Source organism: Flavobacterium sp. (assembly GCF_031423415.1).
Taxonomy (GTDB): Bacteria; Bacteroidota; Bacteroidia; order Flavobacteriales; family Flavobacteriaceae; genus Flavobacterium.
The window spans coordinates 1-42,223 of record NZ_JANPFL010000195.1; the positions used below are offsets into that span (position 1 = coordinate 1).

Consider the following 42,223-nt stretch of genomic DNA (forward strand, 5'->3'; position numbering starts at 1 on the left):
CAAACCCATTGCTTATAATGTAGAAAAGGAATTCAAACACGCTTTTGGAGTTGAAACTTATGAACCTGCTGAAAAAGTAGTTTTGGAGTTTTCCAAACAACAAGGGAATTACATTAAAACGTTTCCGTTGCACGAATCCCAACGAATAGTGGAAGAAACCGAAGATACCGTCGTACTAGAAATTTTCATTCACACCACCAATGATATTCTAATGGAACTGTTGAAATATGGTTCGGATGTAAAAGTACTTGCTCCTATTTCGCTACAAAACGAAATCAAAAATAGCATTGCGGAAATGGCTAATTTGTATCAATAAATGAAAAACTTTACAGCAATAGATTTTGAAACGGCAAGCGGATATAGAAACAATATTTTGCAAGTGATAAAAATGTCCTTGTTTTATAATTAAACAATTCGTAATAATAGATTGCCGTCAATTTCTAAAACTTGATTCAGTGCTTTCAAAAACGAAATACTTGGTTTTCTCTTGTGATGCATAATTTCAGAAAGTTTGGTATCTGTGGTATCAAGCAATTTTGCAATTTCTTTTTGCTTTAAATTTTTTTCAAACATTTTCATTGCAATTAATTCTTGAACCGTTTGGGGTGTTTCAATAATAAAATGAGCCTCTTCATAACGCTTTACTACTTGTGTAAATTGGTCAAGAGCTTCGGTTTCGCTTTCTGTTAAAAAATCAAAACCGCCTTTTATTGTTGCCGTAGCTAACAAATCGTTCATTTGTTTTTCGGCAAGCTCGAAATCATTTTTTGATAGTATCTTTTGCATTTCAAATTGTTTTACAGTCTATTTTATCATATTGTTTGTGCGTACCTACAAATCTTAAATACAGTGTTCTTTTGCTAAAATGAATCATCGCTACAATTCTATATTTGTTGCCAGAAACATTAAAAACAAATCGGTCATTTCCGATGCTATCCACACTATTATAGGATTCTTTTATACTATGAAAATCATTCCAATTACTCGACAATGCGGTCGTGTACCATCTCAATAATGGTTCTTTCGCCAATGGCTCAGCTTCATAGAACTGTATTAGTTTTGCTTTTGTAATGACAACCATAAAACAAAGTTAGTATAAATTATCGAAATCGAAAATAATTTATTAAAATCGAAATATAACATCGTAAATATGCGTCTATTTTTAATACAAAAAATTACTCTGCCACCTTTTGGCATATTTCACTACTTTCTTTGTGTTACATAAAAGCTAAAAACCACCTTTAAAATATAAAATGAAAAACTTTACAGCCATAGATTTTGAAACAGCAAGCGGCTATCGAAACAGTATTTGCCAAATTGGATTGGTTAGAGTTGAAAACGGAATCATTACCAAAGAAGTTAATCTATTAGTACAACCACCCGATAATTATTACTGGAGTCGCTTTACGGACATTCACGGAATTGCTGCACAAGACACTGCAAATGCTCCGACTTTCGCCCAAATTTGGCAACAAATTGCGCCTTATATCGAAAACCAAAATGTAATTGCACACAATGGTTTTGGCTTTGATTTTCCAGTTTTGAACAAGACCCTTTTGCATTACAGTTTATTGATTCCAGATTACACTAAATTTTGCACTTATAAGATTTATAGGTCTAATTTAGCTAACTTGTGCCAAGAATTTAACATACCGCTAAATCATCACGATGCGTTGAGCGATTCTAGGGCTTGTGAGGAGTTGTGGTTGAGGAGTTTAAAATGAAATTAAAAAATATGAACTAAAAATTTATGGATAAAATTAATAACCTATTGCAACAAGTTTCTATCATTCAGAAAAAATACGATGAAATTGCAACGATAACTGGGGAGAATTTTAATATTTTCTCAATTATGAGAGCAGAAAATGATGAAGTGCGAACTCATTCAAGGATAATTGCTGAGTTTTTGAATCCAAAGGGAATGCATAGGCAAGGAAGTGTTTTTCTAAAACTCTTTTTTGAAGAAATCAAATTTTTAGGAGCAGTTAAAGATGATTTTGAATTTGATAATGCTAAAGTTTTAGTGGAAGAATATTTAGGGATGATTGATAATGAATACTCTGAAGGTGGGTTTATTGATATTGTAATAAAGGATTCTAAAAACCAAATAGTTATTGAAAATAAAATATATGCAAAAGATCAAAAAGGGCAGCTATTAAGATACAAAAAAAACTATCCTAATTGTAAAATGATATACCTCACTTTGGAAGGTAATAGTCCTTCAGAGATGAGTTATATTGGGACAGCATCAAAATTAGAATTAGAAGAAATAATTTTAGTTTCATATAGAGATGAAATTAAAAATTGGATTGAGCAATGTCTTGAAAAAACATATTCGCTACCAATCATCAGAGAAACATTAATTCAATACGTTCATCTGATTAAAAAATTAACTAACCAAACAACAAATATAAAAATGGAAGAAGAAATTTTAGATAATATTTTAAATAACCCGAAAAATATACAAAGTGCTTTAACTATTGCCGGGATTGGTGCAGAGAAAGTAAAAATCGAAATTTGTAAAAAATTATTTAGTCAAATCCAAACCAAAATAGGGAACGACTTAATTACTAAAAATTATAATCCTGATACATATAAATTTGGAGAAGAAGGTTCTGGGATGTGGTTTTCAGAAAAAGAAGATTTTAAAATTGGTGTTTTGCTATGGTTTTCAGAAAATTACAATTTATTATTAGGCGTTGATGTTAATTCGAACTCGCAAGAAGAAATTGAAAGAATAAGAACAATTAATGGAAGTACAATAAATTGGGTTAAAACGATACCCTTTGCGGATAACTTTAATGACCTCGAATGGGAAGACATTTTGGAACATAAAAACATCAATGGAATTGTAGCCAAAATAAAGCACCTAATTGCAGAAGTCGAGTCATTTAAAACGGAATAAAAACAAAACTATAACAACTTCAAAAACGACACTCCCACCCGATTGTCGTTTTTTTTTACAAATCATTCCGCCACTTTTTGGTATTCCAGCTTTCTAACTTTGTCAAAAAAAAGATGAAACTTAACCGCAAAAGAGAAATCCGTTTTAGTAAAATTATTCAAAAAAAGAGCCATAACATTACTATTGAGGAGAAAATGGTTTTGTCAGAAAGAAACAAATATGTTAACACTGTTTTTGAATTTACGCCCGCAGTTTGTGAAAAATTATTGCTCTTGAACGAAAAACTCCTTGAACAAGAAAAAAGGATTTTTGGCTTGTATAATACTATTCAAAAACAATGCAAAGAATGGGTTTCTAGCAAATCTATAGACGATTATGAGATTGAAATAATCATAGAATGTTGGAACGACAACTACTACAAAAAGTTCGATCCTTCTATAGACGGAAACCCTTTCTTTGAAACCAGATCTAATTTTATAGGGGTTCAAGAAGCTGCAACCTACACAGAACTTGATTTTAACGACAGAATCCGCCTAAAAGCAATAATGCCCAAAATGAAACACTGTTACAGTTTTCATCATTTGTATGACCACACCGATTTGACTTGGTTTGATTTATGCAATATCGATAGTGTTTGGGTAGAAGTAAGAGTTACATACCAGCATTTTACAGCAATAAAATAATTTTAAACTTTAGCCAAAATTTCCTGTCGAATCCACCATTCAATTAAGCTGATTGTCTTTGTGGTTAACGGAATTCCAAATCTACTGGCTGATTTTAAAAGGGCTTCGTTTCCTGTTTTTATGAATTTGAAATCAAAAAAATGAGATTGATATTTGCAATTGATAGCTACGACAATAACAAGAGTTAGTTTGCCTTGTTGCAGTTTCTTTATTACAGCATCATCTTCACTTTTGATTTGAGAAAAAAGCACATTGATTTGTTTGCTATCAACCACTTCAACACTTTTTAAAAACAAAATGACTTTTGCAATTTTGAAACGTAATTGGAATTTAAAACTTTGTTTTTGAACATTGATTTTCCTCATTTTTGAATTTTTATACAAAGATAAGCTGGCGAACTGCCAATATATGACGAACTAAAATATATTCTGAAAATAAGATCGTTCACTCCGCCACCTTTTGGCTTACCCTCCCATTAACTTCGTCCTTTGGAAAAGCCGAAAACCATTATAGAGTAGGCAAAATTAAAAAATTAACAATTATGGAATTTATTTATTCAAGACTTGACAATTGCATTTTATTAGACCATTTAAAAAATGAAGAAATAAGCAAAACATTAGCTTATATGGTTGATTTCAAAGAACACGACAATCTTGTAGTTGTTCCGAAACCGCATTGTATCGAAATTTCAAATGCTGAAATTTGTATTGCAGTTGTTTTTTATGTGGGTTTTGAAAAAGAAGATTATGAAGTCCTAAAAACAAGAAACAATTTTCACATTGTTGTTTTTGAATCTGTTATGTTAAGTATGTGTGAATTTGAAAAAATACCATTAAAATTTATCGATTACACGGCTTTATTTTTTATGTCATTGGCAAGAACCGAAGACAAAAAAATTAGAGATTTTTTAACTCTTAAAAATTTAAGAGGAAACAATACTGTTTATCATTTAGATAAATAATAATTTTTAACCGCCACACTCTGGCACACAACGCTTCGTACTTCGTACTATGGGAAAGCCGAAACCCAACAACAGTAGGCAAACTAAAAACAAATAGCATTATGGCACAAATGATTGTAAAGGGAAAAGAAATGATTCGCATTAATCCCACAACAAAAACAAAAATTGAATATTCCACAAATGATGGAAGAAGTTGGATGGCTCGTTCTACTACGGCATCGTATGGAGATTTTTCAGACTTGACCGATAATAGCAAAGAAATTCTGGGAATGACTTCAAAGGGATTGTATTATTCCACCAATGAAGGCAGAAGCTGGATGAAAAGAAGTTAAAATGAAGCGGTCTGAGTACCGCTTTTTTTTATATTTACATCACAACAAAACATTTTCGAAAAGATCAAACCACCAAACCCAATTTCCCAAACAATGAACACCGGAGAAATACTAATCTATAAAACCCAAGAAGGCAAAGTAAAACTTAGCGTTACCTACAAAGATGATAATTTTTGGCTTTCGCAAAAACTAATTGCACAACTATTTGGAGTCGAAATACCCGCAATTAGTAAGCATTTAAAAAATATTTTTGAATCGGGCGAACTCGATGAAAATGCAGTTGTTTCCAAAATGGAAACAACTGCATCTGATAATAAAAACTACTTAACTACTTTTTACAACCTCGATGCCATTATTGCCGTTGGATATAGAGTGAATTCCAAGCAAGCCACTCAATTACGCATTTGGGCGACACAAACCCTAAAAGAATTTATCATCAAAGGATTTGTCTTAAATGATGAAATGCTCAAAAATGGCAAACCTTTTGGTAAAGATTATTTCGACGAATTGCTGGAACGTATTAGAGAGATTCGCTCCAGCGAACGCAAACTGTATCAAAAACTAGGTGATATCTTTCAACAATGCAGTGCCGATTATAGTAAAGATTCCGAAGCTGCAAAACTGTTTTATAAAATGGTACAAAACAAGTTGCATTTTGCCATTACGGGTCAAACTGCCGCCGAATTAGTCTATAATAGAGTAGATAAAGAGAAAAATTTTATGGGACTCACCACTTGGAAAAATGCTCCCGAAGGTAAAATTTTGAAAAGTGATGTTACAATAGCCAAAAATTATACCGATTATGTTTTCAATATAGTCCAATAAATTGTCCTATTTTCAAACTATATCGGCATTATACCAGAAATATATCTGACTACATTATCTTTTCGTTTGGTATTATTTGCAGGAAAACGAAATTGGCGATTTAAATTTATTGGTAAGTGCCTATTTAGATTTGGCTGAATTTCAAGCAAGAAGAAATCAACTAATGAATATGAACGACTGGCTGGAGCGTACCAATAAGTTTTTACAAAGCAATAGTCTAGATGTTTTGCCCAATACAGGGAGTGTTTCGCAGGAAAAAGCCGTAGAAAAAGCACATTCTGAATACGAACAATTCCGAATAGAACAGGATAAAAAATACCTTTCCGATTTAGATAATGAAATTTCAAAATTAAAGCCATAAAAGACAAGTGTTTTCTGTTTTATTACCAATAAAAATTAATGCTAATTTCTTATAAAGCTATAGCTAAATCAGTAATAGAAAAAATTGTTTTTAGCATCAAACTGAACTTTAAACGAATCCTCTCTTTTTGCGATAATGAAAAATAGAGTAGCAAAACAACAAAATCAGTAGGATTTTAAGATAATAATGTTAACCAAGTAAGGTGATGATTAGCCTGGAGTTTAATCGTGATTACATGTTTTTAAGAAGCTCTTGATTCATTTCAAGGGCTTTTTGTTTAAAAATTTACAAAATTCAATTCAATAAGTTTGTTTACAAACATTTTGTTATAATTTGTTAGTTTTTAATTATTTCTTGTTTGAACCAATAAAGAGTAATAAATTTGCTAAAAAATGTATCACAATGCAAGCAAAAGATTTAGTACAATTAGCAGAACAATTCGGTAGTCCATTATACGTATATGATGCGGCAAAAATCCAATCTCAATACCAACGGTTAACAAAAGCATTTTCGAAGGTAGAAAAATTGCGTATCAATTATGCAATGAAAGCCTTATCAAACATTGCCATTCTTGAATTATTAAGAGATATGGGGGCTTGTTTGGATGCAGTTTCAATTCAAGAAGTACAACTAGGGCTTCACGCAGGATATGCTCCAGATCAGATATTTTTTACTCCAAATGGTGTTTCTTTAGAAGAAATCGAAGAGGTATCCGCTATGGGAGTTCAAATCAACATTGATAACTTATCGATTTTGGAACAATTTGGCACAAAATATCCAACCGTTCCGGTTTGTATCCGTATCAATCCACATGTGATGGCTGGCGGAAACTCTAATATTTCTGTCGGTCATATTGATAGTAAATTTGGAATTTCTGTGCATCAATTGCCTCATTTGTTGCGAATTGTTGAAAATACCAAAATGCATATCGTAGGAATTCATATGCACACGGGTTCAGATATTTTAGACATCGAAGTGTTTTTATATGCAGCCGAAATCTTATTCGATGCAGCAAAAAACTTTAACGACCTTGAATTCCTTGACTTTGGAAGCGGATTCAAAGTGCCTTACAAAAAAGACGATATCGAAACTGATATTGAAGAATTAGGGAAAAAATTATCTAAAAGATTCAATTCTTTCTGTGCCGAATACGGAAAAGATTTAACCTTAATATTCGAACCTGGGAAATTCCTTGTAAGCGAAGCAGGTTATTTCTTGGCTAAAGTAAATGTTGTAAAACAAACCACTTCAACAGTATTTGCTGGAATTGACAGCGGTTTCAATCATTTGATTCGTCCTATGTTTTACGGTTCACAACACCATATCGAGAACATTTCGCACCCAAAAGGAAAAGAACGTTTCTACTCTGTTGTAGGCTATATTTGTGAAACAGATACTTTTGCAAACAACCGTAGAATTGCAGAAATTAATGAAGGTGACATATTAAGTTTTAGAAATGCTGGAGCCTATTGTTTCTCAATGGCATCCAATTACAATTCGAGATACAAACCTGCTGAAGTTTTATGGCTCAACGGTCAAGGAATCTTAATTAGAGCTCGTGAAACCTTCGAAGATTTACTCAAAAATCAAATTCCATTGCCGGTTGAAACGGCAGTAGTTTAATAAATTTAGAATCCCATTTCAACGAAAAATAAAATGGGATTTTTTTTGAGGATTTGTGATATTTTTTAAATCAAAATCTATTTTTCTCCCAAAATCTCCGTCAAAACCTTGCCCTCTGTACCGTTTGGCATCTCCAATTTGAGTTTAAGTGCTAAAGTTGGTGCAATTTCAGTTATTTCTTTTTTATCGAAACTTTCTCCGGCTTTTATTTTCCAACCATAAAAAAGCAGAGGAGCGTGCGTGTCATAAGCATAAGGCGTTCCGTGAGAAGTTCCCACTGATCCGTACTCGATATAGCCAGGTTTGTCAAGCACGACCAAATCTCCGTTTTGGGAAACATCATATCCCTTATTTATAAAATTCAAATAATAATCATTTCCTGTCGAAGCCAAAACCTCTTCTTCGGTATAGACTCTTTTCACTTGCTCCTGAGTCATCAAATAATCCTTGAAAGTTTGTTTTACTTTGGCTAATTCCAAACCTTTAGATTTGATTAGATCCTTGTTAAAATAAACATTAAAATTTGAATATTCTACAACTAGATTTTCGCCAAAAGTTGCTGTAGAAAACTCTTTAAGCCCTTTAGAAATATCTTTTCCTGGAACATTTTTCACATTGTATTTATGATCTTTTAAATGAGTAGCGTTTTCAGCACAAGCATGATCTGCGGTCAGAAAAAGCAAATAATTATCTTTACCCACCGTCTTGTCTAAATAATCCAAGAAATCAGCAATAGTAATGTCTAATCGCAAATACGTATCTTGCAATTCCATTGATCTTGGCCCTAAAATATGACCCACATAATCGGTCGAAGAAAAACTAACCGTCAAAAAATCGGTGATATTGTCTTTTCCTAATTCTTCTTTTTCGATGGCTTTTTTAGCAAAATCAGCCAATAAATTATTTCCAAAAGGAGTCGAACGCATTACTTCGGCTCCGTGTTTATCATACATTTCTTTTATATTGTATGGGAAAATAGGTTTTTCACTATCGTACAATTTGCCCTCATACGGATTGTCGTCTGGCATACTTTCGTTATAGTCGGCAGCTGGTTTCAATAAGTCCCAACCTTTATTGATATAGGTCATATAGTTTTTCTCCCTATTGAATTGAGTTACCCAATCTGGTAATGTTTCACCATAGAATGTGCTCGAAATAAACGAGCCAGTTCCACTGTACCAAAAAGCCCAATTCGCAAAATGTCCCGCTGGTAAAATAGCACCACGATCTTTCAAACTCATCCCAATAACTTTTCCTTGGAAATTAGTTCCCAATCGTAATTCGTCAGTAATGGTAGTACTTAAGAGGTTTTTTGGAGACATTGCTCCTTCTTTAGCCGTTCCATCTCCGAGCGTTTTTACCGAAGCATCATCAGTGCAATACATTGATTTTCCTAACTTTCGACTAAACCAATCATTTCCAACTATTCCATTGACTGATGGAGTTGCGCCAGTATAAATAGAAGCGTGACCAGGAGCAGTATAGGTTGGCATATAATTGAAATTGGCGTTGTGAAAAACAAATCCTTTTTCCATCAAACGCTTGAAACCATTGGGAGAAAAATCGTCCGAAAAACGATATAAATATTCCATTTTCATTTGATCGACAACTACTCCAACTACTAATTTTGGGCGTTGTTGCGCTTGAACATTTAAAATTACAACAAAGGAACACAACAAAAATAACTTTTTCATATCGATAAATTTTATAAGAACAAAAATACGGATTCACATTTTAGAAATTTGAATGACAGAGAAATTTTGAAGAAAAATTAATTAAAATTTAACCGTATCTGAACCCTATTATTACAAAAAAATTAAACCACGTAGATTTTGCATTTATCTTCAACTAGAAAAAGTAGTTCATTTTTAAAAAGACGCATTGCTTAACATAGAGTTCATAGCTATGAGTAAATAAAATGCCTATGAACAACTTTTCAAATTATTTTTTTTCTGAATCTATGTGGTTCAAAAATAATTTATTAAACTCTGTTGTAACTTTTACTTTAAATTGAAGATATTGTAGAGTATCATTCTATCTTCATAATTGATGTAAAGTTGTTTGCGATTGTCTTGCTTTTTCCGGGTAATTATAGAAAGTGTACAATCTTCGCCATTGTTGTCTTTACAAGTAAATGAATAAACACTATCGGTTTCGTTTTCTTCTAAAGGGATATAATCAACAATTTCGAACAATTGAATAATCTCGGAATACACCACAATTCGGCTTTTGTCAGTGTCTAGTTTTACAAAAATATTGACTAATTTTAAATCAGACCATTTTCCCCACTTCCCTTTTTGGTCTTTTTGCATAACGCTCAAACCGGAAGTTTTGAATTTATATATTTGGCCATAAGATTGGTTCATTGCCAATGTGAAGAATGCAAAAATCGCAATTAATTTTATTTTAGTCATTTGTTCTAAAATTGTAACTGTTCAAAAGTACTAAAATTTGGAACTAGAAATCGAATTTCTCAACTTCTTTTCTAGCATAATTATAATCGGCAATCATTTCCTTAATAATTAGGTCAACTGGCTTTATCGTATGAATTAATCCTGCAATTTGGCCAATTTCGAGTTCGCCTTCATTCAAATCTCCTTCAAACATTCCTCGCTTAGCTCTTGAATTCCCCAAAAGTTCCGACAATTCTTCTTTCGTTGGACATTTGGCATACAAATCCTGAACGTCCTGGTAAAATTTATTTTTAATTAAACGAACAGGAGCTAATTCTTTTAAGGTAAGTTGCGTCTCACCTTCTTTGGTTTCCAGAATTTTAATTTTAAAATTTTCGTGAGCCGAAGATTCAACAGAAGCGGCAAAACGACTACCTATTTGGACTCCATCAGCACCAAGAATCATTGCTGCAAGCATTCCACGACCGTTTGCAATTCCGCCAGCAGCAATTAACGGAATTCGTATTTTTTATTTCACCATCGGAATCAAAGTAAAAGTGGTAGTTTCTTCTCTTCCGTTGTGTCCGCCAGCTTCAAATCCTTCGGCAACAATGGCGTCCACTCCAGCATCTTGCGATTTCAATGCAAAAGCAGAACTGCTGACGACGTGAACTACGGTTATTCCTTTTTCCTTCAAAAAAGACGTCCAAGTTTTAGGATTTCCTGCCGATGTAAAAACGATTTTCACTCCTTCTTCGACAATAATATTGATAATTTCCTCAATGTTGGGATACAACATCGGGACATTTACTCCAAAAGGTTTGTCTGTGGCTTTTTTGCATTTTTGAATGTGTTGTCGCAGCACTTCTGGATACATCGAGCCTGCACCAATCAATCCCAAACCACCAGCATTACTGACTGCACTAGCTAATTTGTAACCCGAATTCCAAATCATTCCTCCTTGAATAACTGGATATTTGATATTGAAAAGTTGGGTTATTTTGTTCATTGAATTATCAAATTACTGTTTGATAATTTTTCCACTTTTAAAAAAATCATTCGATTCTATTTTATAAAAATAAATACCACTATTCAAGGATTTTAAGGAAATAGAAGGAGCTTGCTTAGATATAGTTTTCTCCAAAACTTTTTGTCCCAATACATTATAAATGGCAATTGCTTTGGAATCAAATCCTACTGGTAAAGTAACAGTAATAGAGTCGTAAGTTGGATTTGGATAAACCATAAAATCAGTTTTCGAAAAAGGTGTAACGGACAATCCATTGGACAAAGCCAAACTAAAATCAGGAATTCCATAACCGTATTGTGGTCTCGATTTAATTATTGGATTAAAATTATCTGAAGATTGCAAAATTAATTGCTTGATTTGCTGTGCATTTTTTCCGGGCAAAGCTTGCCACAAACAAGCCACCATTCCTGCTAAAATAGGACAAGAATACGAAGTTCCGCTACCGCCATTATTAATCGTTCCACCAGAAAAAACATAAGGATTTTCTCCCTGAGCGGTAACATCTGGTTTTACACGACCGTCAAAACTAGGCCCAATTGAACTGAACCAAGCATAGTTTTCATCAGCTTTTACAGCTCCAACCGCTATTACATTTGTAGCTTCGGCTGGAATGCCGATGTGCGGTTCAGCATTAGCACCTTCATTTCCAGCACTTGCCAAAACTACGATTCCTTTTTCAAATGCAATATTTGCTCCTCTTGAAGCAAAAGCCGCATTTCCAGTCATATCCGTATAAGTATGACTGTAAGTTTCGTCTTCATAACCAAAATACCCCAAAGACGAAATGATGACATCAACTCCTACTCTATCGGCTGCTTCGGCTGCTTCGACCCAATTCGATTCTTCGACAGGATTTTCTGAGGCTCCATCCTCGGTTATGTATAAATAATACTGAGCATCGGGAGCGGTTCCTATCAATTGATCATCGACAAAACCTCCCATAAGGGAAAGTACAGCCGTTCCGTGTGAATCGCCAGAATAAAAATTATTGCTTTTTTTAACATAATCGTATCCGCCAAGTATTGAACCATTTGTAATTAATCGTTGAAAGGGTCGTGCCGTATTTACTCCAGGAAAACCTCCATCTAAAACTGCAATTATTTTCCCCGAACCGGTATAATCCATTTGATGCAATAAATGTCCATTCAACATTTGAATTTGATTTGAGGAATTACCATAATTGAATGTAATGGCAGTTTCCATCGTTTTATTTATTGGTTTGAATTTTAGTTTTGCTTTGGTTTTGTTAGGAGAACTATTCAAAGTTTTATCTGCAAAATCGATTTTACTAACAAAAGATAATAATTTTAAAGCATTAATGTCAACTTGCGATCCCCGAATGTGAAGGCAATTCAACCATTTAGATTTTGCTTTTACAATAATTCCAATTGAATTAGTTACCGCAGTAATATAAGCTTGAAAAATTGGAACATCTTTGATATCAAGTGGGATTCCTTGAGCAGTTCGTCTGTCCAAAGCTCTTTGCGAAAGCATCGTTAATGGATTATCAAAATACGTTTGAAAGTCTGGTTTGTCTTTAAAAGATACCCAAGCATCTTCTTGCGAAAAGCCAACAAAACTCGAAACTAAAAACAGGAAAACAACTATTTTTCTCATATAAAATTTGGAATTAAAATACGAATCTAAGCAATAACACCTGAACCAACTAATTCATCATCTAAATACCAAGCAACGAATTGGCCTTCGGTTATAGCGGATTGTGGTTCTTCGAAAGACACGTACATTCCGTTTTCGAATTGGTGTAAAATCGCTTTTTGCAAAGGTTGACGGTAGCGAATTCGTGCCATTACTCCCATCGTTTCTCCATTGGCTAAAGCCAAATCAGTTCGAATCCAATGTACTTCGGATTTTTCGATAAACAACGCTTTCTTAAACAATCCCGGATGTTGACTCGTCAAACCTGTGTAAATTGAATTGGTTTCTACATTGGTAGCAATGATGAATAAAGGATCGGTTGTTCCGCCAACATTAAGTCCTTTTCGTTGTCCAATAGTAAAATAATGGGCACCTTGATGTTTGCCCACCACTTTCCCTATTTCGGGAGTGTAGTTTATTTTTTTGGCATCGAAAGCGAGTTCTTCTTCAATAGAAAAATTGTAGTCTTTTTCTAAAGTATAAACAGGATTATTTTTGTCGATTTGGTAAATCAATCCATCTTTGGGTTGTAATTTTTGTTGCAAAAATTCCGGCAATCTTACTTTTCCGATGAAACACAATCCTTGAGAATCTTTCTTTTCGGCGGTAACTAAATCCAATTCAAGCGCAATTTCTCGCACTTCGGGTTTTGTTAATTCACCAATTGGAAACAAAGATTTCGCCAATTGTTCCTGAGATAATTGACAAAGAAAATACGATTGGTCTTTATTCGTATCGGCTCCAGCCAAAAGTTGGTACACTTTTTCGCCGTTAACTTCAATTTCACCTTTTCGGCAATAATGACCTGTTGCTACAAAATCGGCACCAAGACTTAAAGCGATTTTCATAAAAACATCAAATTTTATTTCGCGATTGCAAAGCACATCGGGGTTTGGAGTTCGCCCTTTTTCGTATTCGTTGAACATATAGTCCACGATTTTCTCTTTGTATTCTTCGCTTAAATCAACGGTTTGGAAAGGAATTCCTAGTTTTTCGGCAACCAATAAAGCATCGTTGCTGTCTTCTAGCCACGGACAATCGTTAGAAATCGTAACCGAGTCATCGTGCCAATTTTTCATAAAAAGCCCTATGACTTCATAGCCTTGCTGCTGCAACAAATAAGCCGCAACACTTGAATCTACGCCACCTGAAAGCCCAACAACTACACGTTTCATTTTGAAATAATTATAATTTTATAAGGCCGCAAAGTTACGAAGATTTACTGAAGGATTGGACTATACAAAAACTTAATTGGTTTTGGTTTTTGACTTGCTTTGAAGAAAATTCATATTGACTTCTTTTACCAATTTCCCTTTCTCGAAAAACTGCCAAATTCCAGCTTTTTTCCCATTGATGAATTTTCCTTTTGAAACTACATTCCCGTCATCAGGATCTCTGAAAATAGCCAATCCATCAAATTGATTGTTCGTGTAATTAGATTCTTCTATGATGATTCCATTTTCGGTATATCGTTTGTAAAATCCGCTTTTCTGGTTGTTTTTATAGTTCATTTCTTCGACAATCTTTCCGCTGGGATAAAAAACAGAACGAAGGCCTTCTAAATTTCCTTTGCTATAATTTTCGATTGTCATTACCGTTTTTGAGGCTTTGTGATAGTACTTCCATTGACCTTCGTATAATTTATTGACCACTTTACCTTCGCTTACTTTATTTTTTAATTGATCATAAAAAATCGTGTACGAGGAATTGTCTTTGGGATTGAATTCCCGAGTTGCAATGATAATTTTGGTTTTAGTATTATCATAGAAATTAAAAATGCCCACTTCTTTTCCGTGGTTGAATGTTCCTTCGTATTTTGGGTTTTTAGTGTCCATATAAAAACCTTTCCAAAGTCCGTTTTTGTTGCCTTTATCGTCCAATTTGTTGTAAAGATTCTGTGCGTGAATACCATAAAAATTTAAACAAATCAAAATCCAAAAACTATTTTTGTACAATGTTTTCATAGAGGTAATTTCGTAATTTACTTTGAGTTAATACTAATTCGATTTACATTGAAGTGATTTAAAAAATGATTTTTTACAACAAATCGTAAATTAATTGCTTTTATAAATGTTTTTATAGTTTCGGGTGATAAAATCAAAGGCGGAATGGAGTACATTTCCCATAGATTTCGCCCTCTTAAAATTGATGTCATGAGTTAAACGGTATAATTCTAACTTTAATTGTTCAATATGATTATCAGGAGCAATAGTATCATTTCCCATAATATGCAATAATTTATTAACTCGGGTTTCACTACTAAAAATTCGTTTGGCCAAAGCGGCTCTTTCCTCATTTTTATACTGTTCAATAGAACTATTTTCCAATTTGTCTTTAACCAATTTTACCATTGGATAATTCTCTTTAAAAAACTGTGGCCGATACACTTTTAGATTTCCCTCGTAACATTGTTGGTCAAAATCTATGGGACGAATTTTGTAAACCACTTGATCAAAATCGTGAATGGGTACAATAACATAGTTGTAAGCCCTCATATCTCCTAACAGCCGGATCATGCAACGCTCATTGAATTTAACAAACTCCTTTGCAATTTGCGCTTTTTCGACCTCAGAACAGTCTTTTAAAAGCGTCTCCATAAAAACATCGCCGGGAATACCCATAATATGCCCTTCGATTAAAGTGTCTTTATAAACCAAAAAATCAATTTTGTCTGGCGAAAGTATATGTTCTAATTCTAATCCATACACTCGAGAAGCATCGGCTTTTTTGACATAAAAATAGGTATAATTGTCGTTGAGAATATTTCTGACTTTAACTCGGAAGGGTTTTGAGTTTCCAAAAGTGCAATAGTCAATGGCGTCAACATTCAAAAATTTTATGATATCTGTATTTCCATCGGAATGAAGATACGAGTAAATTTTTTTTAGATTCAAATCAATTTCAGATCTCTCAGCCTCACTATAATATACCCGAATCCACAAAGTATCAACATCTTTTTTATCAAAAACATTTATAGAACCCGAGAACCGCAACAAATCATCATAATATATTGAAACTTTTGACACCCGATCAAATCGCTCCAAATAGTCTAAAAAAGGAGAGATTATAGGGTAAGAAGGTTTCTTGAAAACCATTAATTGCTCTTGATCCATTTTGAAATAATTTTAAACAAAATTACACTATTATCGCAAGTTATGCCAATTGTAATTATAAAGTGGTCTTTTCCATTTTATAATTATGCAAAGGTTAATGCCAATAGACAATAAATTTAGTTGAATGTATTGAACTATCATTTATTGCTAATCGGTATTAATTCAAAATTGAAGAAATGAAATGATTAAATTCTACAGTTCTTGACGATAAAATTTGATAGTTGAAAAAAATGCAGTTTTATAGTATCTTTGCGCAACTATGAAATGGAGACAAACAATTGTATTTTTTTGCTTAATTTGCTGCAACACCTTACTGGTCACTGCACAAAATATAACTGTTGACGATTCTTATACAGCCCAACAACTTGTTGAAAATGTTTTGGTAAACAGTCCTTGTGTGAAAGTTTCTAATTTTTCTGCCCAAGGCGATGAAGATCCAGTGGGTCAACATAGTTATGGTTATTTTACAAATGCTGGTGGTAGTTTTCCGTTTAAAGATGGTGTAATATTAAGTACACAATATGCCAAAAAAGCAATTGGTCCATATAGCTGGACTATAGGCAACGACAATGATGGAAACTGGCTTGGCGACACGGATTTAGATCAAATATTAGGAATTCCATCTAAAACTGCAACCGTTTTAGAATTCGATTTTGTACCCTTAACGAATTTTTTGAGTTTTGACTATCTCTTTGCGTCAACTGAATATGCAGATGTTGGTTCTTGTCGTTATACTGATGCATTTGCTTTTTTAATTAAAGAAGATAACCCCGGTGCAGTTTATACCAATTTGGCAGTAATTCCAGGCACACAAACACCCGTTTCCTCTACCAATATCCGCCCTACCATTCCGCCATCTGGAGGCAAAAATGGTTGTGATGCCGTAAACGAAAAATATTTTTATGGTTTTAATGACGCTTCTAGTCCAATAAACTATGCCGGACAAACCGTCGTATTGACCGCTCAAACTCCTGTTATTGCTGGAAAACGTTATCATATTAAGTTAGTTATTGCCAATGATTTTAATGAATATTATGATTCTGCCGTGTTTTTAAAAGCCGGAAGCTTTGCTCCAAAAATTGACTTAGGATTCGATAGATTAGCATCTAGCAATCCAATCTGTTTTGGCGAAAGCTATACTATTGAAACCCAATTACCAGTAACTTATGATTACAAATGGTACAAAGACGGAGTTTTACTTCCTTCTGAAAAAAGTCCAAGTTTAACTATTGCTGATAGTGGAAACTATAAAGTTGAAGTGGTTTTTACACCAGCAACTTGTTTGGCTACAGACGAAATAAAATTAGAATTTGCTCCAGAAATTATTTTATCGGATACCACTTTTGCACAATGTGATGATAATAGCGACGGGATTTCTGTTTTTGATTTAACTAAAGTAGAGAACATTATAAAAAACAACAACGCTGGTTTAAGCCCAGTTGTGTACTATGAATCTTTATCAGATGCAAAAAATAAAACGAATCAAATTCTGACTCCGACTACTTATACTAACAAACCCAGCGTTCCGACAGTTTTTGCCAGAGTTACCAATACTTTTGGCTGTGCCATTTATGCTCGAATTAACCTTGTTATAGCAAACAATGGTCTTGCAAACCAAAATCCAGTTTCAACTTGCGATGCTGATTCGGTTCAGGATGGATTGTATGAGTTTAATTTAAATGTGCAAGTTAGTACACAAGTTTTGATCGGTTTGCCTTCTACTATGATTGTAGAATATTATTCAAACACGACAGATGCCATTGCGCAAAAAAATCCTTTGCCGAATATCTTTAAAAATACCATTCCAAACCAACAAATCATTCAAGCTCGAATTGTGAATGGTCCAGATTGTTTCGGTATTCTTCCAATTACACTTAATGTGAACTCATTCATTCCACCCGATTTTCAGGAGGAAACTGCATTTGTTTGCACTGCTTCTAAAGCCGATTTAAGTGTGGCTTCAGGTTTTTCGTCTTATTTATGGACTACTGGAGAAAAAACAGAAGGAATTTCAGTTTTTAGTTCTGGTATTTATTCGGTGACTGTTACCAATGCCAATGGCTGTGCGGCAGTGAAAAAATTTACCGTGAAAAGCTCCGAAATAGCTACAATTACCGCTGCAACGGTTGATGATTTTGCTGGAAATGAAAATTCAGTTTTATTACAATATACTGGCAATGGTGGCAACTATGAATTTTCACTTGATGGTTCTTATTTTCAGGACGTTCCACTATTTACAGGAATAGCTCCTGGAAAATATTTAGGGTATGTAAATGACAAAAACGGCTGTGGACTATCTTTGCCTTTTACGGTTTATGTGCTCGATTATCCTCGGTTTTTTACTCCAAATGGAGATGGATATAATGATGTTTGGAAAATAAAAAATCTAGATTTATTTCCTGAGGCATCTGTTACCATCTTTGACCGCTTTGGCAAATTATTGAAAGAGCTCAACATTAGCAATCCCAGTTGGAACGGCAAATATACTGGCAAAGAATTACCAGCAGATGATTATTGGTTTCAATTAAACTTTGGTGACGGAAAAAGAATAAAAGGTCATTTTACATTAAAAAGATAATCCTTTTTTATATTTTTAGCAAATGAAAAAAACAGCGCTGTTACTTTTTATTTTTATGTCAATTAGCAGTTTTGCACAGTTTAGCAAAACGCATTATATCCCACCATTAACCTCACAAGATGATTTTGTTGAAGATCAATACATCTATATTTCAACACCAAACACAACCAATGTTAATTTTAAAATTATTGAAATTGGGGGCAATATTATAGCTGGTGTAGTCAGCAATTCTTCGCCTTATGTCTATTCTATTGGTCGAGGCGATACTTCTCAATTATGTACTCCAAAAACCACCATTGGCATTGTTAAAAATAAGGGATACATAATTGAAGCTGAAGATTTGGTTTATGCAAGTGTGCGGTTAAATGCATCTATAAATACTAATGGAACGTACAATCAAGCGGGAGGACTTGTTTCCAAGGGAAATAGTGCACTAGGTACTTCATTTAGATTGGGAGGCATGTTGAATCCTAATGTAGATGGTACTTTATTAAACTTTGGGTCTGTATTAGCTACCGAGAACAATACTACATTGACTCTGTCGAACTTTCCCCTTGGTACAGTTTTTTCAGATGGAACCAGTTATACGGGACCAATAGTGGTCACATTGAACAAAAACGAAAGCTACGTTTTAGCTTTAGAAAATTATGCTGGAAACAATTCTCCTTCCAATAGCTCTAAAATGATTGGGGCTTTGGTAGAAAGCAACAAACCAGTGGTTGTCAATTCAGGGTCTATCGGAGGAAGCAATACTACAGCAAACGGAAGAGATGTTGGTTTCGATCAAATTGTTTCTTTTGAAAAAACAGGAAAGGAATACATTTTCGTAAAAGGATTGGGAACCGATGAGCTGGAACGTGTTTTACTAATTGCGCACAAACCTAATACTATAATTTATTTGAACGGTAATATAACTCCTTTTGCAACCTTACTCAATCCTGGCGATAATGTGGTCATTGACGGAAGTTCATTCGTCAATGGTAACTTATACGTAAAAGCTACCGAAAGCGTATTTGCCTATCAAAGCATAGGAGGATCGACGAATCCAGCAAATCAAAACCTCTTTTTTGTACCCCCATTGAATTGTGCTACTCCAAACACTGTCGATAATATCCCTTTAATTCAATCGATTGGTAATGTTGTTTTCAATGGAGGAATCAACATCGTTACAGAAACTGGTGCTTTAGTAAAAATTAACGGTGTGACTACCTCAGCTTCTGCAGTGCAGGTAACCGGCAATCCTGGTTTTGTGCGGTACACCGTCTTTGGCTTAAAGGGCAACATTGCTATAAATTCTTCTAAACAAGTGTATATTTCGTACTTTGGCACCAATGGTGCGGCCACTTATGGAGGTTATTATTCAGGTTTTGACGTGAAACCTCAAGTTCTTTCTGATAAAATATCGGTAACTAGTTCCTTATGCCTGCCTAATTTAGAGTTGAAAAGCAATTCTGTGTCTGCTTACGATACTTTTCAATGGTATAAAAACGATTTCCTTATTGTCGGCGAAACAAAAAGCTCCTTCATCCCTAAAACACCCGGCTACTATCAGGTTCAAGGTTTTATTTCTTTATGCCCTAGTAATGGCTCAGTATTTTCTGACAAAATACCGGTTAGTGTTTGTCCAACTGATATTGATAATGATACTATTCCCGATAACATTGATGTGGATAATGACAATGACGGAATACCGAATTGTGCTGAATCTTATGGAGATCGAAACATTGATGTTTCGAATTTAAGTTCAGCTACTATTATAGTTGATAAATATTCTAACTCATTTACAGGAGTAGTTTCAACAGATGGGACAGGATTACCTGCAGGAACTTTTACAGGAAGTGCCGATGGCAGCTTTGTTACCAAAATCCCAGCAGGACTAGACAACAGAGTCATCTATAATATGACTTTTGCAAAGCCGATTACGGTTGGCATAGAATATGTATCCACCGCAAAAGCTTCGGATTTATTGAATGCAAATGCGGACTATATTATTACTACTGATACTGGTAAAACAGTTACCGTACTAAATCCCAAAAATCAACTACTGATTGATACCAATTCTGATGGAATTTATGAAAACGGAGTGACACAGTATACCTCGTTTGAAATTAGATTTCGCCTCAATAGCACCACACCATTGGCCGCAGGAACTGGCACTTTTAAATTTTTGAGTTATCTCACCAATTCTATAAGTATTACTCATAAAAACTTATCGGATACGGACAGTAATACATCTACGTTCAAGCTATTTACTCCTTGCGTTCCAAAAGATTCCGATTTAGATGGCATTTCAGACGAGCTAGATACCGATTCTGACAACGATGGAATTCCTGATACCATAGAAGCTCAAGCAAATAATTCGGTTAATTTATCGAATTCTGACACCAATAAAAATGGAATCGACAATGCTTTTGAACCAGGATTAAACCCTGTTGATACAGATAAAGATGGCATTGTTGACTATTTAGATTTCGACAGTGACAATGATGGAATTTTAGATTTAGTAGAAACTGGGAATGATTTAGATGCGGACGGAATTCGAAATTATCGCGATTTAGACAGTGATAATGATTTATGTTCTGACGTTAAAGAAGCGGGATTTACAGATGCTGATGGCGATGGGAAATTTGGGATTGTACCCTTAGCGAATGGGCAAGTTGTTGGAGCGCCATACACCAATCCGAATCCAAATTATTTAATAGTTGCTCCTATTGTAATAACTAACCAACCTACTGTTGCTCCTCTTTGCGAGTTACAAAACGCCACAATTACCCTAATTGATAATGGTGGATGTACTTATCAATGGCAACTTTCGACTGATGGTGTGAATTGGAACAACCTAGCAAACGATGCAACTTATGCTGATGTTACAACAAATTCATTAACCATAAATGGTGTTTCGAACACTATGAATGGCTATAAATATCGTGTTGAATTGAGTAAAATAGGAAATTCTTGTGGCCTTACTTCAGCTGAAACTAGCCTGACAATTTATGCGTTACCCATCGTAAATGACATCACAATTGTTCAATGTGGCAATGATTTATCTGGATATTCTAGCTTTAATTTAACCGTAAAGAATAATGAAATTTCAAGCAATTTTGCCAATGAAACTTTTACTTATTATAAATCTTTAGCAGCTGCTAATACCGCAGATACAACACAATTAATTTCAACACCGCTAGCATTTGCAAACACAACTCCCTTCACCATGCCAGTTTGGGCGCGAGTTGTAAATACCAATGGATGTTTTAGTTTGGCGCGACTTACATTGCAGGTATCAACCACGCAAATCAGTGCAGCCACTTTTCATCTCAATTTCGACAAATGCGATGATCCAAATCCGAGTGACACCGATGAGTTTTCAGCATTCGATTTCCAAACTGCCACAGCCGAAATCCAAAAGGTGTTACCCAGCACTAGTTCAGGTTATGGTATAACATATTATGCCAATGAAGCAGACGCTAAATCGCAAATTAACGAAATAACCAATACAACGAATTATAGAAATACTACAAAAAATAAACAAGATATTTGGGTTCGTGTAGATAGTAGACTTGACAATGCCTGTTACGGACTTGGGCCATTAATCACATTAAATGTCAATCCTTTTCCTAAAATTAACCCCAATGCTGATGGAAGCGAAGACAAATTAGTCTGCTCAAACGATCCAACATTTTTTGTACAACTCGATGCGGGAATTCAAGACGGATCACCTACAAGTAATTACAATTATATTTGGTCAAAAGATGGAGTTGTTTTAACGGGTAAAACCGATTATACATTGGACGTAAATGTTGAAGGATTGTATACAGTTCAAGTACTAACTAGTGCAGGTTGTGCTAGTATTCGCTCTATAAAAGTTACTGCTTCTGATGTGGCAAAAATTGATTCAATTCTAATTGCTGATATGACAGATACAAACACTGTAACCGTAAATATTTCGGGGTTAGGAGATTACGAATTTAGTTTAGACGAACGTTCAGGACCTTTCCAAGATTCAAATTTCTTTAACAATGTTCCAGCGGGAATTCACGAGGTTTTTATTAATGACAAAAATGGCTGTGGAAGTATTTCTAAAACTATTGCCGTTGTTGGTGTGCCAAAATTCTTTACTCCAAATAACGATGGATACAATGATTATTGGAGTGTAAAAGGAGTAAATGCTAATTTCAATCCAAATTCTATAATCTACATTTTTGACCGATTTGGAAAACTTCTGAAACAATGGATTCCCTCACGAAGCGAAGGTTGGGACGGTACTTTCAACGGAATTCCGTCACCATCGGATGATTATTGGTACACTATAAAACTAGATGATGGACGAGAAGCAAAAGGTCATTTTAGTTTGAAACGTTAAATTTTACTAAATCAAGCTAGTATTATCTAGTGCCGGTTTGTTATTTATTACATTTGATGTTTTAGCGGAATATGAAAATTAGTGCCCTGTTCATTTCATTTTTTTTTATACTGACAAATGCTGCTTTTGCACAAAAAGAAGCAGCTATTTGGTATTTTGGAAACAATGCAGGTTTGGACTTTAATTCAGGAAGTCCAGTCGCATTAACAAATGGTCAATTATTTACCAAAGAAGGTTGCACCACAATTTCTGATAAAGACGGTAATTTACTTTTTTATACCGATGGTTCTGTCGTTTATAATAAAAACCATCAAACTATGCCTAATGGGTATGGATTAATGGGGAATAATTCAAGTACACAATCGGCGATAATCGTTCCCAAACCAAATAACCCTTATATTTATTATATTTTTACCGTTGACCAACCACTTCCTGCAAATGCAGATGACGATCCTTTGAATGATATAGATGCTCCAAATAATGGATTAAATTATTCCCAAGTGGATATGCGACTAGATAATGGTCTTGGCGACCTTGTAATTGCAGAAAAAAATATTCCTTTGGTTACTTACAATCCAAATGATAACGATGAAATCAAGTACAAATGTTCCGAAAAAATTACGGCCGTTCAGCACGATGATGGGGTTTCTTTTTGGGTAATTACGCACTTTATTAATAATTTTTATGCATTTAAAATTGGTATTCAAGGCGTCAACAAAACTCCTGTCAAGACATCGACCAATCTTACAATCCCAATAGGCGGTTATCTTGCCAATGCTATTGGATACATAAAAGCGTCTCCGAACGGTAAAAAAATTGCTATCGCAAACAATTCATCTAGGCGAACAAATGAAAAAGGACCAAAAGGCAATCCTATAAGAGATACCGGAAATGTTTTACTTTATGATTTCGATGCGAGTACCGGAAAAACAAGCAATGAAATGGTCCTATTGAGCAATGCAAATCCTTATGGTGTAGAATTTTCGGCCAAAACCAAAAAATTATATATCACCACAAATAAATTCAGTGCAGATGGTGAGACCATTTTAGAAAGTTTATTGGTTCAATATGACTTAAAAAGTTCAAATATTGTAGGCTCGAAAACTATTGTAGCTGCTTCTCCTCTAATATCAGGAGCTTTACAATTGGCTATTGACGAAAAAATATATCGTGCTGGATATGTTACATCTGATCCCAAACGGAATAAAATATCAGTAATTAATAATCCGGAAGCCGACGGAACTGGTTGTAATTATAGAGAAAATGCAATCGATTTGAAAACCGGAAGTACAGAGCAGGGATTACCACCATTCATAACCTCTTTATTTCTTTATGCTTTTAGTTACGAATTTAATTGTTTCGGTCAAGCAACCCATTTTTTTATAAATTCTGTCGAAAAAATAGACGCAGTTCTTTGGGATTTTGGAGATGGTACAACATCTACAGACAGAAAACCTTATCATACATATCTTGCACCTGGCGATTATAAGGTAACTGTGATAAAAACCGTGAACGGCGAAAATAGGGAACCTTTAGAAAAAACAATTACCATATATGAAACTCCTACCATATTAGCCACACCATACAAATTAATACAATGTGATACACAAGATGCTTTCCCTACAGACGGTTTGTCAACGTTTAATTTATCTCTTGCTAACGATTCCTTGTGTTTAGGACAAAAAGATTTTGAAGTAGGCTACTATCACAGCATTGCAGATGCAGAAAATGATACCGCTAACATTCAGTCAATTCCAAATATTTATCAAAATTCGATTCCTGATGAACCTATTTATGCAAAAGTATTTCAAGCCAATTCTACTTGTTACAATATAGGAACAATCATTTTACAAGCCAATAAAAATAGAACCATACAACCTGAAGCTTTCTACAAATGTGATTCAGGAGATGGAACGGCATTATTCGATTTAGATGAAAAAAAAGTCTTGATAAAAACCGAATTGAGTATACCTTCGGATGTTGTTTTGTTTTTTTACGCTACTAAAAAAGATGCCGATTTAAGTCAAAACGAATTAGTTGTAGTGTATTCTTCTCCTCCCAAAACACTTTTTATTCGTGCTCAAGATAACGATGGCTGTTATGGAACAGGACAATTTGATTTAAAAGTAGAACCAATTCCAAAAATAAATCCTTTAGAGAACAAAATAATGTGCGAAGGATCTACAATATTATCCGTTGTTTTTGATGCTGGAATATTGACTCCTTACATAGCTAGTGATTATACCTATCAATGGTCGACAAACGAAAAAACTCAAACAATTTCGGTTTCTAAAGAAGGAGAATATACAGTTATTGTAACAAATAAATCGGGTTGTACAGCCGTTCACAAAAGTGTTTTAAGCTTGTCGTATTTGGCGAAAATAAACAGTATAATTGTTAACGATTTACGTACTACAAACAATATCATTATCGATGTGATAAATCCAAGCGATTATCAATATATGCTTCAATTTGAAAATGGAACAGCGACACCTTTTCAAAATTCTCCAATATTCGAAAATGTACCCGGTGGATTTCACGAATTAAAAATTCAAAATAAAGATTTCAATTGTGAATACGTCACTAGAAAAGTTGCCGTCCTTGATGCACCAAAATTCTTTACGCCAAATAGTGATGGGATCAACGACTATTGGAACTTAAATGGCATTAATTCAAGTTATTATAAAAACGCTGTTATTTATATTTTTGATAGATATGGAAAACTTTTAAAACAAATATCACCTTCGAACAAAGGTTGGGACGGAATTTACAATGGCCTTCTTTTGGCTTCGGATGATTATTGGTTCAGTGTTAAACTAGAAGACGGCAGAGAAGCTAGTGGTCACTTTAGTTTAAGGAGATAATGAAGTGAACGTTAGCACTAAAATTATATGAAAAAGCCATTTCTCTATAAAAGAGAAATGGCCTTTCTATAAATAATTATTTTTTCTTATGGAGTTCCCTAATATAATTGACTAATTTCCAGCGTTGGTCTTCTGCCAATAATTCATCATAGGAAGCCATTGGAGGATTTCCCATCGTTATTTTCCAAAATAACTCACCATCTGCTTCATTTTCAAGGTCTTTTAAGGTCAAGAAATTTGCAGGTTTTTTTTTAAGACTTAGTCCAGCTTCGCCATTTCCTTTTCCTGAAATTCCATGACATAAAACGCACATTTGACCATAAATTTGTTTCCCTTCGGCAGTTGCAACTGAATTTCCCACAAATGGATTTTTTAGACCCTTTGCGTATTCTGGAACTACCCAATCTTTTTGAGCATATAAACTTTTACTACCAAAAAACAGCAATGCAATAGTTATTAAAAGAAAAAAATTAGTTTTCATCGTGTCAAGTTTTAAATTTACATAGTAAAGTTACTATTGATTTTTTAAAATAACACTATAAATTTCACTAAATATTTAAAAATAATCAATTTTATAACGAATATCGTAATTTAAGACATTTCCAAATATTAAATAATTTGAAACAGTTGTGAGTAATGCTACTTATTATTCATCGCCATATCAAAAACAGCCAACTTTAAAATATATTTTTAACCAAAAAACCGCAAAAGTTAAACTTTTGCGGTTTTGATTCCTTTCTGAATTAATTTATAAAATATAATCTGTATTGATGAAATTAGACTCTTTACTATTTAGTAAATCTTGTACTATGCCATTATTATATTCGTTGTCTTTAGAGGCCACAAAAGTTCTAATAGAAAAAGAACGAAGTGCATCGTGAATACTCAAAGTTCCTGCAGCAGAATCTTTTCTACCAGTAAAAGGAAAAACATCAGGACCTCTTTGGCAAGAACTATTCAAATTTACCCTGCATACTAAATTCACTAAAGTATCAATAAGCGGTGCGATGGTTTTAATATTTTGACCAAACAAACTCACTTGCTGGCCATATTGAGATTCCGCCATATCATTGAGAGGTTCTTGTATATTATTGAAAGATATTATTGGAACTACAGGCCCAAATTGTTCCTCTTTATACACTCTCATTTCTTTATTTACTGGATATAAAACAGCGGGAAATATAAAATTCTCAGTACGCTCTCCACCTTTTGGGTTCAAAACCTTCGCGCCTTTACTTTGAGCATCGTCAATTAATTCCTGAATGTAATCCGGCTTATCTGTTTCAGGTAATGGAGTCAGAAACGCAGATTTGTCCCAAGGATTCCCGTAAATCAATTGGTCGACTTTCGCAGCAAATCGTTTGTTAAATTCATCTACTATAGTTTCGTGAACGTATAATATTTTTAAAGCTGTGCAACGTTGTCCATTAAAAGATAATGCCCCTGCAACACATTCTTGAATAGCCAAATCTAAATTAGCGTCTGGCAAAATAATGGCAGGATTTTTTGCTTCCAATCCTAAAACCAAACGCAATCTGTTTTTATTAGGATGTAAATCCTGTAATGCGATTGCCGCTTTACTGTTTCCTATCAATGCTAAAACACTTACTTTACCCGATTTCATAATAGGTGAAGCAATTTCTCTACCACGACCAAATAAAATATTAATAACACCTTCGGGAAAACTGCTTCTAAAAGCTTCCATCAATGGAGCAATTAACAATACACCATATTTTGCTGGTTTAAAAATAACTGGATTACCCATTATCAACGCTGGAATTAACAAAGTAAAAGTCTCATTCAGCGGATAATTATAAGGACCAAGACATAAAACAACACCTACCGGACCTCTTCGTACCATAGCATTTATTCCTTGCACCTTAGAAAAATATGCACTTCGACTGTTTAACTCTTTGTAACTTGCGATAGTATCATAAATATAATCAACAGTTCTGTCAAATTCTTTTTCAGAATCGCCTAATGTCTTTCCAATTTCCCACATCAAAAGCTTAACTACTTCACTTCGAGCAGCTTTCATTTGAGTAACAAAATTTTCCATACATTTAATACGGTCAACCACTTTCATTGTTGGCCACAAACCTTGACCGTTATTGTAAGCTTTACCAGCCGCATCGACCGCTTCCATTGCCTCTTTTTCGCCCATAAAAGGGATGGTTCCCAGCAAAGTAGGTTCGTATTTTTCTGTAGAAGAAATGGTTGAATGTACAGAAGTAGTTTTTCCTGTCCATTTAACTAGATTGCCGTTAACCAAATAGGTGTCTTGAACAACCAAGGAGTTTATTTGATATTCTTGTGGTATTGTATTCATTGTAAATAGATTGTGCTTTATAATTAAAGCGTGAATAAAAATGAAGACTTAGCTTCATATAAGTTTATCTAGACGATTTCGCCATTCCATTCTAGTATTCCACCTAGTAAGTTGTAGGCATTTTCAAAACCAAGGCTTTCCATTAATTCGCAAGCTTTGGCACTTCTAGCTCCAGAGCGACAATAGACATAATAATTTTTTGATTTGTCTAAGTCTTCTAACTTTGTTATAAAACCTTGCCCTTCATAAATATCTATATTTATTGCATCGGCAATACTACCCTCATTGCACTCATTTTCTGTTCTTACATCTAAAATAACTGCATTTTCGTCAGCTTCATATTGTGAAACCCAATCTTCTTGTGTTAAATTCATAGTAATGATTTTTTGTAAAAATACAATGTTTCAACTAAACATAAATGTCAACATTTGTTAATTAGAAAATAATTTGAAGAAAACGTTTTCGCACAAACATAAAATTAGTAAAATTACCAATTTAGCAAATAAATCGCAAAAAAATACAATTAAACACATTTGGGCTATGATAATTTTCCTAATTATTCATTTTTAATCTTAATATAATCATTGAATAATTAATAAATGTCAACAATTTAAATCTAATTTTTAATAAAATTTAAGGCTAGAAATAACAAAAATAGCGGTTTGCAATCTATAGTGGGATCTGAATTTTTGCCATTACAAAATTATTTTAACAAAACAATAACATAACATTTGTATATACAAATAAAAAAAATACTACTTTTGTACCAACAAATAACATACATACAAATATGAAAATTGAGGATGTTATCAAATCAACTGTACCGATGGAGAGTTCCAAAAAAATTATCCTTAATATTTTGTACACTCAAAATATTCTTGCAGAAAAGTTTAACGAACTTTTAAAACAATACGAAATATCTGGAGAGCAATATAATGTACTTAGAATTTTAAGAGGGCAAAAAGGAAATCCCGCAAATATGTGCGTAATTCAAGAACGAATGTTAGCTAAAACTAGTAATACAACACGTTTAGTCGACAAATTATTGCTAAAAGAATTGGTTACACGAGAGGTTTGCCCAGTAAATCGGAGAAAAATAGAGGTTTCTATTACACATAAAGGATTAGCTATTTTGAAAGAATTAGACCCTAAAGTAACGGAGCACGAAGAATCTTTTTCAAAAAATTTGAACGCCGACGAAATAATTTTATTAGAACAATTATTAGAAAAATACAGAAATCAATAAAAAAAAAATTATGAGTACTTTTTTAGATCATCAAAATTGGAGATACGCAACAAAGAAATTCGACTCCACCAAAAAAATTTCAACTGAAGACTTAAATACTTTAAAAGAAGCCATCCGATTAAGTTCTTCTTCTTATGGACTGCAACCATACAAAGTTTTTATAATTGAAAATGCAGATTTGAGAGCAAAACTGCAACCAGCAGCTTGGGGACAATCGCAAATCGTTGATGCTTCGCACCTAATCGTTTTTGCAAATCAAGCCAATGTTTCCGATGAAGACATTGATAATTATTTGAAAAATGTTGCCGAAACTAGAAACATTCCTGAAACTGCTTTAACTGGTTATGGCGATTTTATGAAAGGCGGAATTGGAGCCAAATCACTTGAAGAAAAAGCAAATTGGACTTCGAAACAAACTTATTTAGCTCTTGCCAATTTAATGAATGCAGCCGCTGAAATAAAAATTGATGTCACTCCGATGGAAGGTTTCGTTCCTGATCAGGTAAACGAAATTTTAGGTTTTAACGAATTAGGATTGAATGCTTCACTCTTAGCACCTATTGGCTATAGAAGCGAGGAAGACGCTACACAACACCATAAAAAAGTCAGAAAATCAAACGAAGAATTATTTATCACACTTTAATCATTAACTAAAAAAAAATTACATTATGAAAAATTTAAAATCAATTGCATTAGCATTAGTAGTAGTATTATCGACAGCAGTAACTGCTCAAACAAAAAACATCAACACTTCAACAAGTACTATCGAATGGGTTGGGAAAAAAGTAACAGGACAACATAACGGAACCGTTAATTTTAAAGATGGAGCAGTAGTTTTAAAGAAAAATAAATTAGTAGGAGGAACATTTACAGTTGATATGACTTCTTTGACCGCTACTGATCTTTCAGGAGAATATCAAGGAAAATTAAACGGTCACTTAAAAGCAGATGACTTTTTCGGAACAGACAAATTTCCAACAGCTACATTAGTTTTCAAAAAAATTGGAACTAAATCAGCTAATGTTTACAATGTAACTGCTGATTTAACCATCAAAGGAATTACAAAACCAGTTACTTTTGAATTAACCGTAAGTGGAAATACTGCAACTACAGCTTTCAATGTTGACCGCACAAAATATGACATTAAATATGGTTCTAAATCATTCTTCGACAGCATTGGTGACAAAGCTATATCTGATGAATTCGAATTGAAAGTGGCTTTGAAATTTTAATAAAAATGACGTTGTAATACAACAATTGTTATATCTGAGACCTATGAAAATTTATTTTTTCATAGGTCTTTTTTTTTATTACTATTTCTGAAAGTACATTGATATCATACCATCTGTGAATCTTGTAACTTTTTTAAAAAGTATTGTAAAACTATTTCTGGCAAAGAACCGCACCTTTACATCTTTATAATTGACAATAGTTATTTGTAGAAAAACATAAAAATAACACTATGAACAATATTTTCAAAGGATTAATCGCAGGTTACGGAGCTAATAAAGTGGGAGGTGGTTGTTTTGGAACTATCATCGTTTTTATAATTTTATGGTTTTTACTGGGTCAATGCAGTTAAAAAATTATTATCAATAAAAAATTCATTAACAATTTAATAAAAACAATTATGAGCACAGGAAAAGTAGTATTAGGAACAGTGGCGGGTCTAGCCATAGGTGGAATTTTGGGGATTTTATTTGCACCTGCAAAAGGGTCAGTAACTCGTCAACAAATGATGGATAAAGGAAATGATTATGCAGATGAACTCAAAGCAAAATACAACGATTTTGCAGATACCATTTCTGAAAAATTTAACAATGGAAAAGAATTTGCACAGGTGGTTGCTGAAAACGGTAAAGCAGAACTCGATGAACTACAAAGTGTAGATCATATGGGTTCAAAATACAAACTATAAATAGACACATTATGATTGACAATTCAACACCCATAGCAACGCTTTTTGAGCGGGCAGAAAACTACGGCAAAACAACGCTAAAATTGTTAGAATTAAACGCCATAGATAAATCGGCCGACGTAATTTCATATCTCGTTTCAAGACTTGCCGTTATTACGACAGTTGTATTGTCAATCATAATTATTAATATTGGTCTAGCTTTATGGATAGGAAAATTGCTTGGAGAATCATTTTACGGCTTTTTTATCATAGGAGGTTTCTATGTGATTCTTGCTATTTTTCTTAATCTATACCGTGAGCAATTGGTAAAATATCCTGTTAGTAATTCCATTATTAAACAAATGTTGAAACAAAAAATAGTATGAAAAACACTAACGCAACCGATACATTAAAAGAAATGATTATTGTCCAAGAGATGATTTACGACAATGATTTAGAACAACTTAAGGATCAATTTGATGTTGCTTATGAAAGTATTAAACCCATTAATTTAGTTAAAAATCTATTTCAACAAGTAACGGCTTCGCCTGACATTAGAAATAATCTGCTTGGCACTATAATTGGCTTCAGCACAGGGTTTATATCTAAAAAACTTTTGCTAGGCGCTACTCACAATCCAATAAAAAAAGTATTGGGAACAGTATTAGAATTTGCGGTGGCCAATTTGACATCACAACATTTGGATGGCATTAAAACAATTGGGAAAAATCTGTTTAACCGTATTTTCAATAAAAACAAAACCCATCAAGCAAAACTTCTTTGATAGGTAATTCGACCAAAAAATACTATTTTCGCACCATTAAATAATTACAACTTGCCTCGGTACTTTTTGAAATTTTTATCAAAATTGGGCAGTTTCTAAAACTATATTATGGCGTCAGGATTTTTTGCACTTTTGGATGATATCGCAGCAATAATGGACGATGTCGCTGTAATGAGCAAAATTGCAGCCAAGAAAACAGCGGGGATTTTGGGTGATGATTTGGCTGTTAATGCCGAAAAAGCATCTGGATTTGTTTCTTCAAGAGAACTTCCCGTTTTGTGGGCGATTGCTAAAGGTTCATTCCTTAATAAATTAATCATTCTTCCCGTCGCTTTTCTGCTGAGTGCTTATTTACCTATTGCCGTTATTATCATTTTGATACTTGGCGGCCTTTTCTTAGCCTACGAAGGCGCCGAAAAAATATATGAATACTTCGTTCCTCATCAGCACAAATCAATTGAAATTGTTGTACAAGATTTTACCGAAGAAGAGATTTTAGCTCTTGAAAAAGAGAAAATAAAATCGGCCATTTTAACTGATTTTATTTTATCGGTAGAGATTGTAATTATCGCACTCGGCACCGTAATTGGCAAACCCATTACTTCACAAATTTTCGTAGTTTCAATTATTGCAATTCTTGCAACTGTTGGTGTGTACGGAATTGTAGCCTTGATTGTACGAATGGACGAAATGGGTTTCAGACTTATTGCATTGAATTCAAGAGAACGTAGTTTATCAAAAACAATTGGAAAAATATTGGTTCAAGCCTTACCCAAAATCATCAAAAGTTTAGCTGTTATTGGTACAATTGCTTTGATTTTAGTTGCTGGTGGAATCTTCGCGCATAATATTAACTTTTTACATCACTTATTTACACAATTACCTTCGATTGTTAGAGAATTTAGTTTTGGATTGATTATTGGGTTTCTAGTTTTAGGAATAGTAAACCTCTTCAAAAAGATATTCGGAAAAAGGTAGGAAAATCTTATCTACCATTCAAAATTATTTCAACACTAAACTTGTCAAAATAAGTTCATCGCTAAAAACTTTGACAAAGACAATGATTTAAAACCCTCAGCAGGCAGTATCGCTTTTTAAAAGCGTATTGTTTCCAAATCAATTACCATTTTTTCAATAACAAATGTTTGTGGTTGATGGTTTTATCCTTTGCCCGCATTCAAGTGTAGCGATATTTTAGGTTTCAGACAATAACCTAAAGAAAAAAAATCCTAATATTTCAGTAGAAAGAATATATCTGTGAATATTGAAAATATACCAAGAAATTGTGTAACAACAAAACTGAGTTAAAGTTTGAAATTTGTATAAGAAACTATTTCAAATAACTTAATTTAAAAACGATATGATGTATTACGACAATTATTATTATGGAATGAATATTATTTGGTGGGCAATATGGGTGATTCTATTATTTTGGATTTTTGCAATCCCATATAACATTCCTGGTCAAAGACGTAAAAAAGATTCAGCTTTCGAGCTCTTGCAAAAACGATATGCTCACGGTGACATTACACAATCAGAGTATTATGACAAGAAAAAAATCCTAGAAGAAGAATTTCATAAATCTTAAATTACTGTAAAATGAATACTAAAGAAAAATTTCCAAAAGCAGCAAACGAACAATTAGAAAGTGAAGATGGCTATCCAAAATATCCCGAAAACGAAGATATTTACAACAAATTTGACAAGGAATTTGACATCGATCCAGAAGATATTTCTAAAAAAAAGACAGTTGAAATTGTGGATGAAGATCCCGAATGGAACGAAAGAGATATCGATTTAGAACATCCAGGAGATGATTTAGACATCCCTGGTTCTGACCTTGACGACGAACAGGAAGACATTGGCAGCGAGGACGAAGAAAACAATTATTACAGCATTGGCGATGACGATGATAATTCTGAAAAAAACAATCAATAAATGAAAACACTAAAAAAAATAGGCATTTGGATGGATCATTCCATGGCTCATATAACTGAATTTGATTCAGAGATAGAAGAAACAAAAATCATTACTTCCGATTTTACGTTTCAGGACAAGGTAGAAACTTTGCAGCGTAGCGAAAGTGAAATGCACAATAAAGAGCAACAAAAACAAACCACTTATTACAAGAACTTGGCCCAAATTATCAAAAATTTCGACGAAGTAATTCTTTTTGGTCCAACGGACGCAAAAGTGGAATTATACAATCAGTTGAAGGCTGACCATCAGTTTGACGCTATTAAAATTGAAGTGAAAAACACCGATAAAATGAGTGACAAAGAACAGCGCAATTTTATTGATGATTATTTTAAAAGATTTGATTTTAAAGTATAATATTTCTGCAATCCACACCAAAAAATGAAAATAGCTGTCTTTGGAACTCAATTTTACGAGGAGGAATATTTTAATAAATACAATAGTGGCAACCAACACGAATTAGTATTTTTTAAAGAATCATTAAATTCCAAAACAACTCATTTAGCCAAAGGATTTCAAGCGGTTTGCGTCTTTGTCACTGATACTCTTGACAAAAATTGTATAGAAAAATTAGCAAAACTTGGTGTGAAATTAATTGATTTACGAAGTGCTGGATACAATAATGTTGACGTAAAATCGGCTAAGACCAATAATATAAAAGTTTTAAGACTTCCTACCTATTCGCCGCAAGCCATTGCAGAACATGCCATTGCATTGATTCTTACCCTTAACAGAAAAACCCACAAAGCCTATAACCAAGTTCGGGAAAACAACTTTTCATTACAAAATTTAATGGGTTTCAATCTTCATGGAAAAACTATAGGAGTTGTTGGAACTGGAAAAATAGGACGAGCTTTTTGCTGCATAATGTTAGGTTTTGGTTGCAAAATCATTGCATTTGATCTCAAAGAAAATGAAGATTTAAAACGAAAAGGTATTCAATATAAAACCTTCGATGAATTGCTTTCTAAATCTGATATCATTTCAGTTCATTGTCCTTTAACCAAAGAAACAAATCATTTATTTGATACAAAAGCATTTGATAAATTGAAAAAAGGCGCCATGATTATCAACACCAGTCGTGGCGCTATTATCAATGCTGAAGAGGCCATTATTGCTTTAAAAAAGGAACAAATTAGGTATTTAGGACTAGATGTTTATGAAAAAGAAAGTACTATATTTTTCAAAGATTGTTCTCAAACAGTGATTCAAGATGATGTTTTCGAAAGATTACTATCATTCAACAATGTTTTAATCACGCCACATCAGGCCTTTTATACAGATGAAGCCATTTCAGAAATTGCCGAAATTTCTATTAAAAACTTTACCGATTTCGAGAATAATTTGGCTCTAGAAAACGAAGTCAAATGACAAATAAAAGTTTAGAAAATCACAAATAATTCATCTTTAAAATTTTTAGATTCTCATCAAAAGTGTAGCATTTTGGAACAGCTGTTGGAATGTTTAAATTAGGTATATCTTGTGCAGAAATGTTTTCTAAATACATTATCAAAGCTCTTAAACTATTGCCATGAGCCACAATCAAAATGCTTTTTAAAAGTTTTAATTCTGGCTCAATAATTTGTTTATAAAACGGTACAGTTCTATTGAAAGTATCTTCTAAACTTTCTCCATCAGGAGGACGAACGGCGTAACTCCTGCGCCAACTATCCACCAGCTTTTGACCAAATTTAGCAATGGTTTCTTCTTTATTTAAACCTTGTAAACTGCCATAATTCCTTTCATTTAATGCTTCGTTTTTAATAACTATTATATCTGTTTGATGAATTTTTTTGAGAATAATATTCAAACTTTCCTGCGCTCGTATTAAAGTTGAAGTATAAGCAAAATCGAATTTAAAATGAATCAATTTTTCTCCTGCATTTTTCGCCTCTTGCTTTCCTAATTTTGTCAGGGCAATATCTAAATTTCCTGTAAAACGGTTTTCCAAATTGTAAACAGATTGGCCGTGACGAACTAAAATTAAGGTTGACATAGTTACTATTGATTTGATATAAAGGTACAATATGATAATAGTATTGACTTAAAAACAGTAAATTTTACAACTTTCCATTCCTTCTGATTGAAATTAAAAAAATGCCAACCGTACAACCTCCATTCTTTGTAAAAATCACTATTTTTGCAATCTAAATTTTTGCCTTATGCCAAAGAAAAAATACAAAATAGCGGTTATTCAATTGAATCTGAACGATGTTGCTGAAAACAACTTAAAAAAATGTTTGTCGTGGGTTCGAGATGCTGCTGGTCAAGGTGCGGAAGTAATTTCTTTACCCGAATTATACAGCAGTCACTATTTTTGTCAAAGTGAAGATGTCGATAATTTTGCTTTGGCTGAACCATTATACAGCACTTCATTTATTGCTTTTAGTGCTTTGGCAAAAGAATTAGGCGCGGTAATTATCGTTCCTTTTTTCGAAAAAAGAATGGCGGGAATTTACCACAACAGTGCTTACATAATCGATACCGACGGTTCCGAAGCAGGATTATATCGCAAAATGCACATTCCAGACGACCCACATTTCTACGAAAAATTCTATTTCACTCCTGGTGATTTGGGTTTCAAGGCCTTCCCTACCCAAAAAGGAAAAATTGGAACACTTATTTGTTGGGACCAATGGTATCCAGAAGCGGCTCGTTTAACAGCTTTACAAGGTGCTGATGTGTTGTTTTATCCAACAGCTATCGGTTGGCATCCCCTGGAAAAAGAACAATATGGCGAAAACCAACACGGTGCTTGGATGAATGTGATGAAAGGTCACGCTGTAGCCAATGGCGTTTATGTAGCAGCGGCGAACCGAATTGGTTTAGAACAATATATAGAAGGAACTGCAGGAATTCAGTTTTGGGGTTCTTCATTCATTGCAGGACCACAAGGCGAAATTTTGGCGCAAGCCTCACACAATAAAGAAGAAATTTTGATTGCCGAAGTGGATTTGGATTTACAAGAAAATGTGCGTCAGAACTGGCCGTTTTTTAGAGACAGGAGAATTGATGCTTTTGGCGATATTACGAAAAGAGCGATTGATTAATTATGGCTACAAATAATAGAAGATTCCCCGCAGAATGGGAAAAGCAATCAGGCATTTTATTGTGTTTTCCGCACAATGGCAACGACTGGCCGGGGAAATATGAAGCTATTCAAGGGGCTTTTGTCGAATTTATCAAAAAAGTTGCGACTTTCGAGCAAGTGTTTTTAGTAGTTGCCGATGAAAAATTAAAGACAAAAGTTACGAAAATACTGGAAACAGCGACCGTTAAAATGAGCAACGTTTCTTTCATTATCCATAAGACCAATAGAAGTTGGATGCGCGATTCGGGGCCAATTATTGTTCAAAACGGGGCGAAAAGAGAGGCTTTGAATTTCAATTTTAACGGTTGGGCAAAATATAAAAACATCAATTTAGACAAACAGGTTCCTGCGAAAGTGGGCGATTTTCTTAAACTTCCAGTAACTCAAGTTGTCTATAACGGAAAACCTGTAATTGTAGAAGGCGGAGCGATTGATGTAAACGGATGCGGCACTTTACTAACCTCGGAAGAATGCTTGATGCATCCAACAATTCAAGTTAGAAATCCCGGCTTTACGAAAGCAGATTATGAAGCGGTTTTCAAAGAATATTTGGGAATTACCAATGTAATTTGGTTGGGTGATGGGATAGAAGGCGACGATACTCACGGACATATCGACGATTTGTGTCGATTTGTAAACGAAGATACTATCATTACCATCGTAGAATCAGACCCGAACGACAACAATTACAAACGGTTGCAAGACAACTTAAAACGTTTGCAAAATGCTAAACTAGAAAACGGAAAATCCCCAAAAATTGTAGAACTACCAATGCCAAAACGCATCGATTTTGATGGATTGCGATTGCCAGCCAGTTACGCTAATTTCCTGATTTTGAACAACTGTGTTTTGGTTCCAACTTTTAATGATAGTAACGATAGAATAGCATTAAACATCATCGCCGATTGTTTTCCTAATAGAGAAATCATCGGGATTAATGCCATAGATTTGATTTGGGGTTTTGGAACTTTGCATTGTTTGAGCCAACAAATTCCAGAATAATTTTTTAAAAAGCAGCAGATTTTTTTTTAATCTGTGGTTGACTATTTTTAAAACCCAAGAATTTTACAACATAACTATTTTTGTATTCAATATTTCTATTGATTATTCTAAAATTAGTTCCAATGGATTTCGTAATTTAGCCATTTATTTTTTGATAAATACAATTTCAATATGGATTTGAACTTCAATAAAAACGAAGACCACAATAAACTCCTTGTTTCTAATTTGCACCATAAAATGTCCAAAGTAAAATTGGGTGGTGGAGCAAATCGCATTCAAAAATTACATTCCGAAGGCAAGATGACCGCGCGAGAACGCATCGACTATTTATTGGATACGAAAACAACATCAATTGAAATTGGAGCTTTTGTAGGAGAAGGAATGTACTCGGAATTTGGCGGCTGTCCTTCTGGCGGCGTTGTAGTGAAAATTGGTTACATCAAAGGAAAACAGTGTATCGTCGTTGCCAATGATGCCACCGTAAAAGCAGGAGCTTGGTTCCCAATTACTGCAAAGAAAAACCTGAGAGCGCAAGAAATTGCTATGGAAAACAAAATACCCATCATCTATTTAGTCGATTCGGCTGGTGTATTTTTACCTTTACAAGACGAAATTTTCCCTGATAAAGAGCACTTTGGACGCATCTTTCGAAACAATGCTTTGATGAGTAGTATGGGAATTACCCAAATTTCGGCGGTTATGGGAAGCTGTGTTGCCGGTGGTGCTTATCTTCCAATAATGAGCGATGAAGCTTTGATAGTTGATAAAACAGGAAGTATTTTCTTGGCAGGAAGTTATTTGGTCAAAGCGGCTATTGGCGAAAATATTGACAACGAAACCCTTGGCGGAGCAACAACACATTGTGAAATTTCAGGAGTCACAGATTACAAAGCCAAAGACGACAAAGACGCTTTGGATAAAATAAAAAATATTATTGACAAGATTGGCGATTATGACAAGGCCGGTTTTAGCCGAATCAAATCTGCAAAACCAAGTTTAGAGCAAAAGGAAATTTACGGTATTTTGCCCAAGGCGCGAAATGAGCAATACGATATGATGGATATTATCAGCCGATTAATAGATAATTCTGAATTTGAAGCATATAAGGAAGGTTATGGCCAAACCATCATCACGGGTTACGCCAGAATAGACGGTTGGGCAGTTGGAATAGTTGCCAATCAAAGAAAAGTCTTAAAAACAAAGAGTGGTGAAATGCAGTTTGGAGGCGTTATTTACTCAGATTCTGCTGATAAAGCCACACGTTTTATTGCGAATTGCAACCAAAAGAAAATTCCCTTGGTTTTCCTGCAAGACGTCACCGGATTTATGGTGGGTTCTAAATCAGAACAAGGTGGAATCATAAAAGATGGAGCCAAAATGGTAAATGCGGTTTCCAATTCAGTAGTGCCAAAATTTACCGTAATTATTGGAAATTCTTATGGAGCAGGAAATTACGCAATGTGTGGAAAAGCGTACGACCCAAGATTAATAGTAGCTTGGCCAAGTGCCGAACTTGCCGTTATGGGCGGAACTCAAGCCGCAAAAGTATTGGCACAAATAGAAGCTTCTTCGCTTAAAGCCAAAGGAGAAATCGTGGACGAAAAAAAAGAAAAGGAGTTGTTCGACAAGATAAAAGCACGTTACGATGAGCAAACTTCCCCGTATTATGCCGCTTCCAGACTTTGGACGGACGCCATAATTGATCCTTTGGAAACTAGAACTTGGATTTCAATGGGAATTGAAGCGGCCAATCATTCACCGATTGAAAAGAAATTTAATTTAGGAGTGATTCAGGTTTAACTATGAAAAAAATATTCTTCTTAATAATTGCCATTATTTCACTAAATAGTAGCGCACAGAAACTTCACGAAAACGGCAGATATGTTGAAGCCAATGGCGTAAAACTATTTTATGAAGTTTATGGTGAAGGAGAACCATTATTGATGATTCACGGTAACGGAGGATCATTTGCCTGTTTTGAAAATCAAGTAGCAGAATTCTCGAAACATTTTAAGGTCGTATTAGTTGATTGTAGAGGAAGAGGCAATTCAAGTTATCAAAAAGGGATTGAATTGTCTTTTGACCTTCAGGTTGAAGACATTAATTTATTTCTTGACAAATTAAATATCAAAAAAACAAATATTCTTGGTTGGAGTGATGGCGGCATAATTGGATTACTATTGGCCATAAAACAGCCCGAAAAAGTCAATAAATTAGTAGCTTCAGGAGCCAATATATTTCCAGATGGTGCTCTTCATCAAGAAGAATTAAAAAAATGGATTACTGATTTAGAGCAGAATAATAAAAATCATGAAAATGATTTAGCTATTGATTTGAATAATTTGGATTTTAAATATCCCAATTTGAAGTATTCTGATCTGAATGTCATCAAATCTAAAACTTTGATCGTAGCTGGTGATCACGATGAAATTAAAGGAGAACATACCCTTAAAATATATGAATCCATTCCCAATGCACAATTGGCAATTTTGCCCAATAGTTCGCATTCTGCATTGATAGAAAATTCAATCCTTTTTAATGAAATAGTTTTGCGTTTTTTAATGCAATAATTTAATATTAATAATTCTACTCGCAGTAATGCATCTCTTTTCAATTTTTATTTTCATAGAAATCTACTTATTATGTTAAAAATTAGTACCTTAGTATTGACTTTTAAACTTAAACACTATGAACAACGTGAAATTTTTAAATAAATGGGCGAATGCGCACACTTATTTTTCGGTAGATTTAATTCGTATGGCACTTGGAGTTTTCTTGTTTTCAAAAGGAGTTACTTTTATAACAAACCTCCAATATTTAGCAGATTTATTGTCCCCAATTGACAAGCTTGGCGGAGGAATGATTCTTTTGCATTATGTAGCTTCGGCACACATTATCGGTGGTATTCTAATCTTCTTTGGATTACTCACAAGATGGGCAATAATTGTGCAATTACCTATACTAATTGGTGCGATCATCATAAATTTTATGGGAGAAATGCATTCCCAAAATCTATTTTTATCCTTACTTACTCTTGGAGTCTGTATTGCTTTTATGATTTATGGAAGCGGAAAACATTCTGCAGATTACTATTTCAAAATGCAGGAGTAAATCAGAACATAAAAAAGAGAGGATTTATAAAGTCCTCACTTTTTAAGAATTGTTTTCACTGTGTAAAGGTTCGTAAACGATAAACATCTATTTGGTGTAAACCGTATTTTCTTGTTCTGCAACTCTAATAAATGTAGTTCTTTTGGTCAGTTCCTTCAATCGGGAAGCACCAACATAAGTGCATGCACTTCGTAAACCGCCAAGAATATCTTTCATTGTCACCTCGACATTGCCTCTAAATGGAACTTGCACTGTTTTGCCTTCACTTGCTCTATATTCAGCAACTCCACCCGCATGTTTTCCCATCGCTGTAGTAGAACTCATTCCGTAAAATTGTTTGAATTTTTCGCCATCGATTTTAATTAACTCTCCTCCAATTGCTGTTGTGTAGTGACTTTAATTATACTGTTTCACAATCTTATTTTTATGCCACCATTTAATATAAATCCATCTGTTGGTGTATAAACTTCTCTAAATTGTGGATTTTGAATCGTTCCAGAATACATATTTTCATAGCTGGATTGTCGGCTGTCCAAAAAGTTTTCAAGGTTTAAAAACAAACTGAAATATTTGAATCTATATTCTCCCGAAACTCCCATAACCCAATAATCGCCGACTTTTTCGCTACTGATTAGATATTGACTTCCAACATAAAATACTTCATAAGCAATTCGTAATTTTTCTTCCCATTCATACATTAAATTGGCATTTATTCTGTGTTTTGCCGTTAATGGATTTGTGCTTGTGTTATTATCAAAATTTCTGTTTGCATCAATATAAGTATAACCAACGTAACACGAAATATCTTCAAAACGTAGTTTCACATTTGTTTCAAAACCTTTGGTTTCTATATTTCCGTTGGCATTTTCAAATGCAAAATTTGTAGAAAACGGAATTGGATTTAGAATTAACGGATTTTTGATAATGGTGTAAAAAAACATTTGATTAATAGCAAAATTCACTTCATTAAAAATAGTATTTTTATAATTTACATCGGCATTTAATCCTAACGATTTTTCAGGATCGACTTTTGAAAAATCAAGCGAATTTATATTTTGAAATGATTTTTCTTCGGTTTCTTCTGAAAAAATGGTTGGTGATT

At 33.9% G+C, this 42,223-nt stretch carries 41 protein-coding genes and 3 pseudogenes; 28 read left to right on the top strand and 16 right to left on the bottom strand.

Going from position 1 to position 42,223, the window contains the following annotated elements; translation table 11 throughout:
- Window positions 1-316 (top strand): WYL domain-containing protein (locus tag RMO83_RS16470; RefSeq protein WP_310560793.1); only part of this gene is annotated, 316 nt, incomplete at its 5' end.
- A gap of 89 nt (window positions 317-405) precedes the next feature.
- On the opposite strand, the gene RMO83_RS16475 is transcribed toward RMO83_RS16470, so the two are convergent.
- Together RMO83_RS16475 and RMO83_RS16480 are read right to left on the bottom strand one after the other, a co-directional pair.
- Window positions 406-786, bottom strand: coding sequence for a helix-turn-helix domain-containing protein (locus RMO83_RS16475; RefSeq protein ID WP_310560794.1), 381 nt, complete (start codon window positions 784-786; stop codon window positions 406-408).
- A gap of 1 nt (window position 787) precedes the next feature.
- On the bottom strand, window positions 788-1,081 hold the full coding sequence (locus RMO83_RS16480) for a type II toxin-antitoxin system HigB family toxin (RefSeq protein WP_310560795.1): 294 nt from the start codon (window positions 1,079-1,081) through the stop codon (window positions 788-790).
- Between the two features lie 172 nt (window positions 1,082-1,253).
- Here RMO83_RS16480 and RMO83_RS16485 point away from each other — a divergent pair, with 172 nt between their 5' ends.
- The 3 genes from RMO83_RS16485 (at window position 1,254) to RMO83_RS16495 (ending at window position 3,588) form a co-directional block, all read left to right on the top strand.
- Complete coding sequence (locus RMO83_RS16485) at window positions 1,254-1,724, top strand: 3'-5' exonuclease (protein WP_310560796.1); 471 nt, start codon at window positions 1,254-1,256, stop codon at window positions 1,722-1,724.
- A 26-nt stretch (window positions 1,725-1,750) separates the two neighbouring features.
- Window positions 1,751-2,905, top strand: a complete 1,155-nt coding sequence (locus RMO83_RS16490; RefSeq protein ID WP_310560797.1) for a PD-(D/E)XK nuclease family protein — start codon at window positions 1,751-1,753, stop codon at window positions 2,903-2,905.
- 113 nt (window positions 2,906-3,018) lie between these two features.
- Entirely contained in the window at window positions 3,019-3,588 is a 570-nt protein-coding gene (locus tag RMO83_RS16495; protein ID WP_310560798.1) for a hypothetical protein, read from the top strand.
- A 2-nt stretch (window positions 3,589-3,590) separates the two neighbouring features.
- Here the strand turns inward: RMO83_RS16495 and RMO83_RS16500 are convergent, their stop codons facing one another.
- Window positions 3,591-3,953 carry a hypothetical protein gene (locus tag RMO83_RS16500; protein WP_310560799.1) on the bottom strand — a complete coding sequence of 121 codons (363 nt, stop codon included), beginning with the start codon at window positions 3,951-3,953 and terminating at the stop codon, window positions 3,591-3,593.
- 176 nt (window positions 3,954-4,129) lie between these two features.
- Between RMO83_RS16500 and RMO83_RS16505 the strand changes: the two genes are divergently transcribed.
- From RMO83_RS16505 to lysA, 5 genes and pseudogenes are all read left to right on the top strand, one after another.
- Complete coding sequence (locus RMO83_RS16505; RefSeq protein WP_310560800.1) at window positions 4,130-4,549, top strand: hypothetical protein; 420 nt, start codon at window positions 4,130-4,132, stop codon at window positions 4,547-4,549.
- Window positions 4,550-4,650: 101 nt separating this feature from the next.
- On the top strand, window positions 4,651-4,881 hold the full coding sequence (locus tag RMO83_RS16510) for a hypothetical protein (protein WP_310560801.1): 231 nt from the start codon (window positions 4,651-4,653) through the stop codon (window positions 4,879-4,881).
- Between the two features lie 93 nt (window positions 4,882-4,974).
- Window positions 4,975-5,676 (top strand): annotated as a pseudogene (gene rhuM / locus RMO83_RS16515) (RhuM family protein); the annotation flags it as partial.
- A gap of 106 nt (window positions 5,677-5,782) precedes the next feature.
- Window positions 5,783-6,067, top strand: a complete 285-nt coding sequence (gene rhuM, locus RMO83_RS16520; RefSeq protein WP_310560803.1) for a RhuM family protein — start codon at window positions 5,783-5,785, stop codon at window positions 6,065-6,067.
- Window positions 6,068-6,469: 402 nt separating this feature from the next.
- On the top strand, window positions 6,470-7,690 hold the full coding sequence (gene lysA / locus RMO83_RS16525; RefSeq protein ID WP_310560804.1) for a diaminopimelate decarboxylase: 1,221 nt from the start codon (window positions 6,470-6,472) through the stop codon (window positions 7,688-7,690).
- A gap of 77 nt (window positions 7,691-7,767) precedes the next feature.
- Here the strand turns inward: lysA and pafA are convergent, their stop codons facing one another.
- From pafA to RMO83_RS16560, 7 genes and pseudogenes are all read right to left on the bottom strand, one after another.
- Window positions 7,768-9,384, bottom strand: a complete 1,617-nt coding sequence (gene pafA / locus RMO83_RS16530; protein WP_310560805.1) for an alkaline phosphatase PafA — start codon at window positions 9,382-9,384, stop codon at window positions 7,768-7,770.
- A gap of 306 nt (window positions 9,385-9,690) precedes the next feature.
- Window positions 9,691-10,104, bottom strand: coding sequence for a hypothetical protein (locus RMO83_RS16535; RefSeq protein ID WP_310560806.1), 414 nt, complete (start codon window positions 10,102-10,104; stop codon window positions 9,691-9,693).
- A gap of 43 nt (window positions 10,105-10,147) precedes the next feature.
- Window positions 10,148-11,092, bottom strand: a pseudogene (locus tag RMO83_RS16540) (NAD(P)H-dependent flavin oxidoreductase).
- Between the two features lie 12 nt (window positions 11,093-11,104).
- Window positions 11,105-12,730 (bottom strand): S8 family serine peptidase, encoded by a 1,626-nt coding sequence (locus tag RMO83_RS16545; protein WP_310560807.1) that lies wholly within the window; start codon window positions 12,728-12,730, stop codon window positions 11,105-11,107.
- Between the two features lie 26 nt (window positions 12,731-12,756).
- Entirely contained in the window at window positions 12,757-13,944 is a 1,188-nt protein-coding gene (gene mnmA / locus RMO83_RS16550; RefSeq protein WP_310560808.1) for a tRNA 2-thiouridine(34) synthase MnmA, read from the bottom strand.
- 72 nt (window positions 13,945-14,016) lie between these two features.
- Window positions 14,017-14,733 carry a hypothetical protein gene (locus RMO83_RS16555; RefSeq protein WP_310560809.1) on the bottom strand — a complete coding sequence of 239 codons (717 nt, stop codon included), beginning with the start codon at window positions 14,731-14,733 and terminating at the stop codon, window positions 14,017-14,019.
- A 90-nt stretch (window positions 14,734-14,823) separates the two neighbouring features.
- Window positions 14,824-15,882, bottom strand: a complete 1,059-nt coding sequence (locus RMO83_RS16560) for a hypothetical protein (RefSeq protein WP_310560810.1) — start codon at window positions 15,880-15,882, stop codon at window positions 14,824-14,826.
- Between the two features lie 259 nt (window positions 15,883-16,141).
- Here RMO83_RS16560 and RMO83_RS16565 point away from each other — a divergent pair, with 259 nt between their 5' ends.
- The 3 genes from RMO83_RS16565 (at window position 16,142) to RMO83_RS16575 (ending at window position 25,684) form a co-directional block, all read left to right on the top strand.
- The gene (locus RMO83_RS16565; protein WP_310560811.1) at window positions 16,142-18,460 is read left to right on the top strand and encodes a choice-of-anchor L domain-containing protein; all 2,319 of its coding nucleotides are present in this window, start codon (window positions 16,142-16,144) and stop codon (window positions 18,458-18,460) included.
- A 22-nt stretch (window positions 18,461-18,482) separates the two neighbouring features.
- The gene (locus tag RMO83_RS16570) at window positions 18,483-22,820 is read left to right on the top strand and encodes a T9SS type B sorting domain-containing protein (RefSeq protein WP_310560812.1); all 4,338 of its coding nucleotides are present in this window, start codon (window positions 18,483-18,485) and stop codon (window positions 22,818-22,820) included.
- A 71-nt stretch (window positions 22,821-22,891) separates the two neighbouring features.
- Complete coding sequence (locus tag RMO83_RS16575) at window positions 22,892-25,684, top strand: T9SS type B sorting domain-containing protein (RefSeq protein ID WP_310560813.1); 2,793 nt, start codon at window positions 22,892-22,894, stop codon at window positions 25,682-25,684.
- A 76-nt stretch (window positions 25,685-25,760) separates the two neighbouring features.
- On the opposite strand, the gene RMO83_RS16580 is transcribed toward RMO83_RS16575, so the two are convergent.
- The 3 genes from RMO83_RS16580 to RMO83_RS16590 form a co-directional block, all read right to left on the bottom strand.
- Window positions 25,761-26,165 carry a c-type cytochrome gene (locus RMO83_RS16580; RefSeq protein ID WP_310560814.1) on the bottom strand — a complete coding sequence of 135 codons (405 nt, stop codon included), beginning with the start codon at window positions 26,163-26,165 and terminating at the stop codon, window positions 25,761-25,763.
- A 267-nt stretch (window positions 26,166-26,432) separates the two neighbouring features.
- Entirely contained in the window at window positions 26,433-28,013 is a 1,581-nt protein-coding gene (locus RMO83_RS16585) for an NADP-dependent glyceraldehyde-3-phosphate dehydrogenase (protein WP_310560815.1), read from the bottom strand.
- 68 nt (window positions 28,014-28,081) lie between these two features.
- Window positions 28,082-28,387, bottom strand: coding sequence for a rhodanese-like domain-containing protein (locus RMO83_RS16590; protein ID WP_310560816.1), 306 nt, complete (start codon window positions 28,385-28,387; stop codon window positions 28,082-28,084).
- 416 nt (window positions 28,388-28,803) lie between these two features.
- On the opposite strand from RMO83_RS16590, the gene RMO83_RS16595 reads away from it, so the two are divergent.
- From RMO83_RS16595 to RMO83_RS16645, 11 genes are all read left to right on the top strand, one after another.
- Entirely contained in the window at window positions 28,804-29,259 is a 456-nt protein-coding gene (locus RMO83_RS16595; RefSeq protein WP_310560817.1) for a MarR family transcriptional regulator, read from the top strand.
- A 10-nt stretch (window positions 29,260-29,269) separates the two neighbouring features.
- Complete coding sequence (locus tag RMO83_RS16600) at window positions 29,270-29,902, top strand: NAD(P)H-dependent oxidoreductase (RefSeq protein WP_310560818.1); 633 nt, start codon at window positions 29,270-29,272, stop codon at window positions 29,900-29,902.
- Window positions 29,903-29,927: 25 nt separating this feature from the next.
- Window positions 29,928-30,491, top strand: coding sequence for a YceI family protein (locus tag RMO83_RS16605; RefSeq protein ID WP_310560819.1), 564 nt, complete (start codon window positions 29,928-29,930; stop codon window positions 30,489-30,491).
- 398 nt (window positions 30,492-30,889) lie between these two features.
- Window positions 30,890-31,177 (top strand): YtxH domain-containing protein, encoded by a 288-nt coding sequence (locus RMO83_RS16610; RefSeq protein ID WP_310560820.1) that lies wholly within the window; start codon window positions 30,890-30,892, stop codon window positions 31,175-31,177.
- Between the two features lie 11 nt (window positions 31,178-31,188).
- Window positions 31,189-31,542 carry a hypothetical protein gene (locus RMO83_RS16615; RefSeq protein WP_310560821.1) on the top strand — a complete coding sequence of 118 codons (354 nt, stop codon included), beginning with the start codon at window positions 31,189-31,191 and terminating at the stop codon, window positions 31,540-31,542.
- On the top strand, window positions 31,539-31,940 hold the full coding sequence (locus RMO83_RS16620) for a hypothetical protein (RefSeq protein WP_310560822.1): 402 nt from the start codon (window positions 31,539-31,541) through the stop codon (window positions 31,938-31,940). Before RMO83_RS16615 ends, RMO83_RS16620 begins: the two co-directional genes overlap by 4 nt.
- Window positions 31,941-32,048: 108 nt before the next feature.
- Window positions 32,049-32,918 carry a DUF808 domain-containing protein gene (locus RMO83_RS16625; RefSeq protein ID WP_310560823.1) on the top strand — a complete coding sequence of 290 codons (870 nt, stop codon included), beginning with the start codon at window positions 32,049-32,051 and terminating at the stop codon, window positions 32,916-32,918.
- A gap of 382 nt (window positions 32,919-33,300) precedes the next feature.
- A complete protein-coding gene (locus RMO83_RS16630) occupies window positions 33,301-33,528 on the top strand; it encodes an SHOCT domain-containing protein (RefSeq protein ID WP_310560824.1) in 228 nt (75 codons plus the stop codon).
- 11 nt (window positions 33,529-33,539) lie between these two features.
- Window positions 33,540-33,878 carry a hypothetical protein gene (locus RMO83_RS16635; protein ID WP_310560825.1) on the top strand — a complete coding sequence of 113 codons (339 nt, stop codon included), beginning with the start codon at window positions 33,540-33,542 and terminating at the stop codon, window positions 33,876-33,878.
- Window positions 33,879-34,274 (top strand): hypothetical protein, encoded by a 396-nt coding sequence (locus RMO83_RS16640; protein ID WP_310560826.1) that lies wholly within the window; start codon window positions 33,879-33,881, stop codon window positions 34,272-34,274.
- 24 nt (window positions 34,275-34,298) lie between these two features.
- Window positions 34,299-35,288 (top strand): 2-hydroxyacid dehydrogenase, encoded by a 990-nt coding sequence (locus tag RMO83_RS16645; protein WP_310560827.1) that lies wholly within the window; start codon window positions 34,299-34,301, stop codon window positions 35,286-35,288.
- 19 nt (window positions 35,289-35,307) lie between these two features.
- Here RMO83_RS16645 and RMO83_RS16650 read toward each other — a convergent pair whose 3' ends face one another.
- Window positions 35,308-35,913 carry a 2,3-bisphosphoglycerate-dependent phosphoglycerate mutase gene (locus tag RMO83_RS16650; protein ID WP_310560828.1) on the bottom strand — a complete coding sequence of 202 codons (606 nt, stop codon included), beginning with the start codon at window positions 35,911-35,913 and terminating at the stop codon, window positions 35,308-35,310.
- A 166-nt stretch (window positions 35,914-36,079) separates the two neighbouring features.
- Here RMO83_RS16650 and RMO83_RS16655 point away from each other — a divergent pair, with 166 nt between their 5' ends.
- From RMO83_RS16655 to RMO83_RS16675, 5 genes are all read left to right on the top strand, one after another.
- A complete protein-coding gene (locus RMO83_RS16655; RefSeq protein ID WP_310560829.1) occupies window positions 36,080-36,967 on the top strand; it encodes a carbon-nitrogen hydrolase in 888 nt (295 codons plus the stop codon).
- 2 nt (window positions 36,968-36,969) lie between these two features.
- Window positions 36,970-38,010, top strand: a complete 1,041-nt coding sequence (locus RMO83_RS16660; protein ID WP_310560830.1) for an agmatine deiminase family protein — start codon at window positions 36,970-36,972, stop codon at window positions 38,008-38,010.
- Window positions 38,011-38,181: 171 nt separating this feature from the next.
- Window positions 38,182-39,810, top strand: a complete 1,629-nt coding sequence (locus RMO83_RS16665) for a carboxyl transferase domain-containing protein (protein ID WP_310560831.1) — start codon at window positions 38,182-38,184, stop codon at window positions 39,808-39,810.
- A gap of 2 nt (window positions 39,811-39,812) precedes the next feature.
- Window positions 39,813-40,580, top strand: coding sequence for an alpha/beta hydrolase (locus tag RMO83_RS16670; RefSeq protein WP_310560832.1), 768 nt, complete (start codon window positions 39,813-39,815; stop codon window positions 40,578-40,580).
- 118 nt (window positions 40,581-40,698) lie between these two features.
- Window positions 40,699-41,121, top strand: a complete 423-nt coding sequence (locus tag RMO83_RS16675; protein WP_310560833.1) for a DoxX family protein — start codon at window positions 40,699-40,701, stop codon at window positions 41,119-41,121.
- Between the two features lie 87 nt (window positions 41,122-41,208).
- On the opposite strand, the pseudogene RMO83_RS16680 reads toward RMO83_RS16675, so the two are convergent.
- Window positions 41,209-41,505 (bottom strand): annotated as a pseudogene (locus RMO83_RS16680) (IMP dehydrogenase); the annotation flags it as partial.
- 26 nt (window positions 41,506-41,531) lie between these two features.
- On the bottom strand, window positions 41,532-42,223 hold a 692-nt coding region (locus tag RMO83_RS16685), incomplete at its 5' end, for a TonB-dependent receptor domain-containing protein (protein ID WP_310560834.1).

Excerpts from the sequence above, each read along its gene's own strand:
- RMO83_RS16565 (WP_310560811.1), top strand. The coding sequence starts at position 16,142 with ATGAAATGGAGACAAACAATTGTATTTTTTTGCTTAATTTGCTGCAAC.
- RMO83_RS16510 (WP_310560801.1), top strand. The coding sequence starts at position 4,651 with ATGGCACAAATGATTGTAAAGGGAAAAGAAATGATTCGCATTAATCCC.
- RMO83_RS16645 (WP_310560827.1), top strand. The coding sequence starts at position 34,299 with ATGAAAATAGCTGTCTTTGGAACTCAATTTTACGAGGAGGAATATTTT.
- RMO83_RS16610 (WP_310560820.1), top strand. The coding sequence starts at position 30,890 with ATGAGCACAGGAAAAGTAGTATTAGGAACAGTGGCGGGTCTAGCCATA.
- RMO83_RS16650 (WP_310560828.1), bottom strand. The coding sequence starts at position 35,913 with ATGTCAACCTTAATTTTAGTTCGTCACGGCCAATCTGTTTACAATTTG.
- RMO83_RS16500 (WP_310560799.1), bottom strand. The coding sequence starts at position 3,953 with ATGAGGAAAATCAATGTTCAAAAACAAAGTTTTAAATTCCAATTACGT.
- RMO83_RS16495 (WP_310560798.1), top strand. The coding sequence starts at position 3,019 with ATGAAACTTAACCGCAAAAGAGAAATCCGTTTTAGTAAAATTATTCAA.
- RMO83_RS16485 (WP_310560796.1), top strand. The coding sequence starts at position 1,254 with ATGAAAAACTTTACAGCCATAGATTTTGAAACAGCAAGCGGCTATCGA.
- pafA (WP_310560805.1), bottom strand. The coding sequence starts at position 9,384 with ATGAAAAAGTTATTTTTGTTGTGTTCCTTTGTTGTAATTTTAAATGTT.
- RMO83_RS16615 (WP_310560821.1), top strand. The coding sequence starts at position 31,189 with ATGATTGACAATTCAACACCCATAGCAACGCTTTTTGAGCGGGCAGAA.
- mnmA (WP_310560808.1), bottom strand. The coding sequence starts at position 13,944 with ATGAAACGTGTAGTTGTTGGGCTTTCAGGTGGCGTAGATTCAAGTGTT.
- RMO83_RS16625 (WP_310560823.1), top strand. The coding sequence starts at position 32,049 with ATGGCGTCAGGATTTTTTGCACTTTTGGATGATATCGCAGCAATAATG.
- RMO83_RS16665 (WP_310560831.1), top strand. The coding sequence starts at position 38,182 with ATGGATTTGAACTTCAATAAAAACGAAGACCACAATAAACTCCTTGTT.
- RMO83_RS16600 (WP_310560818.1), top strand. The coding sequence starts at position 29,270 with ATGAGTACTTTTTTAGATCATCAAAATTGGAGATACGCAACAAAGAAA.
- RMO83_RS16575 (WP_310560813.1), top strand. The coding sequence starts at position 22,892 with ATGAAAATTAGTGCCCTGTTCATTTCATTTTTTTTTATACTGACAAAT.
- RMO83_RS16640 (WP_310560826.1), top strand. The coding sequence starts at position 33,879 with ATGAAAACACTAAAAAAAATAGGCATTTGGATGGATCATTCCATGGCT.
- RMO83_RS16480 (WP_310560795.1), bottom strand. The coding sequence starts at position 1,081 with ATGGTTGTCATTACAAAAGCAAAACTAATACAGTTCTATGAAGCTGAG.
- RMO83_RS16580 (WP_310560814.1), bottom strand. The coding sequence starts at position 26,165 with ATGAAAACTAATTTTTTTCTTTTAATAACTATTGCATTGCTGTTTTTT.
- RMO83_RS16475 (WP_310560794.1), bottom strand. The coding sequence starts at position 786 with ATGCAAAAGATACTATCAAAAAATGATTTCGAGCTTGCCGAAAAACAA.
- RMO83_RS16655 (WP_310560829.1), top strand. The coding sequence starts at position 36,080 with ATGCCAAAGAAAAAATACAAAATAGCGGTTATTCAATTGAATCTGAAC.
- RMO83_RS16545 (WP_310560807.1), bottom strand. The coding sequence starts at position 12,730 with ATGAGAAAAATAGTTGTTTTCCTGTTTTTAGTTTCGAGTTTTGTTGGC.
- RMO83_RS16675 (WP_310560833.1), top strand. The coding sequence starts at position 40,699 with ATGAACAACGTGAAATTTTTAAATAAATGGGCGAATGCGCACACTTAT.
- RMO83_RS16660 (WP_310560830.1), top strand. The coding sequence starts at position 36,970 with ATGGCTACAAATAATAGAAGATTCCCCGCAGAATGGGAAAAGCAATCA.
- RMO83_RS16535 (WP_310560806.1), bottom strand. The coding sequence starts at position 10,104 with ATGACTAAAATAAAATTAATTGCGATTTTTGCATTCTTCACATTGGCA.
- RMO83_RS16570 (WP_310560812.1), top strand. The coding sequence starts at position 18,483 with ATGAAAAAAACAGCGCTGTTACTTTTTATTTTTATGTCAATTAGCAGT.
- RMO83_RS16505 (WP_310560800.1), top strand. The coding sequence starts at position 4,130 with ATGGAATTTATTTATTCAAGACTTGACAATTGCATTTTATTAGACCAT.
- RMO83_RS16620 (WP_310560822.1), top strand. The coding sequence starts at position 31,539 with ATGAAAAACACTAACGCAACCGATACATTAAAAGAAATGATTATTGTC.
- RMO83_RS16555 (WP_310560809.1), bottom strand. The coding sequence starts at position 14,733 with ATGAAAACATTGTACAAAAATAGTTTTTGGATTTTGATTTGTTTAAAT.
- RMO83_RS16585 (WP_310560815.1), bottom strand. The coding sequence starts at position 28,013 with ATGAATACAATACCACAAGAATATCAAATAAACTCCTTGGTTGTTCAA.
- RMO83_RS16605 (WP_310560819.1), top strand. The coding sequence starts at position 29,928 with ATGAAAAATTTAAAATCAATTGCATTAGCATTAGTAGTAGTATTATCG.
- lysA (WP_310560804.1), top strand. The coding sequence starts at position 6,470 with ATGCAAGCAAAAGATTTAGTACAATTAGCAGAACAATTCGGTAGTCCA.
- RMO83_RS16630 (WP_310560824.1), top strand. The coding sequence starts at position 33,301 with ATGATGTATTACGACAATTATTATTATGGAATGAATATTATTTGGTGG.
- RMO83_RS16560 (WP_310560810.1), bottom strand. The coding sequence starts at position 15,882 with ATGGATCAAGAGCAATTAATGGTTTTCAAGAAACCTTCTTACCCTATA.
- RMO83_RS16490 (WP_310560797.1), top strand. The coding sequence starts at position 1,751 with ATGGATAAAATTAATAACCTATTGCAACAAGTTTCTATCATTCAGAAA.
- RMO83_RS16595 (WP_310560817.1), top strand. The coding sequence starts at position 28,804 with ATGAAAATTGAGGATGTTATCAAATCAACTGTACCGATGGAGAGTTCC.
- RMO83_RS16635 (WP_310560825.1), top strand. The coding sequence starts at position 33,540 with ATGAATACTAAAGAAAAATTTCCAAAAGCAGCAAACGAACAATTAGAA.
- RMO83_RS16590 (WP_310560816.1), bottom strand. The coding sequence starts at position 28,387 with ATGAATTTAACACAAGAAGATTGGGTTTCACAATATGAAGCTGACGAA.
- RMO83_RS16670 (WP_310560832.1), top strand. The coding sequence starts at position 39,813 with ATGAAAAAAATATTCTTCTTAATAATTGCCATTATTTCACTAAATAGT.